The organism is Mesorhizobium australicum, assembly GCF_900177325.1.
Classification (GTDB): Bacteria; Pseudomonadota; Alphaproteobacteria; order Rhizobiales; family Rhizobiaceae; genus Mesorhizobium_A; species Mesorhizobium_A australicum_A.
On record NZ_FXBL01000002.1, the window covers coordinates 54,443 to 108,945 of the forward strand.

A 54,503-nucleotide genomic window follows, 5' to 3' on the forward strand; every position below is an offset into this window, starting at 1 on the left:
GCGAGCACGCTCTCAACGGGCAGCGCTCGAACAACGCGCGTGGCTCGGCTGGTCACTTCTATATTGCCCCATGTTAATCTTTGTGCGATGGCGCGAGCGACGGGCATTGGCGAGACTGGTCGCCATCGTTCCCTCGACCGCGGAAGATGCTCGCTGCAAGCTCATTTACGTTATGGCCAACATGATCGCGGATGGATCTCCACGGCAAATAGAAGATGTCGGGGCTGTTATGGAAACGCTCCGTTCTCACAAGGACAGTCTGACCCGCTTCCTCCGCAGGTGAGGGGCAGGGTTCATCGAGGGCAATTCGCGCAGTTGGGAAACTAACGCGATTTTGTGGGGAGGATGACGGGAACTCAAAAAGTCGCGTCCGAGGCGGCTAGTGCCTAAGGTTGAACCAATGTCGCGTGACATTGCCGGCGTCGTCCCGAATGTCGAAATAGTACGGATCTTCCCGTAATGGGCGGGGCATCGTCACGGTTTGCTCGCAACCGTCGCGACCGCCAAAGCCCGACGGACAGCTGTTCCGAATCTGAATGCAAAGGTCGCCCTGATCACCGCCATGATCGCGGTTTCTGGAACCAACCCTCCAGCCTGCGGGACACACGTTGTAAACTTCGTGGCCGGGTTTGCCAGTCCCAGCCTCGGGGCAAGTGGGCCACGAAAAGCCCCATCTGCCCATTGCTGAGATTAGCCGATCCATCGGAGGGCGACAGGCCGGCACGCCTCGCCAGGACGGGTGCGAGGATGATGCGCACAAGAGCACCTCGCATCCCCACTCACTCGCCTCAGCACGGTTGGAGGACGATATCCACGTCGCCGCAGCGAGGATTGTCGCTATGGCAGTCAGCCTGACTCGGTTCATGGGGACTTCTCCTTCGATCAGCCTATCGGTCTGTTCGATTCGGGCGCCTGTGCGCATCCTCGAACGGCGGTGAAATCTCGCTTTCGCGTTCAGCGAGCAGGTTGAAATCAGCGATAGGCTTTCTGGTCAGCGTCCGGTCCACGGCCTTGCGTCGCCACTCGGGCATGTCGAGCACATAGGTGGCCCACATCCCGTGCCGGGCAGACATGGCGTAGTTCTGCCAGGTCAGATACTCAGCTGGCGCCGGCGGGTTCACTCGCGCCCAGCCGACGCGCAGCATTTCCAGTGCCAAATCCCGACCGCGCACCGTGCAGTGGCCGAGTGATGCGGCGTCGGCATCGTGATTCCGAACGATACAGGTTACTTGCGCGCTGCCAACCGTGCGCTTCAGCCACGCTTTCGCGAGAGGCCCGCACGGCACCGGTTTCGGGATTTCGCTCGTGCCGTGGCGACGAGGATCGTAGGACCATTGTGGCAGTTCACAGGCGTCGATCGACGCCAGTCGTACCTTGTGTCGGCCGTTTGGGAACCAAAGCGTTCGGCCATCGATAACAGATGTCCGGCCGACGATTCGTCTTGCCTCGCTCAGTTCGAGAACCGAGCTTGCTTCAACGGGCGATCGTCTTTGACCGCGGACGACGTCCGCGGAGTGGACCGGATAGGGCAGGGCGGTCAGCAGCAGAGCCACGACACTCGACCTGACAGGAACCGACGTCATGGCGACGTGCTTCCACGGGTTGCACTTTGACCGAGCAGGAGCGCCGGATGCTGGACATCGTCGAATTGCCAGAGACCGACCTTCTTTTCCCGCGCGGCCTGCTCCACCACCGCGTAGGGTGTGTGGTGTGGCAGGCCGCGTCCGTCGAGGGAGGCGAAGGCAAAGCCGGAGGAGATCATTAGATTGGCGAGGTCCAGCCGGTCGGCGCCGATCGTGGCGTAGCAGGACACGAGGACCGCTCCGGCCGATTTCGCGACCTGCGCACAGACGGGACCTGTATCCGCGATGTAGGCGGCAAACACTGCCAAAGAGGCCTCGCCGCAGTCGTGGCGAGCGCCCGACCTATCGGTGTAAGCTGTGCCGCGCAGGCAGGCCTGCACGCCGAACAGGCGAAAGTGTTGATCGCCGTCCCGCCAGCTGTCTCCGCTTTCGAGCGTCACGCCTGGTTTCAGCTCGAAGTAGCCCTCCGGCGGCGCGGCCGTTGCCGGCGTCAAGCCGATGGTCAGCGACAAGAAGAGGGCAGGGGACTTCATTCGCTCGCAACCCTTGGATCTGCCCACATGCCGTAGCCGCGGCGACCGATGTTCTCGGCCTCTCTCAGATCAGCTCTTGTGGGCGTCCCGTCCGGCCGCTTTGCGATGCGGTGAGTACCGAGCGAGACCAGTTGCTCCTCGAACATGTCGATAGAGTCGAGGCTGCCCGGGTAGTTGTAGTAGCCATAGCAGGTTGCGTCCTGCGCCTCTGCGCCAGCCTCGCTGAAAAAGGCACGGCAGTAGATCACACGGGGCGACTGAAGCAGCGTTGCCAGACCCTGGCGAGCGTAGTCGTCACAGGATCCGGCAAATCCCTCCTTACGATTGACCAGGTCGCCCGAGCACGGCTCGATTCCGTAGAGGTGCACAGTCAGATCGGCATCGACCCGAAAGTCCGTCGCCGAGACCGCCTTGAATCCAGACGCCGACGCATAGCCTTTGCGTTCGGACACGTTCCCCTGGCCGTCATAGTACTCCATGACCAGGACGGTTTTCCCGGGCGCGGCCAGCGAGCGGACGTAGGCTTCGTCCACCGGCCCTGCCGCATAGGCCGGCAGGCATGCGCTGATCGCTGCCACGCACCTGACTGCACGCTTCATCTGCAGTCGCCTCCAAGTTGTCACTTCGGCTGACACTGACCCGTCTCCTGTCTCTTTGCAAGAAAAATCACAATCAAATTGACATTGTTTTTTCTCTCGCCTAACCATTCTCGCATCTACAGTCACAAAGGCCTTGGATGCGGACCCATGGGAAGGCAAGCAAAATCACCGTCGATGGCGCCGCTCCTGGCCGTGACAATCCTCACGAGCATATGCGTTGTCGCGGACCACGCAGCATTGGCGTCCGAGCTTGCTGCATCCACACTGTTCCAGCACCACGAGGCTCGACAAAGTCGGCAAGAGGATGACGTTGCATCCTCGGCCGACACGGTTTCCGAAGCCCGTTGGGCCCGGTCGCCGGACGACTATGCGCTGGGGGAGGGCGGTCGGATCGTTCCCCGGCATCAGGCGCCCGAGCCGATCGGCATGCCAGCATCCGAGGTCGTCGGGTTTGAACCTGACGACAATCATTTTGATAGTGGCGTTCTGTCCGGGATGCCGGAGTGCGGGCCGTCGCCCGCGACATCCGCCGAAATCACGCGCCTCGTCATCGAGGCCTCACAAAGGCACAATGTCGACGCAGGGTTCGCCCTTGCTGTTGTGACCGCGGAAAGCCGGCTCGACCGGCTGCGCAATTCACCAAAGGGCGCGCGCGGGCCAATGCAGCTCATGCCGGCGACGGCCGAGCGATTCGGTGTGACCGATATCTGCGATCCCGAAGAGAACATCGATGGTGGAGTCCGCTATCTCCGCGAGCTCACCGACGAATTCAAAAATCCGCTTCTCGTCGCTGCCGCTTACAACGCCGGAGAGGGCCGCGTGCGCGAACATGTCGGAATTCCCCCGTTCAGGGAAACTCTTCGGTACGTCGCCGAGGTCCTCAACATCCAGATGGGTCTCGAAGGAAGCGGTGCGACTGCGAGCGGAGCGCACGATTTTGCTGATGAGCAGCAATCAACCCCCGCCCGCGGAGTCATCACGTCGCGCGAACGCCGCCAGTGGGTCGGCGGTGTCATGCATTTCTAGCCGGAGGCCACCATGAACGACGTTTCCTATTCACCTGCTGCTCGGCCAGTGCCAATGCCGATAGCATTCGCCACGATACTGGCCATCTGTCTGGTGTTTGCCGAGCCGGCATTCGCACAATCGTCTGGTGCCTTTGCCCCGCTGGAAACCGCTGTCCAGATGATCGTGGATTTCATCACCGGCCCGTTCGGGCGGCTGCTCGCCATCATCGCGGTGATCGCACTTGGCTTCCTTGCGTTCGCCGGACGTCTCTCCTGGTTCACAGCCGGCGCGGTCGTGCTCGGAATCGGCCTCGTCTTTGGCGCACCGGCGATCGTCGACGAGATGATCGCCGCCGTCGGGAACTGAGCCATGGTCGAGTTCACCGACGAAAAGCCCCATCTGACCCCGCTCGTGATCGGCCTTACCCGACCGCCCATGATGTGGGGTATCCCGCTCAACGCCTTCTACATCATCGTCGGGTTCACGCTGATCGCCTTCCTGGTGAGCACGAGCTTTTGGTCGGCGCTGATTGCCCCGCTGATCTATCTCGCGCTCTTCGCCTTCTGCAGTCGCGACATCCGGATCCTCGATCTTGCTCAGGTGGTCGGCCGCCGCACGCCGCGGACTCCCAACCGGCTGTTCTGGCGCACCAACTCGTACGGACCCTGACCATGCTGAACGTCGTCGCCGAAGAGTTGGGATTTGGCCGTGAGCGCCGGCGCGAACGGCCGATGTCGACCCACATTCCCTATCTGCGCCATGTCGCCGACACCGTCATCGGGCTCGAAAGCGGTGCGATCCTTTCGGTGATCAAGCTAGACGGTTTGTTCTTTCAGACTGAGGATCAGGCCGAGCTCAATATGCGCGCGGCTGTGCAGAACACGCTGATCCGAGCGCTCGGCTCGAGCCGCTATTCTCTCTGGTCGACGGTGATCCGCAAGGAGGTCAAGCCCTCGATCGGCGGGACCTTCTCGGATCCGTTCTGCGATCTTGTGAACACCCGCTATATGGCATCGCTGCGCGACAAGCGCATGTTCACTAACGAGCTTTACCTCACGATCGTCCGCTCCGGAATGCGTGGAGCGCTCGGCGCTGCCGAAGGTTTTTCGCGACTGCTCGATCGCTCCTCCGGCAGGGAAGTCCTTGAGCAGCGACTGCACGAACGCATCAACGATCTCGAAGAGATCGTGGGCAACGTCACGCGTGAACTGCAAAAGTACGGCGCGCGTCCGCTTGGCGTCGTCTACCGAAACGGAGAGCCGTACTCAGAACCCTGCGCCTTCATCAACACGCTGCTCACCTGTGGCATCGCGCGCGACATGCGCCTGCCCCGCATGGGTATCCGCAGCTATGTCGGGACGTCGCGTCTGCATTTCTCAAAGCGAACATTGCAGGCGCAGGGTCCGACCGAGGCGGAGAACCGTTTCGGTGCCATGCTGTCGATCAAGGAGTATCCCCCATTCTCCGGACCCGGGATGCTCGACGGGCTCCTGCAGATGAACCACGAGTTCATCTGCACCCAGTCGTTCACGCTCGCCGACAAACCGATCGCGCAGGAGCGCATTTCGCGGCTGCAGCGCCAGATCCACGCGTCGGATGAATCGGGCAGCACCGTCGAGACCGATATCGATTTCGCGCTGAACAGCCTTCTCAACCAGGAAGCCGTGTTCGGCTATCACCATTTCAGCCTGTTGTGCCTGTCACGCGACCTCGCTGGCCTCGACAAGGCGGTCGCCGAACTCGGCTCCTGCCTGACCGACATGAACATCAACTGGCTGCGCGAGGACCTCAACATGGAGGCCTCGTTCTGGGCGCAGCTGCCGGGCAATCACGCCTACATCGCACGCTCCTGCATGCTGTCCAGCGCGAACTTTTCCGGCTTCTCGTCGCTGCACAATTTCGCCACCGGCTCGGCGCGCGGCAATCACTGGGGATTGCCGATTTCGATCCTCGAAACGACGTCGCAGACGCCCTACTGGTTCAATTTCCATCAGCGCGACATCGGCCATTTTCTGGTGACCGGTCCGACCGGATCGGGCAAGACCGTGGCGCTGACATTCCTGCTTGCGCAGGCCTTCCGCATATCGCCTGAGCCGCGGGCCGTCTTCTTCGATAAGGACCGCGGCGCCGAGATTTTTGTCCGCGCCGTCGGCGGCGACTACGAGGTGCTCCAGCCGGGCGTGGCGACCGGGTTCAATCCGCTGCAGCTCGAGAACAGCGCGACCAATCGCGAGTTCCTGCATCGTCTCCTCAAGGCCATGCTCGATCCTGCAGACGGCCACGGCTTTTCCCAGGAGGAAGAGGACACGCTGGAGCGCGCCATCGGACGCATCTGCCAGGAGCCGGTCGAGCAGCGCACTCTTGCCAACCTTTCCGGCCTGTTGATGGGCCGCGCACGCTCCGACGCCAACGATCTCCAGTCACGTCTGCGTCCATGGTTCGAGGGCGAGAAGGCTTGGCTCTTCAACGCGCCGCGAGACGTCCTGTCCTTCTCAGGTCGGAGGATCTTTGGCTTCGACATGACGCACATCCTCGACAACCAGGAGGTGCGCACGCCGGCGCTGATGTACCTCTACCACCGGCTGGACGAGCTGCTCACCGGCGAACCGGTCCTCATCTTCATGGATGAAGGCTGGAAGCTTCTGCAGGATCCGGTCTTCTCCAATTACATCGTCGACAAGATGAAGACGATCCGCAAGCTCAACGGGATCGTGGGGTTCGGCACACAGTCGGCGGCCGACATTGCGCGTTCGTCGCAGTCGCACACGCTGATCGAGCAGTCGGCCACCAATCTGCATTTCCCCAACCCGCGCGCGGACGAGGAAAGCTACATTCGGCGGTTCGGACTGACCGCCAAGGAGTACGCCTTCATTCGCAACACGCCGCCTGAGCGGCGGACATTTTTAATCAAGCACGGCAACGACTCCGTCATCGCCAGGCTCGACCTCACCTCCATGCCGGATCTCGTTCGCGTGATGTCCGGCCGCAAGGAGACGATCGAGCAGTGTGCCGCACTTCGCGCACATCTCGGCGACGATCCGCGAGAGTGGTTGCCTGCTTTCTGCGGCTGGCAGGTTCCAGCATGATCAAACGTCTTTCTCTCATACTGATCTTTGCGGCATCGCCTGCGTTTGCCGATATCCCGACCATCGACGGCACGGTGCTCGACGAGCGCGAGGAGCGTGACCGGAAGACCGGCGAGATCGAAAAGGTCGACGAGGAGCGCTACGTCAATAATCAGAGCGTGACGTGCTCGATGTACCGGCCCGGCCGGAAGGATGATCCTGTCGCTGCCGCGAATGCCAACCCTGCGATCGCCGGCCTGGTTCGCCGGATCGCGCGTGAGGAAGGCGTAGACGAAAACCAGTTCCTGGCGCTCGTCTATCAAGAGAGCCGCTTCAACCCCTGCGCCAAATCTCCAGCGGGCGCGATCGGGCTTGCCCAGCTGATGCCGGGAACCGCAGGCGATCTCGGCGTCGATCCTTACAATATCGAGCAGAACCTGCGCGGCGGCGCGCGCTACTACAAGCAGCAGCTTCGAAAATACAACGGCAATGTCTCGCTGGCACTTGCCGCCTACAATGCCGGCGCGGGCAACGTGAACAAATATGGCGGCATCCCGCCGTTCAAGGAGACCCAGGGCTACGTCGCCAACATAACCCAGAGGTGGCTGCCGGCCTTCGGCGGCTCAGACAAGTCCGGCATTCCGCTCAATTATGGCGGTGGCGGCGCCTATGGGGGCGTCCGGACCAGCACGATCAACGCAATGGGCCTGACCGCGGCGATCGGGGAGGGGTCCGGCGACGTTACGTCCTGGCTGACGCAACTTGGCGACATGAGTGCCGGCACGATCCAGGACAGCTGGGATCACAATTCGGGTGCGCGCAACGCCAACATTGAGCTGATCAACCGGCTTGTTTTGCTCGGCACGGCATTCGCCGATCTCACCAATTCCAGCAACGCGATGACACTGGGCGACCTGTCCGGCACCAATCGATCGACCCGCTACGAGACGGGCAACGATGACGACGATCGGCCGGTGGCCGGCTTCTGCGACGAGCGCGAGGGCTTTGTCTGGGATGCCGACGCAAAGGCATGTGTCCAGCGCATCGACCGCCAAGCGGACCTGCTTCTCGAGACTCAGTGAAGGAGATCGACATGAAACGTTCATTGGCATTCCTGGCATTGGTCGGCGCGGGGATCGCGCCGGCTGCCGCCGATATCCCGGTCATCGACAAGACGAACTACGCGGTCGCGCGGGACACGGCCGAAAAGACCGGCAATATCCTCGATACCAACAAGGAGATTCTCACAACGGTTGAGGAGACCCTGAAAGCGGTCACCGGCGACCGAGGCGGTGACGCAGGTCCCCTCAAGGATATCGCGATCGGCAACGGTTTTTCCGTCTCCTCCATGCCGTCCTTCGACAGCATACTGAAGGGCGGGATCGCCGATTTCGGGTCGCTAGACCCCAAGGTGGTGGAAGCCGCGACGCTGTTCATCAACGGCCTGCAGCTGGTGCGCTCCCTCTCCGGGAAGGAGAACAGCTCACTGGCGAGCGACAAATCCTACGAAGAGCTCATGAAAACGGTGATGGGCGTGTCGGCCCTGATCACCGGTTCTCAAGCTGCGGTCGAAACGCGCCGCTCCGCTCTCGAAACCGCCGGCGGTGACATCGGAAAGGCGGAGGACATCAAGGGCTCGATCGACCAGAACACGCAGCTTCAGGTTCAGACGGGCCTGACGTTGAACGAGATGATCGGCGTGCTGAACGCCGGCGTTCAGTCGCTGCACGCCGAGAACCAGCGCAAGCTGACCGACATGTCGAACACCAAAAAAGCGCTGCGGTACGAATGAAAGGGCGGCAATGGATTTCGAACGCTCTTGTGTTCGCGCTGGCCATTCTCAGCAGCGGATGTGGCACCGCGCGCGAGAAGGCGGCGCCGTGCAAACGGCCGGCCAATCTGTCCAGCTATGCCAGCACGGGGGACGAGTGCGGGCCGATGACCTCGGTCAATTCGGACCGTGCAGCGGCATTGGCGGCAATCCAGAATTTGGCGACCGGCCACGAAGAATAGGGCAGGGTGGTGGACGATTTTATTGGCGAACTGCTGGATCGGATCGATGCCTCGGGGCAGAATTTCTCGCGAAGCGCCTACGAGGCACTAAGCCAGGATCTCGAGCCGCTGCTTCGCCTGCTCTTCGTCCTTGCGGTCCTGTTCTATGGCGTGCAGCTGTTCCTCGGAACGTCACGTCTCAGCGTCGCGGAGATCATTGGCCGCCTGGTGCGCGTCTTCGTCATTCTGATCCTGGTCGGCACCTGGTCCAATTTCAACGATCTTGTCTATGACTGGCTGACCACCGTGCCGGAGGCGGCGGGGCGCGCCATCCTGGCGGCATCCGGCACGGGCGTGACCGAGCCAACGAATGGGCTGTCGCAGATCTGGAAGACCGCGAATACCGCCGCAGCGGCGTTCTCGGAGCAGGCAGGCTATCTGTCCGTTCTGCCCGCTTTGATCGGCATGATCATCATGGTTTTTGCCGGCCTGTTCGTCGCCATCGCGCTGGGCATTCTCGTCCTGGCCAAGGTCGTGCTGTGGGTGCTGCTGGGTACAGCGCCGATCTTCATTGCCTGCTTCTTTTTCGATGCGACTCGCAGTTACGCCATGGGATGGCTGAACCAGTCATTGCTCTATGCGATCATTCCGCTGTTCGTCTATGTGATTGCCGCCTTCCTGATTGCGGCGATGGAGCCGGAGCTGACGACGATCGATAGCATCTCCGGAAATCGCGAGCTGAAACTCAGTGACTTTGCTGCTTTCATCATGCTTTGCCTTGCTGGCAGCTTTGTTCTTCTGCAGGTGCAATCCCTCGCACAAGGCATAGCTGGGGGGTTGGCGACGCCGATCGGGCCTCGGTCGCGACAGATGACCACGCAAGGAATTTTCTGGGGTCGCGAAGCGATCGGCCAGTCGGCGCGCCAGACGCAGGCGGCGGTCCATCGCGTCCAGGCTCGACTCCACGCACCACGGCAGAATGGGGCGGGTGCCTCCATGCAGCGCGCGATCACGTCCAATGGAACGCCTCGGCAAAGCTGACGCCAGGTTGGTGGTGGATTCCGACAAAAAAGAAAAGGGCAAGGATGGCAGACAAGTCCGAATCCGCGCTGCGGTCCTATTTCCAGCAAGGCGATATCTGGGAGCAGGAGATCATCAAACGGGCGAAGCGCTCGGCGCGCGTCGCCTGGTTCTTTTCGATCGTCTTTGCCGGGATCGCACTGCTCAGCCTGCTTGCAGTAGTGCTGATGCTGCCTCTGAAGAGCTTCGAGCCCTATGTCGTCACCGTCGACCAGACAACAGGCTACATCGAGGTCAAGTCCGGTCTGACTCGGCCGGCCAGTCTCACCGAGCAGCAGGCGATCACACAAGCCAATGTCGTGCGCTACATCCGTGCCCGCGAAGGTTACGACCCCTACGCCATCACCGAGAATTTTGGTATCGCGGCGCTCCTGTCCGCCGACGAGGCGGCGCGCGAACTGCAGACCCTCTACAGTGCGGCAAATGCGCAGAATCCCACGAAGGTCTATGGCCGGCTGAAGCGGGTACTCGTCGAGATCAAGTCGGTGACGTTTCCGAACGCCAGCACGGCGATCGTCCGGTTCTCCACCAACGAACGCAGCGACACGGAATCGGTCGTCCGTCATTGGATCTCCGTCGTGCGCTTCCGCTACACCGATACGCCGGTCCGCAACGAGTGGCGCTTCGAAAACCCTCTGGGGTTCCAAGTCTATTCCTACCGTCGGGATCAGGAAACGGTCACGCCCGGAGATGCGCAATGAGGGGCCGCTCCTGGACAGCGGTGCTGATGCTGTGCGGCTCTCTCTGGCCAGCGCTGGCGGCGCAGACCCCGAAGGGCGGCTCCCTCGATGCACGGGTGACCAGCGTCACCTACCAGGAGAACAACGTCGTCCAGGTTTTCGCGACCTACGGCATCTCGACAATGATCATCTTCGACGAGGACGAAAAGTTCGAAACGATCTCGCTCGGCGACACGGAAAGCTGGCAGGTCGTCCCAGCCGAGAAGGGCAACATCCTCTTCGTCAAGCCGATCGCCAAGGACGTCGTGACGAACATGAACGTCGTGACCGACAAGCGCATCTATTATCTCGAACTGCACGATTTCGCGCCCGAGGCCGGCCGCAAGGTTTTTGGCATCCGCTTCCACTATCCGGAGAAGAACCTCAACGCCGCCTTGCGGCGGGAGGCCGAGCAGCGAGCGGCCTGGCCGAACATCTCCGGTATCGACAAGGCCAACGTCAATATCGATTATTCGTTCTCGGGTGATGCCCGCCTGAAGCCGCTCATGGTCTTCGATGACGGCAACAAGACCTTCTTCAAGTTCGATCGCCGCGTTCCAGCGATTTTCGCGGTCAACTCGGATTTCTCCGAAACGCTTCGAAACTTCCGCAGGGAAGGGGAGTACGTCGTCGTCGACGGGACGGCGACCCAGTTCACCTTGCGGGATGGCGATCAGTGGATCTGCATCTTCAATCTCAGAAAGCCGGATTTCGCAGCGCCGGATCCGGCAATCCTCGGGCCGGTTGAAGATGACAAGGCCAAGCGCAGGCGTCGGAGCGGAAACTGATGAAGCGCTCCCCCGAACTCGAGGCCCTTGGTCAGGGCGACGATCCGGTCATTGCCGATAATGCCGTTCGACGTAAGCAACTGGTCGGTGGCGCAGTCTTGCTGCTACTCGGCCTAGTCGCCGGCTATCTGGTTCTCGCAGGCAGGCAACCGCCGGTCCGCGACATGCTCGACGGCGACGAGGAATTCACCACAACCACATTTCGTCCACCGTCCTTCGTGCGCGAGGGCGAGCCCGAGCCGGAACCCCCGGCGCCGGAAGTCGTGCAAATACCGCCGCCGCCGCCTCCACCTCCGGCCGAAGAGGTCGATACCACCGAGTTCGACGTCCCACCGCCGCCCGTGCCAGGCGCACCTCCACCGCCACAGCAGGCGACTGAGCCGCCGGTGGAAGAGTTCCCAGAGCGCTTCCGCTCGAAGCTGGTGGTCATCGACAATGCGTCCGCCGGCGAGCAAGGCAATTTGACTGGCAACGGAGGGGAGGGGCTTACCGTCGCCGGTGAGGATCGCAGCAGCAAGTTCCTTGCCGCGGCAGCCAGCATTGGGGACCGTAGCGCCAGAGCGAGGAAGATCGGGCGCATCGATGCGCTTGTTCCGGAAGGCACGCTGATCCCCGGGATTCTCGAGACGGCCATCGTCAGCGATCTGCCGGGCCAGGTGAGGGCGATCGTCTCGCAGGACGTCTATTCCTTTGACGGTAGACGCGTTCTGATCCCAAGCGGCACCCGGCTCATCGGCGAGTACCAGTCCGAGATCACGCGCGGACAGACGAGAATCTTCGTGGTCTGGACTCGCATGCTGCGCGATGACGGGGTGTCGGTCCGGCTGAATTCGATCGGCGCCGACAGCCTGGGTCGTGCCGGCCTTACCGGGCGCGTCGACAAGAAGTTTCGGGAGCGCTTCGGAGCGGCCATTTTTCTGTCGATCGTCGGCGCCGGCGCCAGTTACCTGACCGGTTACGGCAGCGAGGCCGCGGCCGGAGACAACGATGATGCGCAGAATGCTGAGGAGTTGGCCCGCGAAACCCTCGCGCAGACCTTCTCCGACATGGCCAACCAGGCACTAGGAGATTCCTTGCGAATTCCACCGACGATCAGCGTCGGTCAGGGCGAGCGCATCTTCGTCTTCGTCCGCCAGGATCTCGATTTTTCCGCCATGTACGAGGATCCCGTCACCGAGGCACTGAGGGAGATCCGTCGTGAACGTAATCTCGACTAGCTTCGCCGCAGAGGAGAAACACCATTTCCTGAACCGCGCGCTTGAGCCGCTGCGGCCATTTCTCGATGACAGCCAGGTCGTCGAGATCTCCATCAACTCCCCAGGCCAGGTTTATGTGGAGCGCTTGGGCTCGGCCCATATGGAACACTATGAAATAGCAGAGCTCACCGCCGATGAGATCGTCAACATCGGCGAACGCGTCGCCGCCACGACCAATCAGTTTATCAACCGCTCGAGTCCGATTCTCAGTGCCGCCCTGCCCACCGGCGAGCGGATACAGGTCGTACTGCCGCCAGCGGCAGCTAACGGCGGCGCCGTTTCCATCCGCAAGCAGGTCATCAGCAACTTCACGCTCGATGACTATCGCGATCAAGGATCGCTTGATCAGGTGACGGTCGCCGTCGGTGGTCTCAGCGAGACCGATCATGCGTTGATCGAGCAGCTGTCCGCCAAGGATATCTACGGTTTCATTCGAACGGCCATCATCAATCGCGTGTCCATCCTGATCAGCGGCGGCACCTCGAGCGGCAAGACGACGTTTCTCAATGCCTGCCTCAAATCGGTCGACCCGCATGAGCGGATCATCACGTTGGAGGATACGCGGGAGCTCTTTCCGCCTCAGGACAACGCGGTGCATCTCCTCGCCTCCCGCGGCGACCAGGGGACGGCCAGCGTGACGATCCAGTCGCTGCTCGAAGCTTCGCTACGAATGAGACCCGATCGTCTTTTTGTCGGGGAGGTCAGGGGATCGGAGGCATTTGCGTTCCTGCGTGCGATCAATACCGGCCACCCGGGCTCAATGTCGACTGTCCACGCCGACACGCCGCTCGGGGCCTATGAGCAGCTTGCCATGATGGTCATGCAGTCGGGACTGTCGGCGGCCTATCCAAAGGCTGACCTGATCTCCTACATCCAGAGCGTCATCCCGATCGTGATCCAGTTGCGCAGGGAAGGGGGCCGGCGCGGCGTTTCGGAAATCTTCTTCGCGCGCGGGCGGACGGATACGCCATGACCGGATCACTCCGCGTTTTCTATCTCGGCTTTTGTCTGACCGTCGCCTTTGCCGTCTGGCTGCTGGCTTATGGTCTCGGTTTGCAGCTGCTCTATGGAGACGGCAGAATCCTGCAGGCGACCATCACCACGAATCCCTTTGCCCCATTTGAGCAGCTGATCGCCTATGGGGACAGCGGCGTCCTGCGCATTGTGGCGCTGGGCGCTGTGGTCCCAGCGGCTCTTCTCGCGGGGATCGTCGCTTATGTCGGCCTTCGACCGAGCGCGAGCCCACTCGGTGACGCCCGGTTCCAGACCGCCATGACGCTCCGCCGCGATGGATGGTTCGGGAAGAAAGGCAAGATCCTTGGCCGTTTCGGTCGCCAGGTTCTTCGCGTGGACGATGATCGGCATCACCTGATCATCGGACCGACGCGCTCTGGAAAGGGGGCTTGCTACGTCATTCCAAACGCGCTCTCACATGATGGCTCGATGATCGTCACCGACCTGAAAGGGGAAATCTTTCGCAGCACCGCCGGCTATCGCAAATCGAAGGGCGGCCAAGTCTTCCTGTTCGCGCCCGGATCGGAACGGACGCATCGCTACAACCCGCTCGACTTCATCCGGCCGGATCGCGGTGACCGCACCACCGACATCCAAAACATAGCAGCAATCCTCGTCCCGGAAGTCGCTGAATCCGAGAATTCGATCTGGCAGGCGACCGCCCAGCAGGTCATCGCCGGCGCCATCAGCTACGTCAACGAAAGCCTCTACTACAAAGGTCATCGGACCCTCGGCGAGGTCACATCCTTCTTTAACAGCGGCGCCAATCTCCAGGCGATGATGACCCTCATCCAGGAGCGCGAGCCTTATCTGTCTCGCTTCACCATGGAAAGCTTCAACGCCTACATCGCTCTGTCCGAGCGCGCCGCCGCTTCCGCGCTCCTTGACATCCAGAAGGCTTTGCGACCGTTTCGCAACGAACGCGTCGTGGCAGCGACGTCGGTGACCGACATGGACCTGCGGGCCTTGAAGCGCCGCCCAATCTCGATCTATCTCGCGCCCAATGTCACCGACATCACGTTGTTGCGACCGTTGCTCGCGCTGTTCGTGCAGCAAACGCTCGATACGCTGATGCTCGAGCACGCGGAGCGCTCGGTACCGGTCTACTTCCTGCTCGACGAGTTCCGTCAGTTGAAGAAGATGAGCGAAATCACGACCAAGCTGCCCTACGTCGCCGGCTACAATGTCAAGATGGCCTTCGTGATCCAGGACCTGAAGAACCTGGACGAGATCTATGGCGAAACCTCTCGCCATTCATTGATGGGCAACTGCGGCTACCAGCTGGTTTTCGGCGCCAATGACCAGGTGACAGCGGAGGCCGTCTCGAAGGGCCTGGGCAAGCGCACTGTCCGATATAAGACCGAGTCCCGCACGATCGAGCTGATGGGCCTGCACCGTCGTACCAAGGTGGAGCAACTGCGGGAGCGCGACCTGATGATGCCGCAGGAAGTGCGACAGATGCCCGGAGACAAGATGGTGATCCTTGCCGAGGGGCAGGGGCCGATCTTCGCCGACAAGCTGCGGTTCTTCCGGACAGCGCCCTTCCGGGAGCTGGAAAGGTTCTCACAGACATATGTGCCAGATGTGCCAGCAACCGAGTTTCTGCCACCGCGGCCGGTTCCAGCGACAACCAGCGCCTATGTTGGCGAACACAACGACGCTTCCAAGCCGGAGGAGCTGAAAGGCAGCCGCGAGACTGTAGCAAGACCTTCCGCCAGGAGGCGTTCGTCAGCTTCAAACGTTCCTGCCAGCAAGCTCGAAGGCCAGGCTTCGGCACCTGCCGTCAGAACGGCTTCGGCTCGAGGCCGTGCAAACGGCGCCACACTGAGCTCGCTCGACGCGGATTTCGTGAAGGCTGCACGGCGGTTGAAGTCACTCGCAACAGAGCCGGTCAAAGCCGGCAAGCCGCGCGACACATCAGGCAATTGGGGACGGATTTTCGATGCTACCATACCTGACGAGCTTGAGATCGTTGAGGCGGAGGCTGTGTGACCAGCAGCGGGCAAGTCGTGGCCCGAACACATCCAGCCAAGCGCACCCACCGCGATAGCCCTGGTTGATCTTTCGACGGCGGACACAGTTTGGTCGACCAGCAAGCAATACCCATATGAGCCCCTCAGAGGGTTGAGGAAGGAGCCATGCGGAACGTTCCGGGTATCACCATGTTTGAGCCGGCCGAGATCATCGCCACGAACTTATTCGCCTTGCCGATATTGCTGCTGTTGACGAACATCAGCCGAACGTCGGCAATAGCCTAGCAAAATCAAAAACTTAGTTCCATAAGCTATGTTATGCGACTTAGCGTTGTATTATGGACGAAGTACAATTTCAGATAGCGACGCCGGCATTACAACGACGACGCTGGGCATGATCGTTCGTTCGGAAACTGGCATGTCCGCCCTATCTTTGCTCCCGCGGCGGGCGTTGTGCTTTCAACCTCAGCGCTTCTTCTGCATCAGCACCCAGACGGCAAAGGCCTTGCGGTCCGATCGAGGCTCAGCCTTTAGCGCCGCGATCGCCTGCTCACAATTGTCGATCAGGACCAGCACGCCAGGGCGCGTGTAGCGCGACTCCGGATCGTAATCGGCATTGTGCCGCTCTTCCTGCATGGTCTCGAAGGTGTCGGAGAAGACGAGAATCCCGTTCGGGAAATTCTTGGTCGCCGCGTTCTTGCAGGAATTCTTCGCGATCCCGTGTTCCAGCGAGCGATAGACCTGCACCCAAGCCGGCGAGCTGCGGACTTGCGCGGTCGACCCGACGAGCAGATCCGCACATTCGCGCGCCAAAGTATGGAACAGGGCGTAGTATGCCGTGCTGACGCCGCGCTTCAGATCCGATTGTCGAGGACGCTTCGCGCTGGCCCTGGCAAGGCGCCGGGCAGTGCCGATCAATTCGGCCGTCACGTTAGCTTGCTATCTTCTGCTGTTCATCGAAGTGATGGCGGATATGAGGGAATCGTGTTTCGCCGATCCTTGCAAGCTGCTGGCGGATCGCCGTCACAAGGCCAAAGGTTGCTTTCGAAGCGATCGGCTTATCAAGAGCCTTGTAGCGCACATCGACCAGGAGAACCGGATCGCCGTCACGATCCTGGCCGGGAGCAACGTTAACTCCGGTGTAGCCGTAGTCAGCCAGCCGGTCTCGGAGCACTTCCTCGACCGCCTTCCTAACCTTCGTGTCAACCTGCGAGTCTTTAGCTTCTGTGGTCATGGTCGTCTTATAGCCGATAAGCAGCGATAACGCCACCGGAGCGCCTTCGCGTCGCTCTTTCAAGCTTCCTGCTGCAGCGCTCACCGCGTCCATTTTTGACGCTCAGGTCGTCCAATTTAAAGTGGTAAGCCGGTGGATTTCCCGGAAGCACTCATTATGCTTGCGTCGCTGTTTACTGCGCATTCTGCTCCGTCTCGGTTATGAAGCTGAGGACGGTGGTGGCGCGGAACCTGCGACGGATGCGTTACAACAAGGGCATGTCGCAGGAAGAATTGGCCGCAGCCAGCGGAAGCTGGGGGAACTCTTGGCGTCAGCTTTCAGCAGATTCAAAAATATGAGCGTGGGACGAACCGGATTGCCGTGACCACATTGGTGCGTGCTGCCACCGCCCTGAGCGCACCGATGTCGTTCTTCTTCGACGGCGTGGGGCCTCAGATCAGAAAACCCAAGCAACCGATGCTCTATGGAGGCGACATCGTTATTGCGCAGGCACTAGCAAAGATCGAGGCTCGCAAGGTCCGTGCAGCGTTTCGAACCCTCATTCGCGCACTGGTACAGGAGCGACTACCAGGCGCAAGGCGTTCGCGAAGTCTTGCGACTATGCCTGCGCGATTGCCCAGCCCGATGCGTCAATCGTGATGACGTCGCTCGCCGCGTAGCGATCATTGGTGAGAGCCATGCGGGTTACGCCTTTCCCGTGCTCGACCTTCTGCCAGTAGCCGGCGCGAGGACGTGCTTCGTCAGCACCGTCACAGGCCCTGGCGATATGTTGGTCGCGCACGCCGGATTGCCGGGCAATCTCCGTCATGGGCATCGACCAGACCAGATCGTGCAATTGCTCGCGGGTCACTTTCATTGATCGTCGTGACGCTCCTGACCCAACACGAACTCTCTGATAGGAGCCACCCAACGATCGGCCGTCTGGTAGAGATCGACAATCCGGGCTTCGACCGTACCAAGCTGGGGCCCAAAATAAACGAGCGGGGCCACAATCGCAAAGGCCAGAATTGCGATCGAGAGGAACCCATCTGGTCGATCTTCCGAGCCTTCCGGTGGCGGAAGCTGATTGTTGCGCCAGTCGCTCTTCATGACCAACTCCTACCTTTCCCGATCTTCGCGATCGCGGTCCTGTCGCTCCTCGACTTCTCGCTCGATCTGGCGAAGACGCGGTACATGCTGCTGCGGCGGATCGGATCTGGCAAGTTCGGCATCGAGGGCCGGCTTCCTTTCGACAGCTCGGTCCTCGGGGTGCTGCGTGCGTGGTCCGGTCGACATGGTGGCCTGCTGCTCGATGACTTGATCATCCTGACCCGGTGTCATCTGGACCTCCTGAGCTGGATCGCGATATTGCTCCGCTTCGGCAACATCCTGGAACCCATTGGGCGCGCCATCGACCCGGCGGTTTGCGCCGGCGTTGATTGAAGCAGCTTGCTCATCCCTCGCTTCGCCCCTTTCGCTTCGCGCTTGTTCGGCGCGGGACAGTGCGATCTGATCGATAGTACGCTGCAGGTCCGGATCCGATTTCGCGGCTTCACGCATATATTGGTTGTCACCATCGATCGCCATTTCGACCGCCCGGTTGACTTCCCGCTCGAGCCCTGCCCAGTAGCTTGACGCGAAGGACTGCGGCAGCTCGCCCGCTTCAATCCGCTCAAGCCCCTCGCGATAGTGACTGACCTGGACGAGAACCTCGTTCGCTGTTTCGACCGCCTCAAGTCCGAACCGCGCCACCGCCGCATTCCACTGGACGTTGGGATCTTCAAACCGATCGTCGCTCGAGCCACGCGAGTCCTGCCCACCCTCGCGGTCAACGTGGCGTTCGGTGAGATCGAGATATTCCCGGCGGATGTCGACCACTTCCCGCGCCGCCGCGGCGATCTCGTCGAAGTCGCCACGATCCGCTTCGTCGAGCGTCTGCTCTACAGACGCAAGGACAGCCTCTACACGGGTTTCGTAGGCCTCGAATTCCGGACGCGTCATCTCTCGCATCTGTCCATCCTCACCGTTCACGAACTCGGCCAACTCTATCATATTGGTTATGTTCTTGACAGGTTCGTTTGCGTTTTCTGCGAAAACACGCTCATTTTGAGTGTTCTCCCAAAATCCTTGCAAGCGACCGCTCTGAAGCATTGCAAAGGCGCCCTCGCGCGAGCCGCCAGCCTCATTGGCAAGATCGCTCCAGGCCTCGGCCGCTGTGGCCGCGTACTGCCGGCTACGGTCGGTGGTGGCGAGGTTGATGTCGTTCGCGCGCTTGGCCCGATAGCGGCTATTCGCGGCGGAGCTGGTCCCTTCATGCTCGGTCCGGCCGCGATAGCTGACGGGCCGCACCTGGTTGCGGGTATAGGCCGGCGCGTTGGCGAACTCGCGACGGTCGGTCAACTCCATGTCGATGCCCTGCTCGCGCGCCTTCTCGGCCATCACGGAGCGCCATTCCCGAAACATCTGCGGGCTGGTGACGATCCTCTCTCCGCTCTCCGACCGCATCGTCACGATCGCGTGGGCATGAATGTGTGGCCGCTTGCCGCCCTCAGCCGCTTCCTTCGGATCGAGCGCCGGATCGTGGACGGCAAACACATAGCGATGCCCGGCGAACTGATCGCCGAGGAACTCCCGCACGGCAGCTTCGAAGGCCGGTCCATCCGTGCCGGCCCGTGCCGAGACGATCAGGTGCATGACGTCCCTACCCTTGCGGCTGTGCAATTCCTTGCGCCATTCCTTCTGTACGAGATCGCCGGCCTGCGTGGCGTCTGCGATCAACCGCCCGGTGTCGTCGCGAACCTCGCCTTCCGCACTGGCGACCAGTTCGCGCACACGCGCGGTGCCCCATTCCACTCCATTGCCGTAGCCATGGAATCGGAACCGGGCCTCGACATCCCGACTGGCATCGGAATCGTCAAATCGCTGCTGGACGATCTCGGCGGCCTTCTGGTCGCCGGTCAGCCGCTCCCCGCTTCCGTCGCGCAGCACGACAACACCAGAGATATGGGTCTCGCCCGAAGATCGCTGCCGCGCGGTGCAGACGAATCGCCGATCACCAAATCCCGCGCGCAGGATTTCGCGCAGCTGGTCGTCCTGGTCGCTGTCATCGCGCAGTGATGCCGTATCGACCGAGACGTGGAATACGCCCAGATCCCGGCTGGCGGCCCGATTGTCGAAGAGATGCTCCCACTCGGCACGTTGTTCGGCGAGTGCATCCTTGCCGAGCACACGCTCCCCACGCTCATTCTCGACCGCCAGTTCTCCGCCCCTCGATGTGTAGCTCATCATCGCGCCGGCGCGCGCGCCTCCACCATAGGAGGCAAGCTTGACCACGGCTGGTTGACTGCCACGCGCCAGCGCACCAAAGCGCGTTCGCATCGAGCGTCCGGCCGCACCCGCGCCAGAACGCGACCACCGCAGCCCGTTTCCGCCCTGCCGCCGCCGCGCTCGGCCGAAGCCGCCCAGCCCCTCATCGCCGATCCGCGCCACCCCTCCCCTTCGCGGCTCTTCCCAGTCGCTCCTTTCAGCCTGGCCGAGCTGCATCTCGTTCAGCAGCATGGCGCGCCGGCGCTCCCACTCCCGTTCGAAGGCACCGGGAAAGAATTCCATCAGGCATTCTCCCCGCGTCGGGCAGCAGCTGTCCGCCGTGTCATATGAGCAAGCTCCGACGCGAGCGTGGTTGCAACGCTATGCGCATCCCTGATGCTGCCTGCAACATCGCCTTCAACCGGCAATTTGCCGGTGTTGATGGCTCTGGCGATCTGATTGAGGTTGCCGCCGATCGCCCGCATGCCGTCGGCAAGCAGGCCGAGCACCAGTCGATCCCCTTCACCGAGGAACGGCCTGACGCCGGCGCCCTCCATGGACAGAGACCGGACGAAGCCGGAAACGGTCATCCCGGCTGCGCTCGCGGCGGCCTCCAGCGCATCATACTCGGCGGGAGAGAAGCGGATATGCGCCACCTTCTCCTTCCGTTTCGACGCTTCGGAAATGCAGTGAACCATCGACGGAAACACCTTGGATCGTGGTGGTTGCGGCCGCAGGCCGCGGATCGAGGGCCTGTCCCTCGATGGTCAGGAAAATGTATCACATTTTTCCGTATCCTGCCAACACAAATGATAGCGATTTATCCGATATTGACACCGTCAAGCCGTTTTTCCATATCAATATAATTGTGTTTTTCCATGTTCGTGTGCTTCTATATCGATATGAATCCACGTCCACACGATTATGGATTCGTGTGTGAGTAGAAACACATTTTACTGGAGATGAGCCGATGACCGTCGTGATCGCCGCCATCAACGGCAAGGGAGGCGCTGGCAAAACCACCGCGCTAATGAACATCGCCGGCGAATATGCCCTGCGTGGTGGGCACGTCGCCATGATCGACATGGACGCCCGCAACAACCTGATGAAGTGGTGGACCGACTGTCAGGAGAAGGATGCGCAGCCTGAAGGCATCGAAGTCTACAGCCACAAGACCGCGCGGGGATTGGAGCGCTGGATGATGGATAACGCTAACGCGTTCGATCACGTGTTGATCGACACCCCCGGCGAGGACACCTCGATCGTCGATCCGGTGATCGCGGCGGCCGACCTGGTGATCTCGCCGATCCAGCCGTCCAAGCGAGAAGTGCTCGGTGCCATCGACAGTTTCGAGAATGTGCTGAGGGTCAACGAGGCGCTGGGAAAAGCTTGTCGGCACGGCGTCCTGCGGACGCGGATCACCGTGACGGTGAGGCACACGGAACTCTACCGGAAGATTAGGCCGATCATCGAGGACACGGTGAAAACCTATCTGTTCCGCACCGAGGTTTTCGAGCGCAATGTCTACAAGGACATCCACAACGGCATCGGCACGCTTCAGATGCAGGAGGTGACCGACGCGATCGCCAAGGCGCGGCGGGAGACGCAGGCGCTGGTTGCCGAAGTCGATCAACTGCTCGCGAACGAGGCGGCGACAGGACGCGCGGCATGAGCGGAAAGGAGAGCCTGTCGCTGGCTGAATTCGCGACCGCGCCGCGTCGCCAGCGTTCACCGGCAACTTCGGTCCCGAATCGCGTCGGAGACGAAAGCCTTACTACACCGCAGAGTCCGCCAGAAGCGACGACCACAGAAGCGACGGCGAAAGGCGCGGCATCGAGCGAGGCGAGCAAGGCGCTGCGGCAGTTGAAACGGGAGCGGATGAAAGGCACAAGCCATTTCGTGAATGTCAATCTGGATCGGGAAACGAAGCGCCGTCTGAAGCTGGCTTCCTTCAACCTGGACACATCCATGCAGGCCCTGATGGAGAAGGCCATTCGGCAGTATTTGGATGCGAACGGATTTTGACCGGAAGTGCGGTGCGCACGGACCTACGCCAAGAGTCGAGTTGATGTCGTGTCCGAATCCCTGCTAGGAACACTATCGTTTTGGCTCTGATTTTTGGGGTTTGGAGCCAGCAAAGGGATTTTCCCCGTCTCTTTTGGCGGGGTCGGGGCAGCAAGCGGATTCGAGCGAGCCAGGCAATGGCCATCAAGGATGTACAGGCTTACATCGACAGGCAGGGGCTTGTCGAAACGGAGGATTCCGAGGCTGGGAAACCGATCTGGCGCAAGCCGGGATTTGACGGCGTTCGCGGTCTTCTCGAAATCGAGGAGGAGTTGAGCCGCTTCCTGCGCGAGCGTCGCGACGCGCAGAACCTCAATCGCGAACAGGTCGGCATGATGGTCGGCTTGCATCATGAGATCTACGCCCGGCACGAGCGAGCCGGGGCCAAGCTCAGGGTAGCGCGGCTGCTACATCTGGCGGAACTTCTCGATTTCTCTCCGATCGAAGCGATCTACGCCGCGGCGCCGCAGTTCTTTGGCGACACCGAGCAGGAGGCGGAGACCAGGTACAAGCTCGTGATACGCATGCTGGACCTGCCGGCGGCGACTGCACAGAACCTCCTTAGGCTGGTCGAGGAACTGTCGCCCGACACCGGGGCACAGAACGCGGCGAAGCCGCCTGACACGAAGCGTCGGGGCTAACAGGACGTGGGACGCGGACCAGACGCAGTCGACTCAAGGCGCGTGCCGACACGTCACGCGACTTCCGGTGTGGAGAAATAGAAGATCGAGGCGGCTTGCACCGCCCTCGATCCTTGGCCTCATGAGCGGCCGGCTACTGCGAAAACCTCATCGGGATTGGCTCCGGTGCTTTCCCACCATGCCGCTTCGGCTTCGGCCTCGCTGTAGTATACATTCTCGACGCTGAACCGTGCGCCGCTGATGTCCTCGATCTCGGCAATGATGCCGGCGAGACCGCAGAGCTTTTCGGCCGGCACCGGTACCGCGATTGGAACTTCCCCATCGCGATGGTGCCATTCACCGGTGCGGAAATCGAAATACTCGTTCGTGAGGTCGTCAACCAGATAGTCGTCGAGAAGCGCGATCGTGTCGATGAGCCACGTCTCGTACCACGCGGTTTGGTAGTGGTGCAGGTCGTAGAACGCATCCTCATGATCCCCCGTTCCGCGCGCGACAACAAGCGCCCGGTCAGCGTCGAGGATTCTGCGCTGCGCTTCAATCATCTCCGCGAGCTTTGCCGCCAGCCTGTCGTGGACGGTGCGAGCCGGTTCGGTGTCGCAGCCGAGGCGATTTGCGAGAACCGTGATGCGCAAACCAGAGAGCTGGGCGATAAGCATGAGAGTGTTGTGTGCCATGTCATGGTCTCCTTCATCTTGATGACGGAGGCTCCGCGACGGGCAAGTCGAGCATCGGGTCAAGGAGCGCGCAGCGACCGCCGGAGGCGGCGCGTGGGGGTGCCGATTTTCTGGCGGCGCCCTCCTTCAGGGCGACGCCAGAAAATTGGGGGCACCGCGCAGTCCTTGAGGCGATGGGAGCGGCCAGTACACTGGGACGTCAGAGAGATAGACCCGCGGCCCCGCCAGGGGACGCGTCCATGTCCGGCGACCAGCCGGCTGGGGTGCGCGAGGGGTTGCCCCTCGTGGCATCGGGGGCCGGTCGATCCGGTCCTCGATGCCCCCGAGATGGGATCGTTACCGAAGGCGGAGACCGCGTAGCGGGCTCCGTGAGCGGCGCGAAAGCGTCGGGAATAGAGCCCGGTCGGCCGCAGGCCGGCTCGCCCAGACATCGCACCCCAGCCGATGCATCAGCATCCTGAATCGATGAAGCCGGACGGATTCACGGAACTCGTTGGACGGCATGCACCGAGCGCGCGACAATCCATGTTATGCAGAACGAAGACGTGATCCATCTCCATCGCATTGACCCGGCGCGAAACATGGCAAGGTTCTACCGCCTGACGTCGACGCCGAGCCTGTTCGGCGACATCTGTGTCGTGCGCGAGTGGGGAAGGATCGGCCGTCCGGGGCGGATGCGCATCGACCTCTATGAGCAGGCCCAGGAAGCTGCTGCCGCGCGGCATGTGCTGGAACGGGCCAAACGGCGGCGCGGCTATCGAGACCTGTGCGGGAGATGAGCTGCGAGGATAGCGATCAGGACTGGCAAGAAAAGGAGGCCCGCCCCGGAGATCATCCGGCGCGGGCCTCTTCTTGCCTGCGGCTATTTCGTTTGCAGATGTCGCGGCAAAGCTGGAAGCGGGCCGTCATGCGGTGGCCGGTCGGCCTCCGCCGCGACGTCGGCTGCGAGCCGCGCGGCGACGTCATCGGGAAGGGGTGTGAAGTCGAAGCCCTGAGCAAGCGCAGCCGCGTGCAGGGCGTGGAGCGTTTCGTATTCGCGGTCGCTGGTGCCGAGCCACAGAGCGAGATCGTCGCCGCTCTCGTCGGGGAACGCCTGCAGGAAGAAGGTGCGCAGGGGCGGATCGTAGCCGATGATGGCGTCAGAATCGGCGCGGTGGTTGCCGGTAACGGTGATGGTGTAACGGCTCATGGAGGCCTCCTGTTGTGGAGCAAAAAGCGAGCCGGCCCCTTGTGGGGCCGGCTCGCTGCGGTTCACTGCGGGTTGTTCCACAGGATCACCTTCTTGTTCTCGTCACCGCCGGGGGCGGGCGCGAGGTTGCCGAAGATCACGCCGATCTCGGGGGCTTCCAGCTTGACCGAGAGGTATTCCTCGCCCGAACGCTGGGAGATGCGGTGCCAGCCGGCTCCAATCTCGAAGCCCGTGCGCTTGTTGACGATGCGGTAGTCGGGGGCATCCTCGCGGGTCTTGTTGGCGTTCGGGATCAGGGTGATCGGGGCGTTGACCCGCAGCGTGGCGAACACGCCTTCCATCGAGCCGTCGGCCTTGGCGGTGAGGTTTGCGATCGTGGTGGCCATGGTACTTCTCCTTCGGTTGCATCGGGACCATTCCCGATGGCGCCAAAGGAGGGGGCCGTCCTGCTGCGGTCACTCGGCAACAAATTCTGGAAAATTCTATTTGCCACCGACAGCGGGCCGCACTTTCAAAGGGGCCCGCTTGCGGGAAGGAAAGTGCCTGGCCCGCAAACAAGAAACCGAAATCGAATTTTCCTGAATTTTTGTCGAGCGTACCCCCAACGGGGGTTGACCGCAAAAGCAGGCGGTCCACTACAAAGGCGACATGACACGGGAATGGTCCGGATGTGAACGAAGGCGATGCTTCCGGCCACCAACGCAGATCCTTCGCGCCAGGCACGCGCTCACAGGCACAGGTTTGCCTGGCCTGCAGGCCAATTCCTTGATCACGGCGCCGCACCCGACCGCCCAGCGCGGATCGCCCCTGCCCCGTCTCCCGTCATGCGCCGGTTCCGCGGTTGCGGGCGGCAGGTGCCGCACCATTCCCGCACCGGCCAGAAATACCTCTCGGCGATCTGGGCGCCGCAGGGAACGCGCTGCCTCATCTGCAACCGCCCTGCCCGTGGCACGACCGAGACCGAGGTATCGCTGCCGAGCGCTCGTGGTCCGCGAGAGACGGTATCGCAAGGTCGGCATCGAGAGATGAAGCCAAGTATCGGTCGCCGTCACCGGCAACCCCGTACCGGTACGTCCGCCAAGGTCGGCCTCCGGCCGGGGTGGCGGCTGACGCCGCCCGATCGTGAGCCGATCACGAGTAGCTCGCCACGATCAGCCCTCTAGCGCGAGGCGCTCATCTGCGGTCATGCGCGCTTCGACCTCGCGGCGCACGCCCGAGCCGGCATGGTGTAACATCGCGCGCCAGTCCACGATGCTGTGTACGGTTCCCACAGTGCCCCGCATCGTGTCGTAGACGACGCAGGGGCTGCCGATCATCGCCAGGCGTAGAATGTTGAGGCATGTTCCAGACGAAGCGCCGTCCCAGACCATCAGGCCGAAATCGGCGCGACGGGCCATTTCCCGGTCCTTCGCAGCGTGGATGGCGAAGCCCTTTGAGCCGTCAGGCGGTGGGACGTGATAGGCAGCCCAGTCACCGAGATTGTTTCGCGGCTCGGCTCGCGCATGGAAGACGCCGACATGCTCGTAATTGTACCCTGCCAGCAGGCCCTGCATCTCGGCATCCGCGCCCGGCGCATCGCCGATTAGCACGCCATGTTCGGCCGCGACGAGCGTGCCGACCCGTTCGATTGCGGGGACAGGGAGTTCGAAGATGCCGCGTGAGCCGCCCATAAATATCATTGCCATGGTCGCTTTCCCTTCTCTCAATGCGCCCGCCCCCAGCGCGGCTCTCCTCTCCCTCTCTTGCGCGAGGGATCGTCACCGCAGGCCGAGACAGCGGAGCCGGCTCGGGGAGCGGCGGCACGCCGCGACTAGAGCTCGGCCGGCCGTAGGCCGGCGCGCCCAGACCGGATCTTCGGACAATTGAGGCACTCACGCGTCTGATACGCTCCCTCCTGTCCGACGCGTTGAATTCGGCAGGCCGGGACGGTTTGTGCGCAAACGAAGAACCCGACCGTTCGCGGTCGGATTCTTCGACGCAGAGAATGAAGGCGGCGCTCACGCGCCACCTTCCGTGAAGCGCCAGACCGGGATGCCCAGCCGGCGGGCCTTGTCGGCCAGGTTCTCGGTGATGCCGGAGCCGGGGAAGACGATCAGCCCGTAGGGCATGACCGAGAGCAACTGGTCGTTGCGGCGAAACGGGGCCGCCTTGGCGTGCCGGTTCCAGTCCGGCTTGAAGGCGATCTGCGTGACCTTACGGTTTTCCGCCCAGCAGGCGGCGATGCGCTCGGCGCCGCGCGGGCTGCCTCCGTGCAGGAGCACCATGTCGGCGTGCTTCTCGCGAGCCTTGTCGAGCGCGTCCCAGATGCGGTCGTGCTCGTTGCAATCGAGGCCGCCGGCGAAGGCGATCTTGGTGCCGGCCGGGACCAGCACCTCGGTCTCCGCGCGGCGGCGCGCGGCGAGGAAATCGCGACTGTCGATCACCGCCGCAGTCATCGCCTGGTGGGAGACCTTCGAGCCGGTGCGTGGCCGCCAGGCCGATCCGGTCTGCGCCTCGTAGAGGTCGGCCGCCTCGTCGCGCATGATCTCGAGGACATTGCGGCGCTCGATATAGGTGATGCCTTCTGCCGTCAGCCGCTCCAGCTCGACGGACTTCACCTCGGAGCCGTCCTGTTCGCCCTGGCTGGAGCGCTGCGCCTCCTCATTGCGGTCGAGGTTGCGGGCGACGCGCTCGGCGGCGCGGTGGAAGACGTTGGTGAAGGACCAGAGCAGGTCGTCGAGGTCGGGTTCGAGCCTGGTGTCGCCGAGCATGCCGGCGAAGGTCTCGACGATGCCTGCAAGGCCGGCCCGGATCACCTTGTCGTCGGGCAGCGGCCGGGGATCGGGCTCGTCCTGATGCGGGCGATGGCCGTACATCTGCAGTTCGAGGATGACGCGGTCGGTCGGCGAGGAGGCGTGGTAGGGCTCGTAGGCGTCGTCGAAAGGAAGCTCGTAGGTCATGGCGTGTCTCCGTCGTTGTGGCCGCGCCGATCGCGGCCTGACAGCGCATCCCGCCGCGCCCCGGGCGCGGACGCACCGAAGGCCGAAGTGAAGCGGAGGACGGCGGGCTTGCCCCGCCGTTGCGGACGCGACCGGGGGGTGGCAGGGATCGCCTCTCAGGCAGGCCGCGGGCGCGGCCTCTCCGAAGGAACCCCGGCCATGCCTGCGCGGCTTCCGGCGACGCCGCCCCTGCCCGCTTGCCGGCCTCGCCCGGTCATCCGGGCGGCAGGAAGCGACTGGCATCTTCCGGGGCGAGCTGATCGCCGAGCCGTGCCACGAGATGGCGCGGGCCGAGATGGCGCAGATCGTCGTTGAAGTCGCCGAGCTGCGGACGCAGCACCATGGCGAAGATGCCGGCCTCGCCTGCGCGCTGGCTGAGCCGACGGATGCCATTCCTGCCGGCGGCGTCCGCATCGGCGGCGATGTAGAGGCGACGGCAACCAGGCGGGAAGGTCAGGCCGGCGAGGTGATTGGCCGAGGTGGCGGCGGCCACCGGCAGCGCCGGCATCACGGTGCGGAGCGACGCCATCGTCTCGAAACCCTCGCCGGCAGCCATGACCGGAACGGGCGCGCCAGGCTCCAGGCCAAGCCAGATGGCGTTGCCGAGAAGATTGCCGAGCGAACGGCGTGGATCGGAGAGTTGCGCCTTGCCGTTGCCTGAAGGATCGAGCCAGGTGCGCTGCAGGCCGGTGATACGTCCGTCAAGGTCGGTCACGGCGGCGATCAGGGCGGGGAAGGTCAGCGTCTCGCCGGTGACGAGATCGCGGTAGTAGCACCCGAGGTGGAAGCGCAGGGCGCGCTCACGCGCGGCGAGCAGGAGGCCGCGGCCGGCAAGGTAGCGTTCGGCCAGCGTGCCCAGGATAGGCTGCGACATGGCGAACAGCCGACGCGCGGCGTCAGGCGAGCCGCGTGCCGCGGCCGGGTGGCGCTGCGCGCCGGGGGCCTGAGCATCCGGTTCCGGATGCGGCTCGTTTAGGAACCGGCGGGCCTCGTCAGCGACATCGCGGAACTCGATGAGGCCGCAGCTTTCGCGGATGACGTCAAGCAGGTCGCCGAATTCCGACGTCGCCTCGTCGACCCACTTTCCGGCCGGACCTTTGGCATTGGCTTTCAGCCGCACATGCATGGACCGGCCGCGCGTGTTGCGCACGTCACCGACGATCCAATGATTGCCGGAACGATGGCCGTTGGAGAGATACTCGCGGCACACCGCTTCGGCATGATCGCCAAGGCGGTGTGCCAGCTCGGAGGCCGAGCCGGTCATGATCGCCTCCCCTCAAGCCGCCGCCGCGCGGTCGGTGATGCCGACCAGTGTGTGGCGCTCAAGCAGCGAGGCGAGCATGGCGCAGCCTTGCCCGCGCGTCGGGATGAACAGCCGAAGCTTCCAGGAGATGATCTCGGAGATCAGCCCTAGCGCCTTGAGCCGTGGCACCATCGCCGCGGTGAAGCCGATCAGCTCGACGCGGTAGTCACTCATCACCCGGCTGCGGCGCACGACCAGACCGTCGGCAAGTTGCAGGCCGATCCGACCGTCGACCAGGCCGGTCCAGGCGTCCTCCGGCGCCAGCGTCGGCACATGGTCGATGCCGAGATTGCGCAACATGGTGGCGACCAGCGTCGGCGCGATGTGTCGGCCGATAATGCGTTCGCCGGCATCGGTCTGGATGCGATAGACCTGGCAATCATGATCCGGCAGGCGCCGCCAGATCGGCAGCAGCAGGCCGGTGACGATGTGAAAGGTACTCGTGGTGAATTCCGGCACGGCAGCGACCTCCGCCTGCCACAGCTCGCTGAAGAGTTTCCGGTCCGCCGGCTGCCAGTGGGTTTCGGCAAGGGCGTCGAGACCGAAGCGCAACTCGTCGGTCGGGCGGAGCAGGCGGACGCGATGCTCGATCGCACCGTCGTCGAGCATGAGGCTGGCGGTCGGCAGCTGGATCGCTGCCCGGCTCGACCTGGTATTGACCAGCAGGACCGATTGCGGCTCCGCCCGGACAATGGCCAGTGCGTCTGTCAGGCCGAGCGGCCGGATACGGTCCTTGCGCGCGACGGTCAGCACATGCGACTGGGCGCCGGAGACCGGATGGGTGTAGATTGTCCGGCGATCGGTGACAGTGATGCTCTCGGCCGTGATCGTCTCAAGCCCCTTGTCGAAGGTGCCAGCGGCGATGGCGCCTTCGACCTTTGCGGCCATCAACTGCTCGAACACCTCGAACAGCAGGTTTTGCGTCTCGATGCGCAGCGCCAGCAGCCGGTTGAGCCACGTCGTGATCGGCGGCAACTCGTCGCGAAGACCTCCCTCATCGGTGGTCAGCGACAGCCCGGTGACCGCTTCGAACGTTGTCAGCGAGCAGCCTTCGATCTTGCCCTGGTGAAGCAGGTAGTAGAACTGACGCAGTGCTGCGCGGGCATACGGGCTTTCGAGATTGTCCTCGGAGCGGAACAGCCCTGCCCCACCAGTCTGGCGTTGGCCGCGCGTGATCGCTCCCAGCGTGTCGAGCCGTCGGGCGATGGTCGACAGGAAGCGTTTGCCGGCCTTCACATTGGCGGCCATCGGCCGGAACAGAGGCGGCTGCGCCTGGTTGGTGCGGTGGGTTCGGCCGAGTCCCTGGATGGCGTTGTCCGCGCGCCAGCCGGCTTCGAGCAGATAGTGCTTGCGCAGCCTCTGGTTTTTTGCGCCGAGATCGGCGTGGTAGGAACGGCCGGTGCCGCCGGCGTCGGAAAAGATCAGCACGGACTTGCCGTCATCCATGAAACTCTGCGTCTCGGCGAGATTGGCCGAGCCGGGACGTGTCTCGACCGCGAGCCGGTCGATGCCGTCGCGGCCAGTCTTCCTGACGATGCGCCGCGAGCGGCCGGTGACTTCGGCGACAACATCCGTCCCGAAATGGTGGAGGATCTGGTCGAGCGCGCTTCCAACAGGCGGCAGCGACGCCAGCTTTTCGATCATCTCGTCGCGCCGGCGAACCGCTTCACGGCATAGGACCGGGTTGCCGTCCTCGTCGTGCACGGGCTGGGAATAGACGTTTCCTTCGGCGTCCGAGTATTCCTCGAACAGCTGCGTCGGGAAGGAGTGCATCAAGTACCCTCCTACGTACTCCCTCGGAGTGACATCGACGTGGAGGTCCGACCATTCCTCGGTGGGAATGTCTGCGAGCCGCCGTTCCATCAGCGCCTCACCGGTCGAGACGATCTGCACCACGGATGAATGACCGTCGGCGCGGTCCCGCTCGATCGCGCCGATCAGCGTCGGCGTCATCATCGAGGTGATCAGGTGCGAGAAGAAGCGCTGCTTGGTACTCTCAAAGGCCGAGCGCGCCGCAGCCTTGGCATTTCGGTTTAGCGTGCCCGTCTCGCTGGTGATGTTCGCCGCCTCGAGCGCGGCCGTCAGATTGTTGTGAATGACCTGGAAGGCGTCCGCATAGGCGTTGTAGATGCGAATCTGTTCTTCGGTTAGTTCATGCTCGAGCAGGTCGTATTCGACGCCGTCATAGGAAAGCGATCGCGACGTGTAGAGTCCGAGCGACTTCAAATCGCGGGCGAGCACTTCCATGGCGGCGACACCACCATCCTCTATCGCGGAGACGAACTCGGCACGGTTGGCGAACGGAAAATCCTCGCTGCCCCAGATGCCAAGGCGCTGGGCATAGGCCAGGTTCTCGACAGCCGTAGCGCCGGTTGCCGAGCCATAGACGATGCGGGCGTCAGGCAGCGCATGTTGCAGGCGTAGGCCGGCTTTGCCTTGCTGCGAGGGTGCAACGTCGCCGCGCTCGCTTTTTCCGCCTGCGGCGTTCGCCATGGCATGGGCTTCGTCGAAGACGATGACGCCGTCGAAGGGCCTCTTCGGCAGCGTTAAGCCTTCGGCCCTCCCCGCCGAGTCTTCCTTGTTCCCCGTCGGGCCTCCGGCCCTCTCCGCCTCTTCGCTCACCCAGTCGATGATCTGCGCGATGCGGGATTTCTTGCCGTCACGCTCCTGCGAGCGCAGCGTCGCGTAGGTTGTGAACAGGATGCCTTCGGCAAGGCGGATCGGCGTCCCTTGCCGATAACGCGACAACGGCTGGACGAGAAGACGTTCCTGGCCGAGTGCCGCCCAGTCGCGCTGGGCATCCTCCAGAAGCTTGTCCGATTTGGATATCCAGATTGCGCGGCGGCGGCCCTGCTGCCAGTTGTCGAGGATGATGCCGGCGACCTGCCGCCCCTTGCCGCAGCCGGTGCCGTCGCCCAGGAACCATCCACGGCGGAAGCGGACGGCATTCTCTGCGCCTTCCGGAGCGGCGGAGACGACGTCGCAGGTCTCATTGACGCTCCACGCGCCGGCGAGATGGCTGGAATGGGCTTCACCGGCATAGATGACGCTCTCTATCTGCGCATCCGACAACAGGCCGTCGTCGATGATCGCATCAGGCAGCAGCGGGCGATAGGACGGTTTCGGCGGCGCGACCGCGGCCATCGCCGCGGACTGGACGAGCGGCGTCGGATGAGGTTTGGCACGTGGAATGTCGATCGACTGCAGCGCATAGGGCTCGTAGATCGTCTCGGTGAGCTGGCCGCCTTCCTCCGGCATCCAGTCGCGCAGTTCGTAGGCAAGAGGAACCGCAGGTGTGGTGGCTGCCATGACCGGACGGACGGGCTTCGCCCGGGCAACCGACGGAACTGGCCGCATGCTCTTCGCCACAGCCGATACCACGATCGGAGCAGATCCGGCTGCCAAGCGCGCGGCCATCTGCCTGGCGGCATCGCGCAGAATTGCGTTCGACAGGGTGCCGATCGAATCCGGGAAGCCGCCAGGGGTGCGGGGCGGCAGGTCGGAGATCCACGATAGCAGTGTTCCGACGTCGGCCGCCTTGCCCGGCGAGGCCGCGAATGAGGCCGGGTCGGTCGCCGGCGTCTTGTCGATGATGGTCAGACGGGTTTCGGCGGTCGTGCCATGGCGGGCATAGACACGGCCGTCTATCGCAGCGGTGAAGACCACCCTGCCGTGCTGCTGTAGACGCTCGAAGGCCGGCCGCCATTTGGGGTTTTCGGGGGAAAGGCCTGTGCCCGTGATGGCGACCAGGCGCCCGCCAGCGCGCAGTCGGGCAAAGGCGGAAGACAGATGCCGCCAAGCCGCATCGGCGACATGGCCGTCGACATAGGCTCCCACCGTAAAGGGCGGGTTCATCAGCACGACGGAGGGTTCGACCGCGGGATCGAGATGATCGTCGATATGCGCTGCGTCATGCCGCGAAACGGGAATGCGCGGGAACAACTGGCCGAGCAGATCGGCGCGCGTCGCGGCAAGCTCGTTGAGCGCGAGCGATGCGCGGGCGATGTCGGCGTGGACGGCAAGGAGGCCGGTGCCAGCCGAGGGTTCGAGAACGAGATCCGACGAGGAGATTGCGGCGGCGTGAGCTGTGACGAAGGCGAGCGGCAGCGGCGTCGACAGCTGCTGCATGGCCTGGCTTTCGTCGGAGCGCCGTGTGTGCGTGGGGAGGAGTTCGGCGATGCGCTTCATCATCGCGAGCGCCGCCTGTGGCGACGATGAGCGAGAGAGAATTGTCGAGCCGAAGCGGCGGAGAAACAGGATCTGGGCGGTTTCGAGCGCCTCGTAGGCGTCCTTCCAGACCCAGAAACCTTGCGCATCCGTGCCACCGAAGCTTTCCGTCATGGCGCCACCAAGTGCTGCGGTGGTAATGGGTTTGCCCTGTTCCAGGAACGGCAGAAGCTGGGCCGCCGCCTGGTAAATCGCTTGGACGGTGTCGATGTCGCGTGATGCCGCCGCGGCGAGGGGAACGGCCGTGCGGGAAACGGTCGATGTATTCGTAACAATGTTCATGGAGATGTCCTTCGAGCGAGAGTGTCCGCCCTGCCGGCGCACTCTCTTCGCCCGGCAAGGCCGCACTCCTCCCGGCCTCCCTCTCCCTCCGGTGCCCCTCCAAAGACGGCGACCAAACCGCCCAGAGTGGGTCGCGACAAATGATCATGATTGTGGACGCGAGGGAGATCGTTAAAGCCTGCGTCCAGCTTGTCGAGCACTGCTGGACCCCCGGGCGTGATCGAAGTAAACGAACTTCGATTCGTTGACCGGATCGGCTCTCACCGAGGACCAAGTCTATGAGACGGCCTGCCCGACCTTTCGTCGTGGAAGTCAAAAAGAAGCGTGGCAATGTCGCAAAACGACATTCGATCTGGGGCGACCTGGACCTTGCCGTTATCGCGAATGATCAGTCTTCCGGTGTCGCGGATGCTGCAGCGCCAAGGGTTCCGCAAGAAGTGATGGAACCCGAGGTCACAATCGCCCGAGCGCAACCTGGCGAAGTTGCGGAAATGGCCATCTCGGCCAAGGACGATCCATTGCAGGACTGCGAAAAGGAGCTGATCGACCAGCGTCCGGCAGTGGCCATGACGGAGGTCACCGAGCAACAGGCGGCAGCTACATCGCGTAGATGGGCCAGCCGCCGTAATGAAAAGATATTGCCGCGTGGTCAGCGTTGGAAACGACGTCTTCCAAAGGCGTTGCGGCCCTAGGTGGACAGCTGGTCCTGCTCGGGATCTCGGCGTTCCTCCATAATCGCCCTTGCCTTCTCCACGGCCGCCATCGCCCTCGGCAGCCAACGCTCGAAATCCACTACCGAAACGCCCATGGGTCGAGCGACGAAAGCGAGCTGGTCGAGCAGTTCTGTGAAGTGGTCGGCTTTGCGTTGGATGGTCTCGTCGAATTGCGATGGCACGAGGATGTTCTTACCCTCGTAGGCGGCGCCACCACCTTTCCAGATGCCCGTGACATAGGTGGGCCCAGCGCATTCATGGTCCGGCAATTCACACGACCAATCGTCGTCCTCGATGGCAAGGCGACACGCTTCCTCGGGCGTGGCGGCGTCGTAGACGGCGTGTCGGTAGTACGGCATGCGGTAGGTGGTTTCGATGGTGAATCTCGGCATGGTCTTGTTCCGATCATAAAAAAGCGATGCCCGACGCAGGCGCCGGGCAGGGAAAGGAAGGCGGCGGTTTCGTTCTCGTCGAAGAAGGGTGTCGTCGTCAGGGCGACACGTCGAGCGGCGGCTGATCAGGTCGAGGTATTGATCTCCCGCCACCACCGACGCGCTCGTCGCGCGTCGCATTGGCCGATCGGCACTGCAGGATCGTTTCAACTCATCGCAACATGTGGACGGCATCGCAGAAATCGGCGATCGTCTCGGACTGCCTCACGTCTTTGGCCAGACGGTCGAGCGTCCCGTCCTTTTCAGCGTCGAGCAGAAGATCGCCAAGTCGATGGAGAGTAGGCCTGCGCTCCCTTTGGCGGATCATCGTGTCCGCGACGATCGCCACACAGGCGTCCAAGCTGTGGGGGAAGACGCCGTTGAGTTCCTCGGCGCGCGTGGAAGCCTCTTTGTAAGTCGCGAAGAGTTCCAGCTCCAAGGCGAAGGAGTAACCCGGTTCGCCAAGAACCGCTATGCCGACGGCGAACTGATCGTCACGGCTGATCGGCGAATGAATGGCGACGTAGCAAAAGATTTTGCCTCGGAAGCGGGCTTGCGCAGCTGTCGAGTCGATCATCTCACTGGCTCCGATGTTCTTCGGTTGTCGGCGTTTCCGACATCATGGTCGGGCGGGTCTCGACGGCATCGGATTTCCGAGCCAAGCATCGAACTCGGCCTTCTGGCGGGTCCGCCTTTGTCGGGCGACTTCGGGCAGCTCGCGGGTCGTACATCGGCGAGCCGGTCCGCCGCGGCCTCGAGGGAGGCCATGTTGAGATAGCAGTGGAGATTGGCGGCCAGACGGGCGTTCTTTTTCGAGCGGCGCAGGATCACCGTCGCGACTTCGTCCCCGTCATAGTTTTCGAAGCAATTGTCGAAACCACGGGTCGGACGTCGTCCGTAAGCGATGACCTGAGCGGCGTAATTGACGCGACCGCGGAAATTCTCCGGATCGTTGAGGCGTGACATAGGGCCTCTCCCTCGTTGGAGGACCTCGTGATGTGGCGAAAAAGGAGAAGCCCGGCGGGACCGGGCTTCGGGCGATGGTGCAGGGAAACGTCGCGTTTGCCGCAGAGGTCAGATCCGCTGATCGTTCGATGACTGGTTGATCATGTCCTCGAGCCAGTCGGTAGCAGTGCGTATTGCCCGGTCGATGCAGTCGCGTTTCCCGTCGCCTGCCGATCGTGCAGCCTCAAGAGCGTTGCGGGCCGCGGCCGGGATCGCGAGGATCGCGTTCATCACCTCATGAGCGGCATCCTTCGAGACGAAGTCGCCGATCACGGAGGTGGTGTTCCGGTCCACCCCATAGAGGGACCAGAATGCACGGAACTCTCGCCTTGCCTGCGGTGACCTGGCAAGTTCAGCTTCGAACTCGTCCTCGTCGCGGTAGGACGTCACCTGGCGATTACGCTCGATGCAGGGTCTCACCTCGTAGTATTCGAAGGCCAGCGTTTCGCGCATCGTGGGGAAGAGCTGGTCACGGAACGATGGTGAGTCACCCGCAGGCGGTTTCGCGACGTGATTTGACGTCGCGCTGAGATCGGCACCGCAGTCAGCGCCGACGTCGTCGCCATGGTTCCGGTGGTTCGAGGGGCAGGTTTCTGGCGTGTGCACGAGTCGCGGGTTGGGTGCGGGTTGATCGCCAGAGAGATAGTCGACGGATATCGGACCTCGCTGACAATGATCGGCGATCAGGTTGGCGGCGGAGCTCCAGACGACGATGTGCGAAACGCCGGGCTGCTCACCGAAACCCGACTGGGCGAGATCCGCGGCAACAAAGTGATGGTCGACCGGCCCGGGCTCGGGCGTATAGCTGTCTTCATCGATGATGAAGGCGGCAAAGAAGGCTTTTCTGGCCACAGTGTTTTCCTTTTGAGATGAGATCGCGCCCTATCGTGCTCGTCGAATGGGCATCGATCGGCTTGACGTCGCGATGAGTGCGGGGACAGGTGCGGGCAAGCCGCAAGCAGCGATTCGCCATGAGTTCTGATCGGTGGAGCTAGTCTAGCCGATCAGAATGGTACGGAGAGGAGGGGTCTCGACCGATCGCACACGATCGACAACGAAGACCTCGTCCTCATTCGCCTCGAACAGCATCAGGATGCGGTCGCCGACCGCGACACACTCGTTGATCCAGTGGCGATCGGTATCGCGGTATTTTGCGGCGCGCTCCGGCGGCACGTAAACTATGGCAAAATGGAACAGGGTCTCGCCGGTCGGCGCGGCATAGAAATAATCCTTCACCTCGGTGACAACGCCGCCGGTGCTATACGAGGTCGAGACCGTATCCCCGGGTCGCACCAGATCGGCAACGGTCGGGGAGCCCGGCGGCGGCCGCCGGTACTCGCGCCTATCCGGAACGCGTCGGTCAGCGGTGTAGGTTGAGTGCCCCTTCCCAGCTCGCCTCACCCGTCGGTGGCAACGGTTTACGATGGTTCCGCATCGTTGCCCCGTCCTTTCCTAGGCCGCGCGCGAACGTCGGGCATGCGGCTGTCAATCTCTTCGTCGGTCAGATCGTCCAGAAGCTTGAGGGTGGTGCCCTGCCCGGCGACGTAGGTAAGGATGGCCCGCTTTCCATGATGCTCTGGCGGCCACGCATCGGGGTTGGTCTCGCCGGCGATGCCTTTGAAGTCGGCGTGTGTCGCTAACCAGATCGCCTCGAGCTTTTCCTCGCGCGTCATGCTGTCGAGCGCGCCCGTCTCATGGGCGATGATCGCTGCGCGCATCGCGTCGGGACTGCGTTTGTCGGAGAGGTCGCAGAAACCGTGGAACCAGCGCTCGCGCCCGCGGATCCTGATCGTGAAGAAGACGCTGGTGATATTGCCGGCCTTGTATTCGGACATGCCGAACATGCCAGTTCGCTGGAACAGCGGCGGCAGAAGTCCAAGCATGAAATGGTATTCGCTGGTCGAGATCTCGAACCATTCCGACGCGTATGGCACGCCGGACAGGGGATCGCCACCGAGCGTATCGCTGTGGCGATTGAAGAGCGCAAACATCTGCTCACGCGTTGCGACGCCCTCGAACACCTTTCGGAACGGAGGATGGATAGACATGGCATGTCTCCGGAAGGGCCGAGCCTTCCGCCGTGCGGTGGCGCGGCGGAAGACGGTCGGCTGATGAGGTGATTGGTGGCTGATCAGGCGGCGCGGCGATCAGCGGAATCTGCATCGGCGCGCCCGACACCGGTAATGGCGCGGACGGCCGCGGCAAGCGCCGGAATGTCGTCGAGCATGCTCAGCGCGACGAAGTGGTTGGCCCCGCCGGTATAGTTCTTGCGCCCCTTGCAGGTGCGGATCAGGATGCCATGACCAGACGACATTCCGAACTGCCCGACCTGGATGTAAACGGCGGTGTGGTGCAAGGTCACTTCGCCGGAAACGGCGACGCCGGCCTTATTTGAACGAACGTCATAGCTGCCCGGCGGCAGGGCAAGTTCTGCGGCGAGCTTCTTTAGCCGTGAGCGCGCCGTCGTGTGAAAACGTCTTTTCTGCTGCTCGTCATAGGCGCAGCTTCTGGTCCAGTCGAACATGTCGATCTCCATGAAACGGAACAGGCCCGGCGATCGCTTCCGCGACCCCGAGCCTGTCGATGGTTGGTTTGTGAGGTTTGAGAGTCAGGCGGCGGAGCGGCCCTCGATGATGTCGGCGCCGACCTCGTCGGCGGAGACCTCTTCGAGATAGGCGCGGCTGTACGGATTGTTGGCAAGCCAGCGCTCGGCCGCCTCGCGGTCCCTGGCAAGATGCAACAATTCCGGGCTGTCGCCGAGATCCTTCAGGACGCGGATCATGCCGATCGAAGGACGTTCGACGATCTGGAAATGCAGGTCGCTCTCGACAGAGTACGTCCGCCGAACAGAGACGACGACAGTCCCGCCTTCCCCGAAATCGCCCTCATGCAAATTAAAGTACGCTGGCGAGCTATAAGTCGCACGCGACCGCGGCGGCTCCTTCTTCACCAGGCGGCCGGTGCCGTTGCGGCCTTCCCACGCAGAGAGCTTCTTTCTGAAGCGAGAAGGCGGTTTGGGCGTTGAGTCAAAGTATCGGATGACGCTCCCCAACGGCGCGTTATCGTAAACGAGATGAGCGGACATACGGATCTCCATCCATGTCGAAAATGAAAGGGCCCGGCGGTGATGCCGGGCCCCGTGCGAAGCGGGAGGGCAGATTACTCGGCGGCCTCGAGGCGGTCCGTGTCCCCTTCGGCCACGGAAGGTTCCTCCGACGCTGGGTCGGCGAGGAAGGCGGGCAGCTCGGCGGCATCACCGTCGAGAGCTGCTTCGTCCGTCATATCCTCGGATAGAGTCTCACCCGAGTTGACCGACGTGTCGTCACCAGCAAGTCGCAGCGGCTCGGCCAGCCAGTTCGATCCTTCGAGAAGACGGGCGGCCTCGCGGGCCATCAGGTCCTTCTTCATGTGGTCGATCAGCTGCGCAGAGTCCTCGCCGCGGGCCTCGCGCACTGACTGGACGATCCGGGCCTTGGTGACCCGGCCGAGATAGTTGTCGACGGTCGGTTCCCAGCCGGCCGTAACCATGTCGAAGCCGAGCGTGGCGGCAAGCGCATCGGCATGGGCAAGCGCGCCCGGACGCTTGTTCCAGGGCTCGACGACGGCGTTGAGCGAGAGGGAGACGCAGTGCGCGAACAGCGCCTTGCCGCTCGCTTCGTCCAGACCGAGCAGGAAGTCCCACAGCTTTTCGCTATCCGGCATGTCCCGATCCCATGCCTCGTGACGCTCGGCGATCTCTTTTGCCCAGGCGGTTTCGGCGAGCCCCTGGACCTGGCCGAAGCTGTTGCTGGTCAGGCTGATCTCGAGGCAGCTGTCCTTGGCGAATCGGTAGAACACCTGCAGCACGAGAACATGGAGGACCGTGACGAAGGCGATGTCGACGTCACTCGCCAGCGCGTTACGCAGCGCCAGCGTCTTCTGCGCGGTCAGATCGAAGACCAGCCGTTCGGGCAGCGGCTTGATGCCTTCTTCCTCGGGCTCCTCGGCCGCCTCGTCGCACTGCGACGCGTCGCGATCTCCGGCGTCAGCCGCCTCGTCATCGTCCACTTCTTCCCGGGGCTCGTCACCGGGACGGACAAAGCCGGCTTCGACCTGCAGCTGGCCGTTGGCGCCGAGCGTAAGGAACGCACCGGCGATGGCTTTCTGCACCGGATCATAAACTTGGGGACGGTCGCCAAAACCGTCGAGTTCGGTCCCGAGCTGATCGAGTCTGTCCTCAATTTCCTGGTCGGCGTCCTCCATCTCGGCATATTTGGCGTCGAGGGCGTCGTACTCAGCCTTCACCGCATCGTAGCGTGCGATCTCCTCACCGCTCATCTCCGCGGGTTCGGCATAGACCCGCCGCATGCCGGAGGTGTGGCCGTACGGGAAGCTGATCGCCGCTTCGACCCACTTCCAGCCGTCGACGCGGATGGTTTCGGCGTCGAGCTTGAGCTTGTCGAAGACCAGTTGCTCAAGAAGGGCCGCATCCTGGAACCATCCACCGGAATCCTGCTCGAACAGGTCGCGCAGGATGACACCGCCAGCGGCTTCATAGGCCTCGGCGCCGACATAGACCGCGCGGCGATCGTCGGCACGAACCGTCGTTTCCGTCAGCAGGCGCCGGATGTAGTACGGCTCGTGCATGTGCGGGTTGCCGGCGATGCGCTCCCAGACCTGCTCCTGTCGGGCGTGGTCGTTGGAGATCGAGAACGCCATGATCTGCTCAAGGCGGATTACGTCCTTCTCATAGAGTTCGAGCAGCTTTGGCGAGACGGAGGCCAGCCTCAGCCGCTGCTTGACCGTCGCTGACGACACGAAGAAGCGGGCGGCTATTTCCTCGACATCGAGCCCCTGCTCCTTCAGCGCCTTGAATGCGCGAAACTGGTCGAGCGGATGCAGGTTCTCGCGATGCACGTTCTCGGCCAGCGAGTCCTCTTCCGCCGAGGTCGTTCCACTGCGGTTGACGATACAGGGGATCGGCTCGTTCTTCGCCAGGCGCTTCTGTTTGACCAGGATGCCGAGCGCGAGATAGCGGCGGCCGCCGGCAGGCACTTCGTAGGTCCCGGTCTCCTCGCCATCTGCATCGAGGACGGGACGGACGTTCAGGCTCTGAAGGAGCTTGCGCCGGCCGATGTCGTCGGCAAGCTGCTCGATGGTGATGCCGTCCTTTACGCGGCGAACATTTTGCTGCGACAGGACAAGCTTGTCATAGGAGATGTTCTCCGATGGGTTCATCGCAATCTTCTGAATGGCGCTTTTTGCCATGGTCAAGGTCTCCATGACGGGCGGCCCAGGGTCTCTCCCCGAACCTCCAAACCCGTCAGGAACCCTCCCTCCGCCCTCTGCCTCTTGCGGCCGCCGCGCCGGCGAAGGCCGGCGGGATCAACGCGGTTCGGCGACATCCACGCGTCCCGCTTTGCGCAGCGCCTCGAGCATGCGGGCATGATCCATAAGGATGTGGATGAGCGCCTGGCGATCGACGGTGACCGTTCTGCTGGTGCTTCGCGTGCGATCGTGTCGCCCGTGCAGGGTCTCGAACTCTTCCATTGTGGTATAGAGCTGGAGAATGGGACGACCGCTCATGGCGGAGGTCTCCGATTGGCCGGCGTGGGCATGGTCTCGACGCCGGGGATGTTCGAGACCTCCGCGCCGGCGGCTGCGTATCGGGCCGCGACGACGTGCAGCGGCGCATAGGACAGGCCATGCCAGGGAGCTGGCTCAGGCTCCCGGCCGACGGCAACCAGCGATCCTGCCAGTGTGAGGTGCGCGACGACATCGAACGCCACGCACCGGCTGTCGATCACCGGCAAGCCGGCGGCGATACATTGGGCCTGAATTGCCTCCCAGCCATAGCCGGCGAGCATCGCGCCATCGCCATAGTGGAGCGTGAACCCGCCGCGGCCGATGGAGAGATGGCCGCCTTGTGTCGCCAGCGCGGCGTAGATGTCGGCGGGATAGTCTGAAGTGGATCGCATGATGGAATCTCCGTGAGGGCTGGCGGGAGGGTTTGCCGCCTTGAAAGACGTCACGACGAAGGCCATCCCCTCGATCGAAGGGATGGCTGGAAACCAAGAGCGCGCTGACCTGTGCGATGATTCCGTCATCTACAGGGGCGTGAAAACGGGTCGCCCGGCATTGACCCGGTACTTTCTGCGCAGCGCTTCTATCGCTGCATCCTGACGCTCGATTTTGCGCCGTAGCCGGTCCAGATCGGCCGCGGCACTGTCGGTCAGCCGATCCAGGATGCGCAGATAGGTTTGTTCGTCCTTGCCGGACCAGTTGCACATGCGGCGGTTGTAGCGACGTATTTTCGGGTGGGAGTCGATGGTTTCCGTCTCCGCGCGGTCGCGCAAAGAACGTTCGAGCTCGCAGAGATTGTGTCGCGTTTCGTGCAGCCTGACTTCCATCCGGGTCAATATCGTGCACGCTTCCGGATGGCTCATCATGACGCCGCCTCCCCCTTCGTTGGTACGATGGTTTCGACGCGCCGCACGACGACCGGGCGGGTGTCGGCGTCCTGGGCGAGGCGGCGGATCAGCTCAAGCTCGGTATCCGAGCAGTCACCACGCACCTCGAGATCAATCCAGTGGCCGGCACGGCCGACATGGGAGTCGCGCAATCGATGGCCGGACGAGGTATAGTAGCTTTCGTGCGGGTCGTTGAGCCGCACACGGGTGCGCAGGAAAAGGATGCCCGAACCGAGATTGCCGCAGAACAGGAACTCGTCCGCGCGCGTAGTCTTCGGGCCACCGCCGATTTTTCGATGACCGATCTGGCGAAAGGCTTCGTCGAACTTTTTGGGGTTCGGCGTCGTGCGGGCGGTAAGCTTGCCGTCGAAGATCCAGGGCGGCCGATGTGGATCGACGCCGCCGACGGCAATCTGATGCAACAGCTCGAGCAGATAGGCAGGATCCGCCGGATATGAGCAACCCCGCCAAAGCTTTCGGACGGTGCTGCGAAGATCGTCGGGTAGCGCGAACAGCCGGACACGGGCTTCGCGCCATCGTCCAGCGCGGAGGGTTCGCTGCTCGCGTTCGCGCTCGTCCCACCAGACATGGCGGCGGGCCATTTCTTCGTCGACGCCATGTTGCCCCGCGGCAATCATCTCCGCGAAAAGCGGCAGCGCCTCGCGTTCGAGGCGCTGCTTGCGCTTGAAGGCGGCGCGTTTGCGGGACGTGTCGCGATAGGGCTCGGGTTTTGGCCAGGGACGGAAGCGCATCAGGTCCCCTTCCCGCGTCTTGCCCGGGCGGCGTTCGAAAGGATTCGGATGGCCGCGATGATGTTGCCCGTCTCATGGGCGGCTTTGGCATAGGCGGAGATTGGGAACGCGCCGGTGAAGAAGACGTCGCGTTCGATATGCATGCCGAATGGCAGCTCAAGCGTGGCAAGCTCTTCGATGCTAAACGTTCCGAGCTTCGGAAAGCAAGGTCGGCGAGACCGAAGCAAGTATCGTTGTCCGCGTCGAGCTGGGTTGCGAGCCAGGTACCGATGCCGACCGGATTGAAGAACTTGACCACAGGGACATGGTCGAGGCCACCCTGGCGACCATTGGCTAGAAGCTGTTCCCGCAGCTCTGATGTCAGCAAGGGCATGGGAGTTTGGAGAGTTTCGTTCATCGGCTTGCTCCGCGACGGGCGGCCGCAAATCTTCTGCGACCTTCTGACCCGTCACGACGAAAGGCGCCGTCCTCCTGCCTGGGAGGAGCGGCGCCTTCGAGTGGCGATCGGCAGAACCGGCGGTACGACGTAGGGGATCGCCGATGACGGCGGGATCAGTTGGCGAGGTCGAACAGCTTCTTCGCCTTGCCTTCCAGTTCGAGCCGTACGTCCTGATGCTGCTTGTCGCGCGCAACACGCGTGATGCCCTGCACAAAGTCGAACACCGATGTCGGCGGATGGCCCTCGTCGGTCAGCACGGCGTCGATGATCTTCGTGGCTTCGCCCTTGGAGAAGCCGCGCTTGCGCAGGAATGTCGTACGATCGTCGTCGTTACGGGCGACGACGCGTTCGCGCGCTGCCTTGATGCCGTTGACGAAGGGCATGGGGGAGGATTCGGCAAACTGGATCAGCGCCGGCTCGGCTTCGAGCGCGAAGCGGGAGGCGGCATATTTGGAGTGCCGGATGGTGATTTCCTGGAAATCCTCGACACCCCACAGATTCCTGTTGCAACAGACGGCACGTAGGTAAAAGCTTGCAATTCCTAGTGTTTTTGAGCCGACCTCGCTGTTCCAGGCGTAGAATCCACGGAAGTAGAGATCGGGTTCGCCGTTCGGCAGGCGACCGGCTTCGATCGGATTCAGATCGTCGACCAGGAAGACGAAAATGTCACGGTCCGACGCATAGAGCGTCGTCGTGTCCTTCGAGATGTCGACGTTGGGATTGTAGATACTGGTCGACCAGTCTAGAACGCCGGGCACTTTCCAGCGTGTGTCGCCGGTGCCGTTGCCGGCGATCTTCTGGACGGCGTCGACCAGTTCTGAGTCGAATATTCTGCCGTAGTCCGGGCCTGTTACCGCTCGAAGCTCCAAGCGGCCGTTCTCGATCTCAAGCGTCTTGACCTGTTCGGCGCGATGCGTGGAAAGGCCATACTGCAGATTGATGCCGGCGAGCGCGGCTGGCAGCTGACGCAGATAGGTCGCAGGCGCACCGACCAGGCTAGCGAGCTGACCGAAACTCCAGTGCGTCGGTGCGACCGGAGCGTGGGCATCGGGCAGCATGAGCGTCAACCGTTCGGGATTGTCGCGAGACGCTTCGACCCGGATGGCCTCGCTCTCGACGATGCGCGTCTTGCTGCGTTCGGACCGGCGCTTCACCGCATTGTTGAGGTCGGTGAGCGACAGGAAGCGCTCGTCGTCCGGCCGATTGAACCATTCCGACGACACGCGACCGATGCGCTGGCCGCGGCTGACATCGACCTTGTAGCCGTTGGACACGCTGCGCGCCGGCGCCTGGATTTCCATATGGGTCATGATCGTTCTCCGTGACGGGCGCCGGGAGCCTCTCTCCTGGCCTCGGCCCGCCACCGCATCCCGGCCTCCCCTCTGCCTCTGCCTGCGCCAGTCAGCGCGCGAAGCGCGCGGCCATGCGGGGCAGCGTGCCTTCCATCAGGTCGTGCGCAGAGGCCACAGGACGGCCACGGTGGAGAAGCGTTGGGTTCACCCGCAGTCGCGAGGGTTGCATCGCCCATGAAAGCGTGAATCAATGAAGACAGGGGATGCGGCGGCGTCCGGAGCGATGGAGGCGATGCGACGATTCAAACTTGCCGAACAGGTGATCGAAGAGACGGCGCCGGACCTTCAGATCGCGTTAGCGGATGCTTACCGTAAGCGCATTCGACCGCGCTGCATGTGCAAAGAAGGCGGCCTTACGATGTATATTGCTCAGGTTGGAGAGCACTACATCGTCAAGCGTATGCCGATGTCGGGTGGCGGGCACGATCCAGCTTGTCCATCTTACGAGCCGCCTGACGAGTTGTCGGGTCTCGGCGTGCTGATGGGCAGCGCGATCCAGGTCGATTCGGAGAGCGGAATGTCAGCGCTGAAAGTCGCCTTCAGTCTGACGAAAATCGGCACTCGGGCTGCGCCGGGAGCGGGCACGGATGCGACTGACACCATCGCCGGCGACGCAAAGAAGCTCTCGTTGCGCAGCTTGCTCTACTATCTTTGGCACCAGGCCGAGCTGACAGCGTGGACCTCGCGATGGGCTGGCAAGCGTCACTGGTGGAATATTCGCTGGCACCTGATCGAGGCCGCCGGCCAGATGATGGTGAAGGGTGGACCGCTCAGCGAGATGCTCTTCGTGCCTGAACCGTTTCGAGCAGTCGACAAGGCCGCGATCGAGCAGCGCCGGACCGCGGCCCTGATACCCGCACTCCCGCCCAAGGCCGGACCGCGCAAATTGATGATACTGGTGGGTGAGGCAAAGGAGTTTGCTCCGACACGTAGCGGTCATCGGCTGATTGTGAAGCATCTGCCGGACTTTCCTCTCCTCCTCGATGAAGGCCTGTATGGGCGTCTGCGGAGACGCTTTGAAGCTGAACTGGAATTGTGGAATGCCGACGAGGCTTCTCACCTGATGGCGATCGCGACGTTCGGGTTGACGCCGGCCGGCCTTGCGGTCGTTGAGGACGTGGCGCTGATGGTGGTCGCAGAAAACTGGGTGCCTTACGATTCCGCGTACGAAAAGAGGCTGGTCGATGCATTGGCCCGGCTTCGTGACCGCAGCGTCAAAGGTTTACGGTACAATTTGTCGGCAGAAACGCCAACCGCGTCTGCAATGCTGCAGCGTCAATCCCAGCCGATCGCACTTTATGTTGTTCCGCCTTCAGCGGACGACGCTTATGAAGAGGCGCTGGAAGAGTTGATCGCGTCGCGGCCGGAAATTGGCGCGTGGATCTGGCGCGCGGCGGAGAAAGAGATGCCTCCCTTGCCCTTTCGATGAGCTTTTGATGCTGGGTGGTGCCTCAGTTGGAATCTCGGCTGTGGTCGAGATGTGCAACCAAGTCGATCTCGGCATCCCTGAAGCCGAATTTCTTCATCATGGCGCGATGCTCGGCTGAGCCAAGGTAGACCAGCAATGCTTCGTCGATGGCCTGCCTGAAAGCTTCATCGGTTTTGCGAAAGGCGAAGGAACCGAATGCTGGTTCCTTCTCATTGGGCGGCACGGCTACAACCTCCAACTGAAGGTCGGAATTTCGTTCGAGGAATCCGCTATGCGCCCTGGCAACGCTTGCATAGGCATGGGCTTCACCGGCCGCTACAGCTGAAGCGGCCTCGGTATAGGTCTCGAGTACCAGGATGCGATCCTTCGGGACACCGAGATCAACCGCAAAGCGGTGCTGTATCTGGTCGCGTATGACAGCGAGTTTGCAGCCGTCAGTCCTGGCAACCGACCTGTACCCGGTCAGCGTCAGGGGTTTCCCTTCCGCACAAGCAGCCCATCGGGCAGCGCCCAGATCGGCCTGCTGAAGGCCGCTATCCACCGGCGCTCCTCGGTCGCAAAAAGGCCGGTTGTCATCTGCCAACGGCCTTCGCTGAGCGCTGGAAGGAGATGCGCGAATTCGGTTTCGACCATCTCGACGTCATGAAGGCCGACCATCCCAAGAACCGTTCGCGCCAAGGCGACGTCGCAGCCAGTGACGGTTCCGTCAGCATCACGGTAATTGAAAGGAGGTTCGATCAGGTAAGCGAACTTGGTCATTTCCAGGACTTAGCATGAACCGGCCTCAATCGCCTGCAGCTTCGTGGTGGTCGGCGATCTCACTTTTCGCGGTGCGGTATGGAATTGTGCATTGCAATATCCGCGGCGGCGGGTATCATCCCGCTATCGGCCATCTACTCCTCCCAGATGCGATGCCGATGCTGGATATGGTGCACCTCCTCCCGGCAGCGGGCTTTTTCATGATGGTGCTGCTCGGCGTCTAGTCCAGGCGAATGGATCGAACCTCCATGCCCTTCTTGCCTTGAGCGGACTGGAAAACCACCCGCTGTCCCTCTTCGAGCACGCTGAGCCCCGACCGCGTCAACGCGGTGGCGTGGACGAAAACATCCTTGTCACCGTTGTCGGGAGATATGAAGCCGAACCCCTTTTCGGAATTGTACCATTTGACCGAGCCCTCGATCTCCAACTGCACGTCGCTCCCATCCGTTCTATCGTCGCGCTGGCGCACAGAAGCAGGTGCTGTCGGGCTATGGTCGCCGATGTCGAGGACTTTGACGACCTGCCGCCCGCGTGGCGCCTCTTCCACCGTGACCTTCAGCTGAGTCCATCAGGAAGGTCTGTGCGGCCAGCCGCTTCGAGGACCCGAATATGCAGGTATGTCTCGGCGCCATCCCGCAGTTTGACAAACCCAAAACCCTTGGCGGCGTTGAACCAGAGTACCTCGGCGTCGAAAACATCTGGAGCAGCGCTTGGTGGCTCTTGAAAGTAGCCAGGCTCGGGAGGCGGCTCGAAAAAGACATCCTCCGCAGCATTACCACGACGTTTTCCGCGTCGCTCGCGATGGTCTCTGTACTTGCCCATGACGTCCTGGCCCAGATCGAGAGCGCATACCACCTCCCGAAAGATAATCTCCGTCGAGCGACGCAACGGTGTCAAATGACGATTTGCTCACAAAACGATGGTCTCGGTGACAATGTCAGGCGCACGGCCGGCAGCGAGCTGATGGTCGAAACATCGGGAAAATGCCACGTTACCCCGCCTTCTTCTCTGGCGCTGACGAGTATGCCTTGAAGGCCGCCATCAGCATGGGTCCAACGGAAAACTGCCCTGCCCTCGCCTTCTCGGTCAACGCCCGCAGGTATCCTCCCGCCGAGTTGATGTGCTGGGCCCGCTGCAGAATGCAGGCGACGACGATGGCCGCGGTTTCCGGCCCCATGACGTGGCAGGCATCCTCGTAGGCCGACGGCGACACGCCGAGATATCCCCTCACCTGGGCGGCGGTCGCCATCAAATCGCGCCAGTTTCCGATCCCGGCGGTGGCGTAATCCACAATATCGGGGCAAGCTTTCAGCACTAGGCCGAGGTGATACGTTTTTGGCGGCTCCTGCGGTTCTCGTCTGGGCTCGGCCGATCCCCTGGCTTTCTCGAAAGCTGGTTCAAATTCAAAATGGGATTCGGGATTTGAATCAGATTGCTGCGGCTCATTTTGAGACTCATTGGCGCTCGGATTCGTAACATTCATGAAGTCTTTCAATGCGATATCGACTTCATCACGGATCTGATCGAGCTCCGCAGCGAACGGCTCGAGTTCGACGACGCTCGCTTTTCTCGGGAGGTGATCCACCACGAGCCTGAAGCGTCTCCAGAGGGCCTGCCAGGCGCCCGGTGCGCCCTCTTCGACCGCCGCATCGATCAGCTTGGCGATGTCGCGCCTCTGCAGAGTGATGCGCTCGCGCATGAGCTTTAGTGCACGGTTGTCCGCACGCACGCGCTCGGCCGCCTGGTGGAACTCTTCGGCACGGGCGAGCAAGGGGGCCAGGGAGAAGCCGAAGGCATCCTCCAACTCCCCTCCCCTCCCCTTTCGAGCATACCTTTTGCCGTTCGGGCTGTCCCTGCGCAGGATGATGCCGCAATCGAGCAGCGCCGCGAGATGCCGGCGTAGAGTGGCGTTTGCCATCCCGTGCGACCGCAGCGACAGCTGCTTGTTCGATGGGAAGACGATCAGCCCATTCTCTTCGGACAGCTCATCATCCGGATGAAACGACAGCAATCCGGCCAGGACGGCCAGCGAACGGTCGCCGACGCCTATGATGCTCTTGCCTTCGCAGAGATCGCGATAGACCTGCCACTTGCCGGCGGCCTTCCCATCCGGAATCTCTTTGGCTTCGATCTGCCCTGCCATAAGGGCAAGCGACATCGGTCGACTCCCGAAGGGAGTCGTTGCAATTTCCCTCTCCATTTCCTTCACCTTCAATCAGGCAAAAGAAATCCGCTCGCCAAAACGACGCCAAGACTCTTGACAGTGATTCGCGGAAATGTGATTCTCAGGCTGCTAAACGTTGAGAAGGGCTTCCGCGAGAGATCGTTCGGGGGCCTTTTTCTTTTGCGGTTTCAGTTCTCCTGTTTCGACTGCCTGTAGGCCTCGAAGAGGCTGTCCAGATTGCCTGTAAGCCATTCGGCGAAAGGCTTGGCTTCCGCCTTCGTGATATCGAGCGAGACGCCTTTCGGGCGCGTTCTTGCAACAACGCTCACTGATTTGTCGCTGGGCGCCCAAGATGTGGCTTCCGTAGTGTTGGCGGCCTTCCGCGTTTTCAGCTCCGCGTAGACGGCCTGGAACCTGTCATCGCTCTTCAGGGTGAGGAAATCAGGCTCCCGAATGAATTTCAGAGCTTTTGTCTGCCTTGCGTTCTCCGCGAGCATGTCGGCTAGTTCAGACCACCGCTGGCGTCCGAATGACGGCGCAGCGCCGATTGCCTCGATCAGTTCGGGCGGCAATCGCTTGATCAGCGCGATCATGCGGCTCAAGGCGGCCTTGTCGACGCCAAGCGACGCCATGATGATTTCGCGGGAGAACCCACGATCCTCGAGACGAGCCCCGAAGAACGACCGTTCAATGAATGAGAGATCTGTTCGGGAGTTGTTCTCCTGACCTTGCGAGACGACGAGCTGTTCGTCGGTGAGATCGCGTACAACCGCCCTCACGTTTCTTCCAAGTTCCTTGGTGGCCGCTAGACGACGATGCCCGTAAGCAACCTGATAGCGACCTTCGCTGTCTGGATGCGGACGCACTAGGATCGGTACTTGCTGGCCATGTTCCTTAATCTGCGCAATCAAGGAGGCGGTGTCCTCAGCATTAACCCCAAGGCGATCGACGACGAATGAGCTGTCGATCAGCGAGGTATCGAGTTCGATGACGGTCTGGCCTTCGGCCAACTTTTTCTCGATTTCCTCTGCTCGCGATGCCCGAGAATTGATGTTCTCCAGTGACTGCGAGATGGATCCAAGAGGACTGGCAGGCCTGTTTGGCCTCTCCAAGCCGAGCAAGGGACGTCCCAGCTTCGGCTGCGCGAGCGCAGGAGCAACTTCGGTAGAGTCCAGCGCCAAATCGAAAACGTTCTTTCGCGCCATGGTTACTTCCTCCCCCACGTGGAGCGGATGAGGCCTTCGATTTCTCCATTTACCTGCGTCAAGGACTCCAAGGCACGATCGTAGGTACCGCGTGTGAAGGCCGATTTCTCGACTTCGTAGAGCGTCTGCTTGGTCAACCCGGCGTCCGAAATCGCTGTAGATTTCAGCATTGAGTGCTCCAGGACCCGCTGACCGAAAATGGAGCGCATAAAGCCTGCCATCTGGGACTGTGGGCCATCGTTCGGCTCGTAACGAGTTACCAGATAGCGCATCCAATCGTATTCGGTGCTGCCGCCCGCATTCTCGACGACGGCCAGGAGGTCTCCTGTCATGGTCAGGAACTGGCTCATGCTCATGACGTCAAGCATCTGCGGGTGGACGGTAATCAGCACCGCGGTAGCAGCGCAGAGCGCTGACAGAGTCAGGAAACCGAGCTGGGGCGGGCAATCGATGATCACGACGTCGTATGCGCTTTCGATATCGGCGAGGCTTTCCCCGATCCGTGAAAAGAACATCGAATTATTTGTGCGCTCAGCCAGCGCCTTCGGCGTAGTATGCTCGAATTCCATCAGTTCCAAATTGCCCGGCACACAGTGCAAGCCAGGCGTATACGTTTCGCGGACAATTTCGGAGATGTGACGACGGCTCTCGTCATAGCGAATGGCACCGTAAAGGGTTTCTCCGTCGCCGACATCCAGTTCGGGTTGGTGACCGAAAAGCGCCGACAATGACGCCTGGGGATCGAGATCAATCGCCAGAGCCCGATATCCGCGCAGCGCGAGATACTGGGCAAGATGAGCGGAGGTCGTGGTCTTCCCTGAGCCGCCCTTAAAATTCATTACGCTGACGATCTGGAGCTTTTCTCCAGCGCGGCGGTGCCGGATGTATTTTGGAGTCCCCTTCCCGCCCTCGTCGAGAACGCGCCGCAGGCTTTCTATATCGGCAACGGAATACAGGCGCCTGCCATTTGGTAAGGGTTCCGGGCCGTGGCCCTCGGCGACGATCTGGCGGAGATAGCCCTCATGTATGCCAATGAAATCAGCCGCCTCGGCCGGCGTGAAAAGGCGAATTGTCTTCTGGGAAGTCGGGGGGAAAGTTCGCTGCTGATGCGCCTGCAACTGACGCGACAACTCACTAGCGTCAGCCATGATTTGGCTACGCAAAGTCGGAACGACTGCGCCCATACCGTTGAGGTTTGCGTTTACCAAGACTCTATCCCCGACATCTGCGCTTATTTCGACGTCAACACCAAAAATGCGCTGATGAAATAAGCCAGATTCGCAGATCGATGGCAAACCTTTTAAAGCTAACAGAAAGTTAACGTCTGCTCCTCGCTGGAAACCGAGTTGTACGTGTGCAACTGATCACATACCGATTCCACGCAATCGCCATAACCGCCTTTTTGAAGTCACATTGAGCAGCTTTTGAGCGGACGATCGCCCTTTGTCATCGGCAGCTTCGAAATCTTAGGGTTGTACACGTGCAACTCATCAAGGCACTAAGCGAGGGTGCACCGTAGCCCTGTGCTGCTTAAGGTAAGGATTCCTTATTGCGGCTGATATCATTTCACAGTGGGCTGCCATGGGAACTAGCCTTCACAAAGCGCTTCCGGGGCTAGTCCACTGACCGACGGCGTTCCGCGACGAATTCGAAATCACATACACTCTCAATAGGAAGAATGACGGCGCGTCGCCTTGGTCTAATGGACCCCCTAGCCGCCGAAGATTTCGAGAGGCTCACAGACGGATCGAGAAGCGCGGCCCGATGCGTGCAGGACGGCGGCGGATGAAAGAAACGGGAAAGGCTAGCATATCTTCGGAAGACTTCCGGCTGTTCCGATTAGCTCGTAAGCAGGTGCCGGATTCAACTCGTCGACTATGTTCTTGGCGCCGAAGCATCTGAAGCGGAGTTCATCCCCGGTATGGCCGGTGGCAATGACCGCGGCTATCCAACCGGGCTCAAGGACAACGGAGCGCAGCGACGTCATCGCTCCCGAGAACCCTTCCGCAGTTTGAATGAGCGTCTGATTTTTTGGCCGCAAACCGAGTGCCGTCATCGGAAATCTCAATTCTGCTGCCAACCCGAGGCCCATTTGCCTTGCACTCGCGAGAGTCGCCTAGGTGCCGACAGCGCATATTTCGACGTCGTTGAAAGAAAGCGTTCGCATTCCCTACAATCCCGAAGCCTTGGTGAGGTTTACGCGAAAGCGATCACGCCGTCGTTGGTATTTGCGCGTCATCTCCGCAGAGGCATGACCGAGCTGCTTTTGCACAAAGCGCTCATCGACCTCGGCTGAGGAGGCTAGGCCAGACCGCAATGAGTGTCCCGCAAATAGCTTGCCACGTTGACCCTCCGGCAGATCGCCGCGAACGCCAGCCGCGAGTGCGGTTCGCTTGACGAGGCGCGCGACCTCCTGGTCGTTGAGCCTCTCCGATCCCACGGCCTTGCCTTGGCCCGTTACCCGGCGGAACAGGGGCCCGTGGGCAATACGCGCAAACTTCAGCCAGGTTTGCAGGGCTACGACCGGGCAGGTGGCGTCTGACGAACCCCGGCCAACCTCGACCTCACGCCAGCCAGTCTTGCCGCGCAGGATAAGCAGCATGCCCTTTTCCAGGATTTCGACCCAGCCGGACGAATCCTCGGTTTGGTCGCGGCCGGCGTCGAGACCGACGATCTCCGAACGGCGCAGGCCGCCGGCGAAGCCGAGCAGCAGCATTGCGCGGTCGCGCAGGCCGCGCAGGGTGCCGCGGTCGAGCGTTTCCAGCATCGCAATCAGATCTTCTGGCAGCACAGCTTCCTTCTGTCGGGGCGGGGATGCGTGTTTGTTGCGGATGCCCGCCATGACGGTGGCGATATGCCGGTCCTTGCGATCGAGTGGCTGACTACGCTGCGCAAAATTCCAGGAAAGAGACGAAAGGCGGCGCTCAATCGTCGAGACGGAACTCGGCTTTTTGTCTCCCGTCGCTTTGCCGGATGCACAGGCGGTTATGTAGAGTCCCACCACCTTCGGATCAGGAGGGAACATTTCTACACCTTGCCGTCGGCACCAACTGGCGAAGTGACGCCAATCGGAAGCGTAGGCGCGGCGCGTGTTCGTTGAACTGGCTGCTTCGACATAGTCCCGCGCACGGCCGGCGAGCTCCTCAAGATGGCCGGGCAAACGCGCGCCCACGCGAGAGTCAGTGTCGGGTAGGGCAGGGGAGGGGACTTTGCCCTCACTTCTCGGCAACGCCTCGTCAGGCGTCGGCATGCCCATGGCGCGAACCAACTCAACGATGTCGGGGAGGTCTTCTTCAGTCCCGTCCATGGCCATTTCTTTGCGTTTGCGCGATTCACCGACGCCTATGATATTCGTTCGAGCCGGCATGTCTATGAAGCGACTGGCCCGCGCCCTTGATTACCCTAGCACCAAGTGCTATCTTTTGACATGCCTGATCGCGTATTCAATCGGGCGAACATCGATGAGGATGAATTGCGGGCATTCCGCGACCTGGCGGCGCTCTACAGGCGCAAATCCGCGGCGGATATCGATGCGGAACTGAATGCCGGGGCGTTGATGGAGATTGGTGATGGCCACTAGAGGAAAATTCAAGAGCGACGCCTTCGAGGCCATCCACAGCGCGGTGGAGGGCATGGTGCGCGCCGGCACGGTCGACAAGCAGACCCTACGCTCCTTCGACGAAGCCTGCCTGTCACGGCCGACGACATTCGACGCCAAGAAGATCAAGGCGCTGCGCGAGCGCAATCACGTCAGCCAGCCGGTGTTCGCACGCCATTTGAACACGTCGGAATCGACGGTGCAAAAGTGGGAAACCGGGGCCAAGCGGCCGAGCGGAATGGCGCTGAAGCTGCTGACTGTTGTCGAAAAGCACGGGCTTGAAGTGTGTCGCTCGCGTTTCATCGGCGGACGACAAGCTATTGATCTGGCGCGAATCATGTTCGGAGTTCATTGGCGGATTCTAGCCGAATCACTGGATTTTTCGTAGTATTCGATCGGACGAACTTTACAGCGAGGCTGCTGTGGTTCACGGACCCGACAAGGACACGATCGATGACACCGCCTGGAGCGAGGCGGTTGCAAGGGAAGTCGTGATCCGAAGGCTTGTGTCGCTCGACAGCCCAGGTCGGGCAGATTTCTTCCGAGCCTGCCATGAACTCGGCCTGAAGCGCACTCGGCTCTATGAACTGACCAGGGCGTATCAGGAGCATCCCGTCACGAGTTCGCTGCTGCCGCGCCCTGCGGGGACGCGGCAAGGCAGCCGCCGATTGCCGGACGAGACCGAAGCCGTGATCGCCGAAGCGGTGCGGGACTTCTACA

General features: G+C 62.1%; 60 protein-coding genes and 2 pseudogenes (1 of these 62 cut by a window edge). 25 read left to right on the forward strand and 37 right to left on the reverse strand.

The window, feature by feature from the left end; all coding sequences use genetic code 11:
• Positions 1–887: 887 nt before the first annotated feature.
• The 3 genes from B9Z03_RS00410 to B9Z03_RS00420 are packed head-to-tail and all read right to left on the reverse strand — an operon-like array spanning position 888 to position 2,715.
• Positions 888–1,583: a thermonuclease family protein gene (locus B9Z03_RS00410; RefSeq protein WP_085462424.1), complete on the reverse strand. Its 696-nt coding sequence runs from the start codon at positions 1,581–1,583 to the stop codon at positions 888–890.
• A complete protein-coding gene (locus B9Z03_RS00415; protein ID WP_085462425.1) occupies positions 1,580–2,116 on the reverse strand; it encodes a thermonuclease family protein in 537 nt (178 codons plus the stop codon). Before B9Z03_RS00415 ends, B9Z03_RS00410 begins: the two co-directional genes overlap by 4 nt.
• Positions 2,113–2,715: a hypothetical protein gene (locus B9Z03_RS00420; protein ID WP_085462426.1), complete on the reverse strand. Its 603-nt coding sequence runs from the start codon at positions 2,713–2,715 to the stop codon at positions 2,113–2,115. The genes B9Z03_RS00415 and B9Z03_RS00420 overlap by 4 nt, the downstream gene beginning before the upstream one ends.
• Positions 2,716–2,889: 174 nt before the next feature.
• Between B9Z03_RS00420 and B9Z03_RS00425 the strand changes: the two genes are divergently transcribed.
• The 13 genes from B9Z03_RS00425 to B9Z03_RS00485 are packed head-to-tail and all read left to right on the forward strand — an operon-like array spanning position 2,890 to position 15,629.
• Positions 2,890–3,741 carry a lytic transglycosylase domain-containing protein gene (locus tag B9Z03_RS00425; protein WP_244561603.1) on the forward strand — a complete coding sequence of 284 codons (852 nt, stop codon included), beginning with the start codon at positions 2,890–2,892 and terminating at the stop codon, positions 3,739–3,741.
• A 54-nt stretch (positions 3,742–3,795) separates the two neighbouring features.
• Positions 3,796–4,089: a TrbC/VirB2 family type IV secretion system protein gene (locus tag B9Z03_RS00430; RefSeq protein ID WP_085462427.1), complete on the forward strand. Its 294-nt coding sequence runs from the start codon at positions 3,796–3,798 to the stop codon at positions 4,087–4,089.
• 3 nt (positions 4,090–4,092) lie between these two features.
• Entirely contained in the window at positions 4,093–4,392 is a 300-nt protein-coding gene (locus B9Z03_RS00435) for a VirB3 family type IV secretion system protein (RefSeq protein WP_085462428.1), read from the forward strand.
• A gap of 2 nt (positions 4,393–4,394) precedes the next feature.
• Positions 4,395–6,809 (forward strand): VirB4 family type IV secretion/conjugal transfer ATPase, encoded by a 2,415-nt coding sequence (locus tag B9Z03_RS00440; RefSeq protein ID WP_085462429.1) that lies wholly within the window; start codon positions 4,395–4,397, stop codon positions 6,807–6,809.
• Positions 6,806–7,870 (forward strand): lytic transglycosylase domain-containing protein, encoded by a 1,065-nt coding sequence (locus B9Z03_RS00445; RefSeq protein WP_085462430.1) that lies wholly within the window; start codon positions 6,806–6,808, stop codon positions 7,868–7,870. Before B9Z03_RS00440 ends, B9Z03_RS00445 begins: the two co-directional genes overlap by 4 nt.
• An 11-nt stretch (positions 7,871–7,881) precedes the next feature.
• A complete protein-coding gene (locus B9Z03_RS00450; RefSeq protein WP_085462518.1) occupies positions 7,882–8,580 on the forward strand; it encodes a type IV secretion system protein in 699 nt (232 codons plus the stop codon).
• Positions 8,577–8,801 carry a hypothetical protein gene (locus B9Z03_RS00455; protein ID WP_085462431.1) on the forward strand — a complete coding sequence of 75 codons (225 nt, stop codon included), beginning with the start codon at positions 8,577–8,579 and terminating at the stop codon, positions 8,799–8,801. Before B9Z03_RS00450 ends, B9Z03_RS00455 begins: the two co-directional genes overlap by 4 nt.
• A 9-nt stretch (positions 8,802–8,810) precedes the next feature.
• A complete protein-coding gene (locus B9Z03_RS00460) occupies positions 8,811–9,821 on the forward strand; it encodes a TrbL/VirB6 family protein (protein WP_085462432.1) in 1,011 nt (336 codons plus the stop codon).
• Positions 9,822–9,865: 44 nt separating this feature from the next.
• Positions 9,866–10,561, forward strand: a complete 696-nt coding sequence (locus tag B9Z03_RS00465) for a VirB8 family type IV secretion system protein (RefSeq protein WP_085462433.1) — start codon at positions 9,866–9,868, stop codon at positions 10,559–10,561.
• On the forward strand, positions 10,558–11,367 hold the full coding sequence (locus B9Z03_RS00470; RefSeq protein WP_085462434.1) for a TrbG/VirB9 family P-type conjugative transfer protein: 810 nt from the start codon (positions 10,558–10,560) through the stop codon (positions 11,365–11,367). Before B9Z03_RS00465 ends, B9Z03_RS00470 begins: the two co-directional genes overlap by 4 nt.
• Positions 11,367–12,584 carry a type IV secretion system protein VirB10 gene (virB10, locus tag B9Z03_RS00475; protein WP_085462435.1) on the forward strand — a complete coding sequence of 406 codons (1,218 nt, stop codon included), beginning with the start codon at positions 11,367–11,369 and terminating at the stop codon, positions 12,582–12,584. The genes B9Z03_RS00470 and virB10 overlap by 1 nt, the downstream gene beginning before the upstream one ends.
• Positions 12,565–13,596, forward strand: a complete 1,032-nt coding sequence (gene virB11, locus B9Z03_RS00480; RefSeq protein ID WP_085462436.1) for a P-type DNA transfer ATPase VirB11 — start codon at positions 12,565–12,567, stop codon at positions 13,594–13,596. The genes virB10 and virB11 overlap by 20 nt, the downstream gene beginning before the upstream one ends.
• A complete protein-coding gene (locus B9Z03_RS00485; protein WP_085462437.1) occupies positions 13,593–15,629 on the forward strand; it encodes a type IV secretory system conjugative DNA transfer family protein in 2,037 nt (678 codons plus the stop codon). The genes virB11 and B9Z03_RS00485 overlap by 4 nt, the downstream gene beginning before the upstream one ends.
• A gap of 446 nt (positions 15,630–16,075) precedes the next feature.
• Here the strand turns inward: B9Z03_RS00485 and B9Z03_RS00490 are convergent, their stop codons facing one another.
• Both B9Z03_RS00490 and B9Z03_RS00495 read right to left on the reverse strand, forming a co-directional pair.
• Positions 16,076–16,540: a hypothetical protein gene (locus B9Z03_RS00490; RefSeq protein ID WP_085462438.1), complete on the reverse strand. Its 465-nt coding sequence runs from the start codon at positions 16,538–16,540 to the stop codon at positions 16,076–16,078.
• A gap of 1 nt (position 16,541) precedes the next feature.
• Positions 16,542–16,937, reverse strand: coding sequence for a hypothetical protein (locus B9Z03_RS00495; protein WP_139832107.1), 396 nt, complete (start codon positions 16,935–16,937; stop codon positions 16,542–16,544).
• Between the two features lie 231 nt (positions 16,938–17,168).
• On the opposite strand from B9Z03_RS00495, the gene B9Z03_RS29200 reads away from it, so the two are divergent.
• Complete coding sequence (locus B9Z03_RS29200; RefSeq protein ID WP_244561614.1) at positions 17,169–17,483, forward strand: hypothetical protein; 315 nt, start codon at positions 17,169–17,171, stop codon at positions 17,481–17,483.
• On the opposite strand, the gene B9Z03_RS00500 is transcribed toward B9Z03_RS29200, so the two are convergent.
• Genes B9Z03_RS00500 through B9Z03_RS00515 form a run of 4 tightly spaced genes read right to left on the reverse strand, consistent with a single transcriptional unit; the run spans position 17,443 to position 20,785 of the window.
• The gene (locus tag B9Z03_RS00500; protein ID WP_085462439.1) at positions 17,443–17,700 is read right to left on the reverse strand and encodes a hypothetical protein; all 258 of its coding nucleotides are present in this window, start codon (positions 17,698–17,700) and stop codon (positions 17,443–17,445) included. The genes B9Z03_RS29200 and B9Z03_RS00500 overlap by 41 nt on opposite strands.
• Entirely contained in the window at positions 17,697–17,933 is a 237-nt protein-coding gene (locus B9Z03_RS00505) for a hypothetical protein (RefSeq protein WP_139832108.1), read from the reverse strand. Before B9Z03_RS00505 ends, B9Z03_RS00500 begins: the two co-directional genes overlap by 4 nt.
• A gap of 9 nt (positions 17,934–17,942) precedes the next feature.
• Complete coding sequence (locus B9Z03_RS00510; RefSeq protein ID WP_085462441.1) at positions 17,943–20,432, reverse strand: relaxase/mobilization nuclease domain-containing protein; 2,490 nt, start codon at positions 20,430–20,432, stop codon at positions 17,943–17,945.
• Positions 20,432–20,785: a plasmid mobilization protein gene (locus B9Z03_RS00515; protein WP_244561604.1), complete on the reverse strand. Its 354-nt coding sequence runs from the start codon at positions 20,783–20,785 to the stop codon at positions 20,432–20,434. The genes B9Z03_RS00510 and B9Z03_RS00515 overlap by 1 nt, the downstream gene beginning before the upstream one ends.
• Before the next feature lie 314 nt (positions 20,786–21,099).
• On the opposite strand from B9Z03_RS00515, the gene B9Z03_RS00520 reads away from it, so the two are divergent.
• From B9Z03_RS00520 to B9Z03_RS00530, 3 genes are all read left to right on the forward strand, one after another.
• Positions 21,100–21,801 (forward strand): ParA family protein, encoded by a 702-nt coding sequence (locus B9Z03_RS00520; RefSeq protein WP_085462443.1) that lies wholly within the window; start codon positions 21,100–21,102, stop codon positions 21,799–21,801.
• A complete protein-coding gene (locus B9Z03_RS00525) occupies positions 21,798–22,154 on the forward strand; it encodes a hypothetical protein (protein ID WP_085462444.1) in 357 nt (118 codons plus the stop codon). The genes B9Z03_RS00520 and B9Z03_RS00525 overlap by 4 nt, the downstream gene beginning before the upstream one ends.
• Before the next feature lie 176 nt (positions 22,155–22,330).
• Positions 22,331–22,834 carry a helix-turn-helix domain-containing protein gene (locus B9Z03_RS00530; protein WP_085462445.1) on the forward strand — a complete coding sequence of 168 codons (504 nt, stop codon included), beginning with the start codon at positions 22,331–22,333 and terminating at the stop codon, positions 22,832–22,834.
• A 119-nt stretch (positions 22,835–22,953) separates the two neighbouring features.
• Here the strand turns inward: B9Z03_RS00530 and B9Z03_RS00535 are convergent, their stop codons facing one another.
• Positions 22,954–23,508 carry a hypothetical protein gene (locus B9Z03_RS00535; RefSeq protein ID WP_085462446.1) on the reverse strand — a complete coding sequence of 185 codons (555 nt, stop codon included), beginning with the start codon at positions 23,506–23,508 and terminating at the stop codon, positions 22,954–22,956.
• 530 nt (positions 23,509–24,038) lie between these two features.
• Between B9Z03_RS00535 and B9Z03_RS00540 the strand changes: the two genes are divergently transcribed.
• Positions 24,039–24,287 carry a WGR domain-containing protein gene (locus B9Z03_RS00540; RefSeq protein ID WP_085462447.1) on the forward strand — a complete coding sequence of 83 codons (249 nt, stop codon included), beginning with the start codon at positions 24,039–24,041 and terminating at the stop codon, positions 24,285–24,287.
• 83 nt (positions 24,288–24,370) lie between these two features.
• Here B9Z03_RS00540 and B9Z03_RS00545 read toward each other — a convergent pair whose 3' ends face one another.
• From B9Z03_RS00545 to B9Z03_RS00570, 6 genes are all read right to left on the reverse strand, one after another.
• Positions 24,371–24,697 (reverse strand): hypothetical protein, encoded by a 327-nt coding sequence (locus B9Z03_RS00545; protein WP_085462448.1) that lies wholly within the window; start codon positions 24,695–24,697, stop codon positions 24,371–24,373.
• 62 nt (positions 24,698–24,759) lie between these two features.
• Positions 24,760–25,083 (reverse strand): DUF736 domain-containing protein, encoded by a 324-nt coding sequence (locus B9Z03_RS00550; protein ID WP_085462449.1) that lies wholly within the window; start codon positions 25,081–25,083, stop codon positions 24,760–24,762.
• Between the two features lie 765 nt (positions 25,084–25,848).
• A complete protein-coding gene (locus B9Z03_RS00555) occupies positions 25,849–26,382 on the reverse strand; it encodes a hypothetical protein (RefSeq protein ID WP_085462450.1) in 534 nt (177 codons plus the stop codon).
• 312 nt (positions 26,383–26,694) lie between these two features.
• The gene (locus B9Z03_RS00560; protein ID WP_085462451.1) at positions 26,695–27,636 is read right to left on the reverse strand and encodes a DUF2493 domain-containing protein; all 942 of its coding nucleotides are present in this window, start codon (positions 27,634–27,636) and stop codon (positions 26,695–26,697) included.
• Between the two features lie 253 nt (positions 27,637–27,889).
• Complete coding sequence (locus tag B9Z03_RS00565) at positions 27,890–28,939, reverse strand: DUF7146 domain-containing protein (protein ID WP_085462452.1); 1,050 nt, start codon at positions 28,937–28,939, stop codon at positions 27,890–27,892.
• 12 nt (positions 28,940–28,951) lie between these two features.
• On the reverse strand, positions 28,952–33,487 hold the full coding sequence (locus B9Z03_RS00570) for a strawberry notch family protein (protein WP_085462453.1): 4,536 nt from the start codon (positions 33,485–33,487) through the stop codon (positions 28,952–28,954).
• 278 nt (positions 33,488–33,765) lie between these two features.
• Here B9Z03_RS00570 and B9Z03_RS00575 point away from each other — a divergent pair, with 278 nt between their 5' ends.
• Positions 33,766–34,179: a hypothetical protein gene (locus tag B9Z03_RS00575; RefSeq protein ID WP_176247379.1), complete on the forward strand. Its 414-nt coding sequence runs from the start codon at positions 33,766–33,768 to the stop codon at positions 34,177–34,179.
• Here the strand turns inward: B9Z03_RS00575 and B9Z03_RS00580 are convergent.
• The 14 genes and pseudogenes from B9Z03_RS00580 to B9Z03_RS00650 form a co-directional block, all read right to left on the reverse strand.
• Positions 34,176–34,772: a hypothetical protein gene (locus B9Z03_RS00580; protein WP_348528986.1), complete on the reverse strand. Its 597-nt coding sequence runs from the start codon at positions 34,770–34,772 to the stop codon at positions 34,176–34,178. The two genes, B9Z03_RS00575 and B9Z03_RS00580, sit on opposite strands and share 4 nt — an antisense overlap.
• A 31-nt stretch (positions 34,773–34,803) precedes the next feature.
• Positions 34,804–35,208, reverse strand: a complete 405-nt coding sequence (locus B9Z03_RS00585) for a hypothetical protein (protein WP_085462456.1) — start codon at positions 35,206–35,208, stop codon at positions 34,804–34,806.
• Between the two features lie 497 nt (positions 35,209–35,705).
• Positions 35,706–36,488, reverse strand: a complete 783-nt coding sequence (locus tag B9Z03_RS00595; protein ID WP_085462458.1) for a hypothetical protein — start codon at positions 36,486–36,488, stop codon at positions 35,706–35,708.
• A 144-nt stretch (positions 36,489–36,632) separates the two neighbouring features.
• Positions 36,633–36,929, reverse strand: a complete 297-nt coding sequence (locus B9Z03_RS00600) for a hypothetical protein (RefSeq protein WP_139832110.1) — start codon at positions 36,927–36,929, stop codon at positions 36,633–36,635.
• A gap of 125 nt (positions 36,930–37,054) precedes the next feature.
• The gene (locus B9Z03_RS00605) at positions 37,055–37,684 is read right to left on the reverse strand and encodes a DUF1419 domain-containing protein (RefSeq protein WP_085462460.1); all 630 of its coding nucleotides are present in this window, start codon (positions 37,682–37,684) and stop codon (positions 37,055–37,057) included.
• A gap of 83 nt (positions 37,685–37,767) precedes the next feature.
• Positions 37,768–38,160 carry a hypothetical protein gene (locus tag B9Z03_RS00610; protein ID WP_085462520.1) on the reverse strand — a complete coding sequence of 131 codons (393 nt, stop codon included), beginning with the start codon at positions 38,158–38,160 and terminating at the stop codon, positions 37,768–37,770.
• 84 nt (positions 38,161–38,244) lie between these two features.
• On the reverse strand, positions 38,245–38,721 hold the full coding sequence (locus B9Z03_RS00615) for a hypothetical protein (protein WP_085462461.1): 477 nt from the start codon (positions 38,719–38,721) through the stop codon (positions 38,245–38,247).
• Positions 38,722–38,795: 74 nt separating this feature from the next.
• A complete protein-coding gene (locus B9Z03_RS00620; RefSeq protein WP_085462521.1) occupies positions 38,796–40,883 on the reverse strand; it encodes a ParB/RepB/Spo0J family partition protein in 2,088 nt (695 codons plus the stop codon).
• Positions 40,884–41,000: 117 nt separating this feature from the next.
• Complete coding sequence (locus B9Z03_RS00625; RefSeq protein ID WP_085462462.1) at positions 41,001–41,201, reverse strand: hypothetical protein; 201 nt, start codon at positions 41,199–41,201, stop codon at positions 41,001–41,003.
• The gene (locus B9Z03_RS00630) at positions 41,198–41,593 is read right to left on the reverse strand and encodes a hypothetical protein (RefSeq protein ID WP_085462463.1); all 396 of its coding nucleotides are present in this window, start codon (positions 41,591–41,593) and stop codon (positions 41,198–41,200) included. Before B9Z03_RS00630 ends, B9Z03_RS00625 begins: the two co-directional genes overlap by 4 nt.
• Before the next feature lie 129 nt (positions 41,594–41,722).
• The gene (locus tag B9Z03_RS00635; protein WP_085462464.1) at positions 41,723–42,064 is read right to left on the reverse strand and encodes a hypothetical protein; all 342 of its coding nucleotides are present in this window, start codon (positions 42,062–42,064) and stop codon (positions 41,723–41,725) included.
• On the reverse strand, positions 42,061–42,837 hold the full coding sequence (locus tag B9Z03_RS00640; RefSeq protein ID WP_085462465.1) for a hypothetical protein: 777 nt from the start codon (positions 42,835–42,837) through the stop codon (positions 42,061–42,063). Before B9Z03_RS00640 ends, B9Z03_RS00635 begins: the two co-directional genes overlap by 4 nt.
• Positions 42,837–43,210, reverse strand: a pseudogene (locus B9Z03_RS00645) (DUF2958 domain-containing protein). The gene B9Z03_RS00640 and the pseudogene B9Z03_RS00645 overlap by 1 nt, the downstream one beginning before the upstream one ends.
• 179 nt (positions 43,211–43,389) lie before the next feature.
• Positions 43,390–44,586, reverse strand: a complete 1,197-nt coding sequence (locus B9Z03_RS00650) for a DUF932 domain-containing protein (protein ID WP_085462466.1) — start codon at positions 44,584–44,586, stop codon at positions 43,390–43,392.
• A gap of 274 nt (positions 44,587–44,860) precedes the next feature.
• Here B9Z03_RS00650 and B9Z03_RS00655 point away from each other — a divergent pair, with 274 nt between their 5' ends.
• Complete coding sequence (locus tag B9Z03_RS00655) at positions 44,861–46,057, forward strand: DUF1173 domain-containing protein (protein ID WP_085462522.1); 1,197 nt, start codon at positions 44,861–44,863, stop codon at positions 46,055–46,057.
• Positions 46,058–46,079: 22 nt separating this feature from the next.
• Here the strand turns inward: B9Z03_RS00655 and B9Z03_RS00660 are convergent, their stop codons facing one another.
• Together B9Z03_RS00660 and B9Z03_RS30455 are read right to left on the reverse strand one after the other, a co-directional pair.
• Positions 46,080–46,598: a type 2 periplasmic-binding domain-containing protein gene (locus tag B9Z03_RS00660; RefSeq protein ID WP_348528987.1), complete on the reverse strand. Its 519-nt coding sequence runs from the start codon at positions 46,596–46,598 to the stop codon at positions 46,080–46,082.
• Entirely contained in the window at positions 46,526–46,816 is a 291-nt protein-coding gene (locus B9Z03_RS30455) for a transporter substrate-binding domain-containing protein (RefSeq protein WP_348528988.1), read from the reverse strand. Before B9Z03_RS30455 ends, B9Z03_RS00660 begins: the two co-directional genes overlap by 73 nt.
• Positions 46,817–46,830: 14 nt before the next feature.
• Between B9Z03_RS30455 and B9Z03_RS29665 the strand changes: the two genes are divergently transcribed.
• A complete protein-coding gene (locus B9Z03_RS29665) occupies positions 46,831–47,040 on the forward strand; it encodes a hypothetical protein (RefSeq protein ID WP_085462467.1) in 210 nt (69 codons plus the stop codon).
• On the opposite strand, the gene B9Z03_RS30360 is transcribed toward B9Z03_RS29665, so the two are convergent.
• Positions 47,037–47,363 (reverse strand): cold-shock protein, encoded by a 327-nt coding sequence (locus B9Z03_RS30360; protein ID WP_280174830.1) that lies wholly within the window; start codon positions 47,361–47,363, stop codon positions 47,037–47,039. The genes B9Z03_RS29665 and B9Z03_RS30360 overlap by 4 nt on opposite strands.
• A gap of 62 nt (positions 47,364–47,425) precedes the next feature.
• Here B9Z03_RS30360 and B9Z03_RS30065 point away from each other — a divergent pair, with 62 nt between their 5' ends.
• Positions 47,426–47,848 carry a hypothetical protein gene (locus B9Z03_RS30065; RefSeq protein WP_085462468.1) on the forward strand — a complete coding sequence of 141 codons (423 nt, stop codon included), beginning with the start codon at positions 47,426–47,428 and terminating at the stop codon, positions 47,846–47,848.
• Here B9Z03_RS30065 and repC read toward each other — a convergent pair.
• The 4 genes from repC to B9Z03_RS00695 all read right to left on the reverse strand — a co-directional run bounded on the left by repC (position 47,808) and on the right by B9Z03_RS00695 (position 53,492).
• On the reverse strand, positions 47,808–49,016 hold the full coding sequence (repC, locus tag B9Z03_RS00680; protein ID WP_085462469.1) for a plasmid replication protein RepC: 1,209 nt from the start codon (positions 49,014–49,016) through the stop codon (positions 47,808–47,810). The genes B9Z03_RS30065 and repC overlap by 41 nt on opposite strands.
• A gap of 152 nt (positions 49,017–49,168) precedes the next feature.
• Positions 49,169–50,185, reverse strand: a complete 1,017-nt coding sequence (gene repB / locus B9Z03_RS00685; protein WP_085462470.1) for a plasmid partitioning protein RepB — start codon at positions 50,183–50,185, stop codon at positions 49,169–49,171.
• A 2-nt stretch (positions 50,186–50,187) separates the two neighbouring features.
• Positions 50,188–51,369 carry a plasmid partitioning protein RepA gene (repA, locus tag B9Z03_RS00690; RefSeq protein WP_085462471.1) on the reverse strand — a complete coding sequence of 394 codons (1,182 nt, stop codon included), beginning with the start codon at positions 51,367–51,369 and terminating at the stop codon, positions 50,188–50,190.
• A gap of 986 nt (positions 51,370–52,355) precedes the next feature.
• Entirely contained in the window at positions 52,356–53,492 is a 1,137-nt protein-coding gene (locus B9Z03_RS00695) for a site-specific integrase (protein WP_244561605.1), read from the reverse strand.
• 120 nt (positions 53,493–53,612) lie between these two features.
• Here B9Z03_RS00695 and B9Z03_RS29670 point away from each other — a divergent pair, with 120 nt between their 5' ends.
• The 3 genes and pseudogenes from B9Z03_RS29670 to B9Z03_RS00705 all read left to right on the forward strand — a co-directional run.
• The gene (locus tag B9Z03_RS29670) at positions 53,613–53,765 is read left to right on the forward strand and encodes a hypothetical protein (protein WP_176247381.1); all 153 of its coding nucleotides are present in this window, start codon (positions 53,613–53,615) and stop codon (positions 53,763–53,765) included.
• A pseudogene (locus tag B9Z03_RS00700) lies at positions 53,755–54,069 on the forward strand (helix-turn-helix domain-containing protein); the annotation flags it as partial. The gene B9Z03_RS29670 and the pseudogene B9Z03_RS00700, both read left to right, overlap by 11 nt.
• Before the next feature lie 136 nt (positions 54,070–54,205).
• Positions 54,206–54,503, forward strand: partial view of a Mu transposase C-terminal domain-containing protein gene (locus B9Z03_RS00705; RefSeq protein WP_085462473.1) — the 5' portion only. The gene runs 1,355 nt beyond the window's last position; the window shows 298 of its 1,653 coding nt (coding positions 1–298); the start codon lies at positions 54,206–54,208; the stop codon falls past the right edge of the window.

Excerpts from the sequence above, each read along its gene's own strand:
- B9Z03_RS00410 (WP_085462424.1), bottom strand. The coding sequence starts at position 1,583 with ATGACGTCGGTTCCTGTCAGGTCGAGTGTCGTGGCTCTGCTGCTGACC.
- B9Z03_RS00415 (WP_085462425.1), bottom strand. The coding sequence starts at position 2,116 with ATGAAGTCCCCTGCCCTCTTCTTGTCGCTGACCATCGGCTTGACGCCG.
- B9Z03_RS00420 (WP_085462426.1), bottom strand. The coding sequence starts at position 2,715 with ATGAAGCGTGCAGTCAGGTGCGTGGCAGCGATCAGCGCATGCCTGCCG.
- B9Z03_RS00425 (WP_244561603.1), top strand. The coding sequence starts at position 2,890 with ATGGCGCCGCTCCTGGCCGTGACAATCCTCACGAGCATATGCGTTGTC.
- B9Z03_RS00430 (WP_085462427.1), top strand. The coding sequence starts at position 3,796 with ATGCCGATAGCATTCGCCACGATACTGGCCATCTGTCTGGTGTTTGCC.
- B9Z03_RS00435 (WP_085462428.1), top strand. The coding sequence starts at position 4,093 with ATGGTCGAGTTCACCGACGAAAAGCCCCATCTGACCCCGCTCGTGATC.
- B9Z03_RS00440 (WP_085462429.1), top strand. The coding sequence starts at position 4,395 with ATGCTGAACGTCGTCGCCGAAGAGTTGGGATTTGGCCGTGAGCGCCGG.
- B9Z03_RS00445 (WP_085462430.1), top strand. The coding sequence starts at position 6,806 with ATGATCAAACGTCTTTCTCTCATACTGATCTTTGCGGCATCGCCTGCG.
- B9Z03_RS00450 (WP_085462518.1), top strand. The coding sequence starts at position 7,882 with ATGAAACGTTCATTGGCATTCCTGGCATTGGTCGGCGCGGGGATCGCG.
- B9Z03_RS00455 (WP_085462431.1), top strand. The coding sequence starts at position 8,577 with ATGAAAGGGCGGCAATGGATTTCGAACGCTCTTGTGTTCGCGCTGGCC.
- B9Z03_RS00465 (WP_085462433.1), top strand. The coding sequence starts at position 9,866 with ATGGCAGACAAGTCCGAATCCGCGCTGCGGTCCTATTTCCAGCAAGGC.
- B9Z03_RS00470 (WP_085462434.1), top strand. The coding sequence starts at position 10,558 with ATGAGGGGCCGCTCCTGGACAGCGGTGCTGATGCTGTGCGGCTCTCTC.
- virB10 (WP_085462435.1), top strand. The coding sequence starts at position 11,367 with ATGAAGCGCTCCCCCGAACTCGAGGCCCTTGGTCAGGGCGACGATCCG.
- B9Z03_RS00485 (WP_085462437.1), top strand. The coding sequence starts at position 13,593 with ATGACCGGATCACTCCGCGTTTTCTATCTCGGCTTTTGTCTGACCGTC.
- B9Z03_RS00495 (WP_139832107.1), bottom strand. The coding sequence starts at position 16,937 with ATGGACGCGGTGAGCGCTGCAGCAGGAAGCTTGAAAGAGCGACGCGAA.
- B9Z03_RS00500 (WP_085462439.1), bottom strand. The coding sequence starts at position 17,700 with ATGAAAGTGACCCGCGAGCAATTGCACGATCTGGTCTGGTCGATGCCC.
- B9Z03_RS00505 (WP_139832108.1), bottom strand. The coding sequence starts at position 17,933 with ATGAAGAGCGACTGGCGCAACAATCAGCTTCCGCCACCGGAAGGCTCG.
- B9Z03_RS00510 (WP_085462441.1), bottom strand. The coding sequence starts at position 20,432 with ATGGAATTCTTTCCCGGTGCCTTCGAACGGGAGTGGGAGCGCCGGCGC.
- B9Z03_RS00520 (WP_085462443.1), top strand. The coding sequence starts at position 21,100 with ATGACCGTCGTGATCGCCGCCATCAACGGCAAGGGAGGCGCTGGCAAA.
- B9Z03_RS00525 (WP_085462444.1), top strand. The coding sequence starts at position 21,798 with ATGAGCGGAAAGGAGAGCCTGTCGCTGGCTGAATTCGCGACCGCGCCG.
- B9Z03_RS00530 (WP_085462445.1), top strand. The coding sequence starts at position 22,331 with ATGGCCATCAAGGATGTACAGGCTTACATCGACAGGCAGGGGCTTGTC.
- B9Z03_RS00535 (WP_085462446.1), bottom strand. The coding sequence starts at position 23,508 with ATGGCACACAACACTCTCATGCTTATCGCCCAGCTCTCTGGTTTGCGC.
- B9Z03_RS00540 (WP_085462447.1), top strand. The coding sequence starts at position 24,039 with ATGCAGAACGAAGACGTGATCCATCTCCATCGCATTGACCCGGCGCGA.
- B9Z03_RS00545 (WP_085462448.1), bottom strand. The coding sequence starts at position 24,697 with ATGAGCCGTTACACCATCACCGTTACCGGCAACCACCGCGCCGATTCT.
- B9Z03_RS00550 (WP_085462449.1), bottom strand. The coding sequence starts at position 25,083 with ATGGCCACCACGATCGCAAACCTCACCGCCAAGGCCGACGGCTCGATG.
- B9Z03_RS00555 (WP_085462450.1), bottom strand. The coding sequence starts at position 26,382 with ATGGCAATGATATTTATGGGCGGCTCACGCGGCATCTTCGAACTCCCT.
- B9Z03_RS00560 (WP_085462451.1), bottom strand. The coding sequence starts at position 27,636 with ATGACCTACGAGCTTCCTTTCGACGACGCCTACGAGCCCTACCACGCC.
- B9Z03_RS00565 (WP_085462452.1), bottom strand. The coding sequence starts at position 28,939 with ATGACCGGCTCGGCCTCCGAGCTGGCACACCGCCTTGGCGATCATGCC.
- B9Z03_RS00570 (WP_085462453.1), bottom strand. The coding sequence starts at position 33,487 with ATGAACATTGTTACGAATACATCGACCGTTTCCCGCACGGCCGTTCCC.
- B9Z03_RS00575 (WP_176247379.1), top strand. The coding sequence starts at position 33,766 with ATGAGACGGCCTGCCCGACCTTTCGTCGTGGAAGTCAAAAAGAAGCGT.
- B9Z03_RS00580 (WP_348528986.1), bottom strand. The coding sequence starts at position 34,772 with ATGCGACGCGCGACGAGCGCGTCGGTGGTGGCGGGAGATCAATACCTC.
- B9Z03_RS00585 (WP_085462456.1), bottom strand. The coding sequence starts at position 35,208 with ATGATCGACTCGACAGCTGCGCAAGCCCGCTTCCGAGGCAAAATCTTT.
- B9Z03_RS00605 (WP_085462460.1), bottom strand. The coding sequence starts at position 37,684 with ATGTCTATCCATCCTCCGTTCCGAAAGGTGTTCGAGGGCGTCGCAACG.
- B9Z03_RS00610 (WP_085462520.1), bottom strand. The coding sequence starts at position 38,160 with ATGTTCGACTGGACCAGAAGCTGCGCCTATGACGAGCAGCAGAAAAGA.
- B9Z03_RS00615 (WP_085462461.1), bottom strand. The coding sequence starts at position 38,721 with ATGTCCGCTCATCTCGTTTACGATAACGCGCCGTTGGGGAGCGTCATC.
- B9Z03_RS00620 (WP_085462521.1), bottom strand. The coding sequence starts at position 40,883 with ATGGCAAAAAGCGCCATTCAGAAGATTGCGATGAACCCATCGGAGAAC.
- B9Z03_RS00625 (WP_085462462.1), bottom strand. The coding sequence starts at position 41,201 with ATGAGCGGTCGTCCCATTCTCCAGCTCTATACCACAATGGAAGAGTTC.
- B9Z03_RS00630 (WP_085462463.1), bottom strand. The coding sequence starts at position 41,593 with ATGCGATCCACTTCAGACTATCCCGCCGACATCTACGCCGCGCTGGCG.
- B9Z03_RS00635 (WP_085462464.1), bottom strand. The coding sequence starts at position 42,064 with ATGATGAGCCATCCGGAAGCGTGCACGATATTGACCCGGATGGAAGTC.
- B9Z03_RS00640 (WP_085462465.1), bottom strand. The coding sequence starts at position 42,837 with ATGCGCTTCCGTCCCTGGCCAAAACCCGAGCCCTATCGCGACACGTCC.
- B9Z03_RS00650 (WP_085462466.1), bottom strand. The coding sequence starts at position 44,586 with ATGACCCATATGGAAATCCAGGCGCCGGCGCGCAGCGTGTCCAACGGC.
- B9Z03_RS00655 (WP_085462522.1), top strand. The coding sequence starts at position 44,861 with ATGCGACGATTCAAACTTGCCGAACAGGTGATCGAAGAGACGGCGCCG.
- B9Z03_RS30455 (WP_348528988.1), bottom strand. The coding sequence starts at position 46,816 with ATGACCAAGTTCGCTTACCTGATCGAACCTCCTTTCAATTACCGTGAT.
- B9Z03_RS29665 (WP_085462467.1), top strand. The coding sequence starts at position 46,831 with ATGAACCGGCCTCAATCGCCTGCAGCTTCGTGGTGGTCGGCGATCTCA.
- B9Z03_RS30065 (WP_085462468.1), top strand. The coding sequence starts at position 47,426 with ATGCAGGTATGTCTCGGCGCCATCCCGCAGTTTGACAAACCCAAAACC.
- repC (WP_085462469.1), bottom strand. The coding sequence starts at position 49,016 with ATGGAGAGGGAAATTGCAACGACTCCCTTCGGGAGTCGACCGATGTCG.
- repB (WP_085462470.1), bottom strand. The coding sequence starts at position 50,185 with ATGGCGCGAAAGAACGTTTTCGATTTGGCGCTGGACTCTACCGAAGTT.
- repA (WP_085462471.1), bottom strand. The coding sequence starts at position 51,369 with ATGGGCGCAGTCGTTCCGACTTTGCGTAGCCAAATCATGGCTGACGCT.
- B9Z03_RS00695 (WP_244561605.1), bottom strand. The coding sequence starts at position 53,492 with ATGGACGGGACTGAAGAAGACCTCCCCGACATCGTTGAGTTGGTTCGC.
- B9Z03_RS29670 (WP_176247381.1), top strand. The coding sequence starts at position 53,613 with ATGCCTGATCGCGTATTCAATCGGGCGAACATCGATGAGGATGAATTG.